Origin of the sequence: Halopseudomonas sp. SMJS2, assembly GCF_029866945.1 — a bacterium.
GTDB classification, from domain to species: domain Bacteria; phylum Pseudomonadota; class Gammaproteobacteria; order Pseudomonadales; family Pseudomonadaceae; genus Halopseudomonas; species Halopseudomonas bauzanensis.
Genome location: NZ_CP123445.1, coordinates 3,488,387 through 3,546,057 on the forward strand (window position 1 = coordinate 3,488,387; position 57,671 = coordinate 3,546,057).

Consider the following 57,671-nt stretch of genomic DNA (forward strand, 5'->3'; position numbering starts at 1 on the left):
TACTTGAAATAACCCGTTATCTAAGCCATTTTAGACACATACCTGCCGCAGAGACTGACGCGCATAAGCAGGAGCTGCATCCATATTAGCCTTCGAGGATATATCATGAAGTTCTATCTGTTGCCCTTGGTCGCCGCAGCCGCCCTGACAGCTGCTCACTCAGCCTCTGCCGCTGAAGAATTGTTCCAGAGTAAGGTATGTGTCGCCTGCCACACCGTTGATACCAAGCTCGTCGGTCCGGCTATGAAGGAAGTCGCCGCCAAATACGGCGAGCAGGCCGATGGCAAGGAACACATCATGGCCAGCATCCAGAATGGTTCCAGCGGTATCTGGGGCCCGATCCCCATGCCGCCGAACCAGGTAACCGAAGAAGAAGCCGGCAAGCTGGCCGACTGGATTCTCTCGCTGAACTAAGCGACATCCGCACAGCACGCCGACAAGGGGCTGAGTCTGATTGACTCGGCCCTTTTTGTTTGTGCGGGAACCGCAGCCGTCTCAGTCGGCAGCTACGCCCGACTGCCAATATGCACGGTACCGTCAGCCAGCAGCGTATTCGAACCGGCCGGGCAGCCGCAGGCGACGTAGTCGCCGGCCCGCGCCGCCGGTCCCGCTGGCAGAACTACTGTTCTGGGTCCGACAGCCACGATGGGGCCGATGCCTTTGCGGCAGGCGGGGCAGCTTGCCTGATGGCCGACCGAGCTGGCCATCAGGCCATCGAACATGATGCCGGGATTGCCTTCGATCACTGTGCCGCCGGTAGAGGTCTTGGAGCCTACGCCTATCTTGATCATCGCCGTCCCTGTTTTCCTGATAAATCCTGTGGATTGAGGCAGCGATGATCCTAGCGAAGCGCCGAGGCAGGTCAAGGCACTTGCTGTCTGGATGAGAGGTGCATCACAGCGTTGGCACATCCGCCATTATCCAGGGCGGCTGGTGCAGATTCGCAGCCAGCGGTAATACTGCCGAGATCAATCCTCGGCAGCATTATCCGTGGAGACACTGCCCTCCACCTGTTCGGCCATCCGCTTGAGGCCGACGTGCCGTACGTTGGTGCCTTCGACCATGTGGATCACGTGTTCGGCGACGTTACGGGCGTGATCACCGACACGCTCCAGCGAACGCAGTACCCAGAGGATATTCAATACGCGGCTTATCGAGCGCGGATCTTCCATCATGTAGGTGACCATTTCGCGCATGGCGGTCTTGTATTCCCGGTCGACGACCTTGTCTTCGCGCGCCACTTCCAGCGCCTGCTGGCTGTCGTAGCGGGCGAAGGAGTCCAGCGACTGCTGCACCATCTTGTGTACGTGATAGCCGATGTGACGGCATTCCACGTACCCACGCGGTGCCTGACCTTCTTCAATCAGTTGCAGCGCCCGACGGGCGATTTTCGAGGCTTCATCACCAATGCGTTCCAGATCGACAATGATCTTGCTGATATTCACTACCAGACGCAGGTCGCTGGCGGCAGGCTGCCGACGGGCCAGAATGCGCATGCAATCTTCGTCGATCATACGCTCCATGTCATTGATGACCCGGTCGTTTACACGCACGTGCTCGGCGAGCTTGCCATCCGCTTCGATCAGCGCGGTCAGGGCGTCGTGTACCTGCTTCTCCACCAGCCCACCCATTTCCAACAGCCGGGTGCGGAGCGACTCCAGCTCTTCGTTGAATTGCTGGGAAATGTGCTGGGTGAAGCTATCTATATCTTTATTCATGGCGACTCTCCTCACGGACTAGCCGTAGCGGCCGGTGATGTAATCTTCGGTCTGTTTCTTCGAAGGATTGGTGAACAGAGTGTTGGTATCGCCGTACTCCACCATCTCACCCATATACATGAACGCGGTGTAATCGGAAACGCGCGCCGCCTGTTGCATGTTGTGGGTAACGATGACGATGGTGTACTTGTCCTTCAGCTCGTGGATCAGTTCCTCGATCTTCAGTGTCGAAATCGGGTCCAGCGCCGATGCCGGCTCGTCCAGCAGCAGGATTTCCGGCTGGATGGCAATGGCGCGAGCAATCACCAGACGCTGCTGCTGACCGCCAGACATGCCAAAGGCATTGCTGTGCAGCCGGTCCTTGACCTCGTCCCACAGAGCAGCAGCACGCAGCGATTGTTCCACCACCTCATCCAGCGTCCGCTTGGAGCGCACGCCCTGCAGATGCAGACCATAGGCGACGTTCTCGTAGATGGTCTTGGGAAAGGGGTTCGGTTTCTGGAACACCATCCCGACATTACGGCGCAATTCGGCTACATCCACATCCCGATCATAGATATTCTTGCCACCGATAATGATTTCACCGGTGATCTGGCAGATATCCACAAGATCGTTCATACGGTTGAAACAGCGCAACAATGTGGACTTGCCACACCCCGACGGACCAATGAACGCCGTCACCTTGCGCTCGGGGATCACCATGTCAATACCCTTGAGCGCCTGAGCTTCGCCGTAGAACAGCTTCAGATCATTAACCTGAATCTTGGTTGTTTCATTTTCCATCAACAGCCTCTCTCTATTCTCCGGCAGTGCCTGAGTAGTAGTAACTGTCATCTTATCCGTTCGTGGTGGTATTGCCTGCGTATTCATTGTCGATTCAACATTCATTGGGTGTACCCCATATCGGTTAACCAATACCGAACAGCCGCCAAGCCGTCCGAAAAGTAATCAGGAGGTTGCCTTGTATTTTTTCTGCAGCTTGTTGCGCAGCAGAATAGCGATCAGGTTGAGACACACCACAATCATCAACAGCAGCAGGGCAGTACCATACTGCAGGTGACGGGTCTGCTCGATATTGGTCCCTGCGGTCGCCAGCACATAGATGTGGTAAGGCATGGCCATGACTTCGTCGAAGATCGACGTCGGCAGCTTGGCCGTTGAAAACACAGCCGCGGTGAACATGATGGGTGCAGTCTCACCGGCTGCGCGGCTGATGCCCAGGATCAGGCCGGTCAGCATGCTCGGCAATGCCGGTGGCAGCACCACACGATAAATGGTCTGCCAGCGAGTAGCACCCAGCGCCAGCGAGGCCAGACGCATGTTCTTCGGTACCGCCCGCAGCGCCTCTTCGGCGGAGCCGATCACCAGTGGCAAAATGAATGCCGCCAGCGTCAGGGCACCTGCGAGAATACTCACACCCATCTTCATGATGATGACGAAGAAGGCCAGACCGAACAGGCCATAGACTACCGATGGCACACCCGCCAGGTTGACTACGCCCTGACGGATCATGCGGACCCAGAAACCGTCCTTGGCGAACTCGTTCAGATAAATGGCAGTACCGACTCCGATCGGAAATGCGACCAGAATAGCGCCCAGACTCAGATACACGGTACCCAGAATGGTCGGCAGGATGCCACCTTCGGTCATGGCGTTACGCGGCATCTCGGTCAGGAACGACACGGTGATGGCTGACACGCCCTGCACGGCGATGAACAGCAGAAAGCCGACCAGCACCAGCAGGTTGAGAGCAGCGGTGGCTCCCAGAATGCTGAAGGCTATTTTCTGGATGTTTCTTCTGCGGCGATTACGACTATTTGTGCCTATCATCAGATGGCCTCCCCTACGCGGCGATACTTGTTGGCAAGGTAGGACGCCAGCAGGTTGAACAGGAAGGTGATCACGAACAACACCAGACCGATGGCGAAGAGCGCATGATAATGATCACTGCGGAATGCCGCGTTGCCCATCTCTGCAGCAATGTTGGCCGGCATCGGACGCACCGGATCAAATATCGACCCGGGAATCATCGCCGCACCACCGGCAACCATCAGCACCACCATGGTCTCGCCAATGACCCGTGCAATACCCAGCACCACGGCTGTAGCAATACCGGTGATGGAGGCAGGGAACACTACGCCGCATATGGTTTCCCAATGCGTGGCGCCAAGCGCCAGAGCGCCATCCTTCATTGATTTGGGTACGCTGTAGATAGCGTCCTCGGCAATACTGGCGATGGTCGGTACCGCCATCAGTGCTAACAGGATAGAGGCGTTGAAAATGTTAAGTCCGGTATCGAGATTCAGCGTGTTCTGCAACCAGGGTGCAATCACCACCATGCCGAAAAAACCGATCACGACGGTCGGCAGGCCTTCGATCAGCTCGATCACTGGCTTGAGCACACCGCGCACGGCGGGCGAAGCGATCTCGGCCAGATAAAAGGCGGTCCCGACACCCAGGGGCACGGCAATCAATGTAGACAACACGACCACGCTGGCACTGCCGGCAATCATTGGCAAAATGCCGTAGTCCGCCGGATCGTAAGTGGGATACCAGGCTGAACCAAACAGGAAGTCGCTGACCGAGATTTTATCGAAGATCGGCAACCCTTCCATGACCAGAAACACAAGGATCAGGCCGAGAATGATCACGCCGGTGGCACTGACCAACAGAAAGAACAGATGAACCAGCAGATCCATGGCGCGGCTGCTGATCAATGGCTTTCTCTGGGCCTTGAATGTAGATAGTGACGATGCTGTTGACATGTTTTCTCTCTGCTTGCCGGCCGACCTATTGCGGCCTCAGCCAAGGCAGAAAGCCAGGCTTGAGCCTGGCGTTCTGTATTTCCGTAAAACGAATGGACCCTTGAGTCCTATCCCTTAGTACAGCGGCACGTAGCCGGTGGACTCAACTGCTTTCTGACCCTGCTCCGGGTGCAATACATAGTTGATGAACTTCAGGGTGTCGCCCTGCGGCCAGTTGTTGGTGAACACCCACAGGGTGCGGGCAACAGGCCAGCTACCATCGCGCACAGTGTCGTGACTCGGTACCACACCGTCCAGTGTCACCGGCTTCAGCTTGTCGTTCAGGTAACCGATACCAACATAACCGATCGCATTGCGGTTGGTAGTCACAGCCTGCGAGATGGCACCGTTGGATGGCAGCAGCTGAGTGGCAGGGCTTACACGGTCACCTTTCAATACCACGTCAACCCAGACACCGTAAGTGCCGGAAGAGGAATCGCGGGAGATGGATACGATACGACTGTCTTCACCGCCCACTTCGCTCCAGTTGGTGATCGAACCGTTATAGATGCCGCGCAGTTGCTCAGAGGTCAGTTCCTTGACCGGGTTTTCCGGGTGCACAACTGGAACGATACCGTCGGCCGCAACAGCGAAAGGTACGACGTAAACACCGTTTTCATGGGCTTGCTGGACTTCACTGTCCTTGATCCAGCGCGAGGACATGCCGATGTTGGTCATGCCATCGATTACCGCACGGATACCGTTACCGGAACCGGTACCAGCAACCGAGAAAGTGGTGTCCGGGTTGGCTTTGGTGTACGCCTCAGTGGTGGCCTGCATGATCGGCAGAACGGTGGTGGATCCATTGATGCTGAGCTGCTCAGCAAACACCGGGCTCGCCAACAAGGCGCATCCGGAAACGGCAACTGCTGCAAATTTCATCAAACGTTTCATTCCAGTCTCCTCAGACATAGCGTGAACTACTTTGGTCAGCAGCACTTTCCGACTTTCCCTTGGATCCGCCAGAAGCCCGCTTTTACAACTCCTTTCCAGGACAGGGGCCATTATGTCGACGCTTTATTTCAGGAATGTTTCAGTTTAGGAAAACCCGTTACTATTCTTGACAGCTCCATCAGCCCACGCCTTGCGGGCATTCCCGGATCACCGTAGTATCCCACCCTGCGATAATGGACCGCCCGCCTCCTCGGGCACGGCGGCACAATAACGACAACATCTCCCAGAGTAGTTCATGCAAGAACTCGATCAGAACCCAGTGCCCAGGGGTGAACTGGCACTTAAAATCACCGCATTGCCCCGCGACTGCAACAGCTTCGGCGACATCTATGGTGGATGGCTCGTCGGTCAGATGGATATGGCCGGTACCAGCAGCGCCTCACGTATCGCCCGCGGCCGGGTAGCCACCGTTGCCATCGACCGCATGGGCTTCATGGTGCCGGTACCGGTAGGCGCGCAACTCGCGTTTCACTGCCAGGTGCAGGATATCGGCCGCAGCTCGATCACCGTGCTGGTGGAGGTGTGGAGTGATGACCACACTCACGAAGAGAGCCGCAAGGTGACCGAGGCCACCTTCGTGTTCGTGGCCATCGATGACCGGGGACGAACTCGGGTTATTCCTTCCTGAGCAGAGCATTCACAGGATGCCGGCGCCCCGTCAGGTAACGGGTGCCGGATCCTGAAGCACTACTGCGGCCTCAAGCCTGGGGATAATCCGCGTAGGAATGCTTGAGCGTGGCGTGGTTGAGCAGCATCTCTGCCTTCAGCTGGCTGCCGTCGGCAGAATAGATGCGTGAGCGCACCCAGTACGACTCAGTACGCTTGCTTTCCGACAGCGCCACTACTTCCCGGCGGATCAGATAGTCCTCGCCCACCAACAGCGGCCCGTCGATCATGCGGATTTCCTGGTCGGCGAACAGGCCGATCACCGGCTGGCGCACCGGGAAAGCCGCCTGCTTGCTGCTGTATTCCGCCAGCACACTGACCATCTCCAACGGAATGATCGGCCGGCCCCAGGGGGACACGTCGGCCTGTGAATACCAGGGCGAATTTTCGGTAATACGCTCCAGCTTCTGGTTCAGCGAAAAGGGATACAGCTCACCCATGTGCTGATCGGCGTCCATGCGTACCCGCTCTTCCTCTGCTCCGGTCATACCCACCTGCAGATCGGCCAGAATCACCAGCCGCTCCGGCGGGCGCAGCCTGGCCATACGCTCATCCAGCAGGCTCGGGCCCGCATCACCAATACTCGCACTGGCTTCCAGCACCGGCGTACCATCGGCCTTCTCAGCCCAGCAACGTACGCGGGTCGCGCCCGGCGCCGGACGCTCGACAAAGGCGCGTACTTGCTCGCCCTCCACCACCATGTTCTGGAAGTGCGCCGAAAAACAGCCGCGCTCGAACCAGTCCTGCCCCCAGATCTCCACCAGCAGCGGTGTGAACTGACTGAAATGGGTTGGCCCTTCGATAGGGCCAGCGCGGAAGCCGAGCTTTTCGGCCATATCGTCATCATGGATAGAGGTATGGCCACTGTATTGCTGATCAGCCAGCATCTGTTTTGGCTCGCGCAGCGGGCCGCACAGGTAAAGCGGGGTATCGAAACTCATGTGTCGTCTCCTCAACCGTTGAGCATGGCGCTGAGGCGCTCACGAATAATGCCTTCGGCCTCGGCCATGATGCGGTCGACCAGTTGCTGCACCGTCGGCACATCGCGGATCAGCCCCGCCACCATGCCGCAAGACCAGGCGCCCGCATCCATTTCGCCGGTCTTCATGATGCGCGGATAGACGCCGGCCACTTCCTCGACAATATCCTCGAACTTGATCGAGGTGCCCAGGCGCTGTTCTTTCTCAAGCAGGCGCTCGACCGCAGCGTTGTTCATCACCCGCTCGGTATTGCGCAGCGGGCGCATGACCAGCCGGGTATCCAGCTCGCTGGCTGCCACAATGGCCTGCTTCACGTTCTCGTGTACCGGTGCTTCCTGGGTGGCGATAAAGCGCGTACCCATGTTCATGCCGTCGGCACCCAGCGCCAGCGCAGCGGCCAGCGAACGACCATCGGCCATACCGCCGGAAGCAACAAAGGGGATTTTCAATTCTTCGGCAGCACGCGGCAGCAGGATGAAGTTGGGGATATCATCCTCACCCGGATGCCCGCCGCATTCAAAACCATCCACACTCACCGCATCGCAGCCAATGGCCTCGGCCTTCAGCGCATGGCGCACCGCGGTGCACTTGTGGATAACCTTGATGCCGTTTTCCTTGAGGATCGGCAGCCACTTCTGTGGATTGTTACCGGCGGTTTCCACCACCTTGACGCCACCTTCGATGATGGCCTTGATGTAACCAGGATAATCCGGCTGATTCACCGATGGCAAAAAGGTCAGGTTGACGCCGAATGCCTTGTCGGTCATCTCACGGCAGCGGCGAATCTCCGCGGCCAGCGCTTCGGGGTTCGGCTGAGTCAGCGCAGTGATCATGCCCAGCCCGCCGGCATTGGCTACCGCCGCTGCAAGTTCGGCATAACCGACGTGGTGCATGCCGCCCTGGATGATGGGATGCTCGATACCGAAGAGTTCTGTGATTCTGGTTTTCATGGCTACCTACCGAGTCGAGTTGGCAGCACGCCACGGGCGTGCCTCTGACAATAACGACTGAGTTTAGGCGGGCCGACGTAGCTCGGGCAAACACGAGATTGAAGGGGTATTCAGGAGGTTTATGGATGACTCAGTACCGGCCACCCAAACGAGTGGCCTGGTGTTTTGGTGTTACCTGTCCGAGGCAGAATCTTCCAATGCCTCGCCGCCTCTCTGGATATCCCTGCCTGCGCCTTCCATGGTGTTACAGCCGGCCATGAACAGAACCATCATTCCGAGCAATACTGATTTCAGTGTCAGACTCATAATTTGACTCCAGCATTATTATTGAGCACCAGTCACGCGCCGGGGGCAGCGTGGGTCAGGCTGAATGGAGCGCAGCCACAATTATGGACAGCGAAGGGGCGAAGCTGGTTCATATAGGGTTTGCTGGGGCTTGTCTCAATCGGCCACCATAGCGGAAAGCTGGTACCCTGAGCCGCTGCGAAGCGTCAGACAATAAGAGAACACCATGTCCCAGAATGCCGATCGCCCTAACATGATCCTGACCGTGCTGTGCGGCACCCTCACCTCCCTCGTGGTGATCGGGTTCGCCCGCCTGGCCTACGGCATCATCCTGCCGGCGATGCGCGCGGACCTTGGCCTGTCCTACCAGCAGGCCGGGATTCTCAGCACGGTTACCGCCCTGTGCTACGTCTGCTTTGTCCTGGCCGGCGGCCTGGCTGCGGCCCGCTGGGGAGCGAAGGCCTCCGTCATGTTCGGCATGCTCACGGTCACGGTAGGGTTCCTGGGCCTGGCTATCGCCACCCACTTCTGGCTGGTGATGTTTCTTATGGGGTTACTGGGGTTTGGTACCGCCTTTGCGTTCGCGCCAATGGTGGCGCTGCTGGCGACCTGGTTTCCCGAGCAGCGCGGGTTGGTCATCGGCTACATGTCCAGTGGTGTCGGCATCAGTGTCCTGCTGACCGGTGTCCTCGTGCCCATTCTGTTCGACGTGTTTGGCGAACAGGGCTGGCGGGTCAGCTGGGGCATGTTTGCCGCCTCCGCCCTGTTTGTCACCGTCATGATCGGTCTGTTTGTACGCAATCCACCCAAGGCCACAACCAGCGCTGCCGGCCAGTTGCCGTCGGAAGTGAAGTGGCGGATCTACCGCAACCCCCGGGTACTGATCGTGGCCACCACCTACGGCATCATCGGCCTGGGTTATATCGTCCAGACGGTGTTCATGGTCAGCTTCATGGTCGAAAGCGGCCACACTGAAGCCATTGCAGGACGGTTTATGGCGATGATGGGCCTGCTGTCCATCGCCGGCGGACCCTTGTGGGGATGGCTGTCTGACCGCTGGGGCCGGGGTAACGCACTGGCCATGTGCATGTTCCTGGTGCTCATAGCCGTGGCGCTACCCATTACCGGGCAGACCCTGCCCCACTTCTTCTTGCACTTCCTGGTGATGGGCGCCTCGGTCAACGGCTTGTTCGCGATGATCCAGACCAGCGCGACAGACCAGGTGGCCCCCCGCTACATCCCTATCGCATTCAGTTTTGCGACCGTGTTCTTCGCATTCGGCCAATTCCTCGGGCCGGCCGTCGGCGGTTGGCTGATCGAAAATACCGGCGGCTTCACCGCGGCTTTCAGTTTTACCTTCCTGGTGCTGTCGGTCGGGTTTGGTCTGACATTATTAATCCGCCGCTTCCCCAATGAATGGGCGGTCGGGGAGCCGAAGGCGGTGCCGATCCAACTTTCTGAAGGCCGGGGAGCAGCGAAATGACCAACGGAGTCCCGGCGTCCACCGGCGGCGTTAGTTAGGAAGTACATTATGTCCGGCTCACTACCTCGCTTGTACTCCTTCCGCCGCTGCCCTTACGCAATGCGCGCCCGACTCGGCCTCCTGTTTGCCGAGCTGAAAGTAGAATTGCGGGAAGTAGTACTGAAAAACAAGCCGGCGCAGATGCTGGCTATCAGCCCCAAAGGCACTGTTCCTGTTCTGGAACTTGCGGAGGATGACAGCTCTGAGAGACTCGTTATCGAGGAAAGCAGGCAAATAGTGGAATGGGCACTGCGACAGAACGATCCAAAAGGTCTATTGAACATCGATTTAGTAAGCGCTAATACCCTGATCGACCAGAACGATAACGAATTCAAACATTGGTTGGATCGCTACAAATACGTCGATCGCCATCCAGAGTTAACCCAGTCAGAGTATCGGCAGCAGGGCGAGGTGTTCTTGCAGGTGTTAGAACAGTTGCTCGCTAAAAACAAGTATCTGCTGGGAAGCAATATCAGCATCGCTGATATCGGCATCATGCCTTTTGTACGCCAGTTCGCCCATGTAGATCAGGAGGTGTTTTACAGCCTGCCCTATCCGAATCTACAGCAATGGCTGAGGGATTGGCTGGAACACCCAGTCTTTCAGCACGTCATGATCAAGTTCCAACCCTGGCAGGAAGGCCATGAAATAGTGGTGTTTCCATAGGGCGGCAAGCAAACTCGAGCCCAGCGTTTCAGGGTCTGATCCAAGGCCCTGGCAGTATCTGTTCCGTTCGGCACCTTTTCCCACTGGGCCAACATCCATTTATGCAGTGCATCAGCAACGGGCCTGGCATGTTTATTCCTCATGATTCAGCGCTGCTCTGACGTGAGCTCGCTGGCTTCCAGCTCGACCTGGTACAACAACTTGATGTACTCCAGTACCTACTCGGCCAGCACGCTCTGATTGACCGCGTGCAGATCGGCCTCTTACGAGGGGGCGCCTTTGGCCGGCAGCAGTAGGTCACGAACGGCCGAAACCGGCCAAGAGCAGCCGTTGGCAGAGATCTGCTCTCGGTCAGTGAGAGCTATGGAAAAATGCAATCGGCGATAGCTCCGGTACATTCCTGGCACTGCTGACCGCCGAGTTATGGGAACTGGGCAAATGTATTTACGGTATGAATACCCGCTTATCTAATGCAGGTTATGGCGTTCGTTCAATACTGCGGTGTGTCCCAAGTTTCGAATGGCAGACATTAGCCATCTTTCCCCACTTCCCCATAGCGGGCTCCTCTCATCCTGAATAAATTCAGGCGCTTCGATGCTTTGGTTCTTCCGCGCGTGTTCCCAACGACCGGTCAATACCCCATAGGCTAAACGTGACCTATGAGTCGCAGTCGCGCTTTATCTGCATTTACCGTTTCGTCACGCACTCGTTCAACGACCCCTTCTGCCTCTTGCCCGGCGCTGGCGCTGGTTGCGAGCCCGCCTATGATCTTTTAGTTAGGCATACAAGTACGAGTCCGGCTTACAACAACAACTGAGGGTGTCGTATGGCTACGCAAGACCAGCGGTATCGAAAATCAAGTTCATCTCTTTCCTTCATAACGTTTGGGGCTTTGGCAGTAATTAGTCTGAGCGGCTGCTTCGGCGGAGGCAGCAGTAGCGACGATGACGTTGCTGAAGATCATGCCCCCAGTCCGGTCCTGGTCGGGGTGTTCACCGACAGCCCGGTGGAAGGCCTGGCCTACCGAACGGAAACTCAGCAAGGTACGACCGACCAGGACGGATCATTCAGCTACCGGAGTGGAGAAACCATCAGCTTCCATCTGGGCGATCTGCAGCTCGGAAGCGCCCGCGCTGAGGAGCGGATGAGCCCACTGAGTTTGGCCGATGGGTCCGACATCAGCTCCGATCTCGTGACGAATATGCTCGTCCTGCTCCAGAGTCTTGATCAAGACCGCAAACTCAACAACGGTATTCAGATTTCGCCTGCGATAGCTGATGCAGTGTCGGTCTGGGCCGACTCCATTGTGCTCGATCAGGACCCGGCGAGCTTCGCCAGTAGCGCGCCAGTGCAATCTCTGCTCGCCGAGCTGAACGCGGCACAGCCGGCCGTATTTACCGAAAGTGATCCCCGCCCAAGAAAGCTGCGCAGCGCTGCGGATTCTCGCGCGCATCTGGAGCGCTCATTAAGCGAACGGCGGACGGTGGCCACCAGGCATGGCGAGGTCGCGGGATTCTCTGTCGATGAGCAGGCATGGGCTTGGTACGGCATTCCGTATGCAGAGCCGCCGGTAGGTGATCTGCGCTGGAAACCTCCCGTCACCCTGAGCGGCTGGGACGGCGTACGGGAGGCTACAGACTGGGCCGATCAATGCGCTCAGCCTTCCTATCTTGAGGTTTACGGCAAAGGCAGCATGAGCGAAGACTGCCTTTACCTGAACGTGGTGGTGCCCAAAGGGTTCGAAGGGGAAAAGCTACCTGTCATGGTTTGGCTACACGGAGGCGGCTACGCGATTTTGACCGCCAACAGTCTGTCCTATAACCATAGTGCGTTGCCCAGTGAAGGGGTGATCGTCGTCACGGTGAACCATCGCCTGGGTGCCTTCGGCTACATGGCACACCCCGAGCTCACTGCGGAATCGGAGCGTCAGTCGTCTGGTAACTATTCCCAGATTGATCAGATCGCGGCGTTGCAATGGGTGCGCGACAATATCGGTCAATTCGGTGGAGACCCCGGCAATGTAACGGTCTTCGGGCAGTCCGGCGGCGGCTTGAAGACCATTTCGCTGCTTAACTCACCGTTGGCTGAAGGGCTCTTTCACAAAGCGATCATCATGAGCGCCGCTCCTGCGCCGGAAGATAAGATTCGCCCCATTTACGCCTCACTTGCCGATGAAGAGGCTGGCGGCATCGCGCTATCAGAGAAGCTCGGTCTGCAGAATGAGGAAAACGTGATCGCTGCCATGCGGGGAGTGCCATGGATGGATCTGGCCAGCGTGGCCAACACGTTCGGCGTCGACTATTTCAAGCCGAACGTTGATAACTGGTACGTGACATCTGACATACGCGACAACGGCTTTCACAATGATGTCCCGATCATGCTCGGGATGACCCAGGACGACTCGACGTTCGTGGCGCCCGGGATGAGATGGTATCTGCCCTTTCTGAAGAGCTCTCAGGATTCCGATGTTTATGCCTATGTTTATGATCATGTCCCGGAAAACTGGGCCAACCGTGGAGTCGGCGCTTACCACGGCATTGATTTGGCCTCGGTATTCGGATATCCAGACACCTATTACAGCCACTATGTACTGGGACTCACTGGTCTTCCCAACGCTACTCCGGATAACTATGCCGACAATCAGCCAGGTTGGGGCCCAGTGGACCAATCGGTTGCCAATGACAGCATGGCGTTGTGGGCACAGTTCGCCAAGACAGGCAGCCCCGCGACAACGGATATAGCTTGGCCGGTATACACCAATGAAGGCGAAGAGTTTTTGTTGATGGATTACGACATGAACTGGCGCCAGGGGTTACTCGGCTATTTGCCGTGATCAAGCAGGGGGGCAGATGCGGGCACCCCTCCCAGGCAGCCTCTACCGCCTGGGAAAAGACCGAATCGACGAAAAGGTCGCGTTTCAGGCTAAGGACCACGAACAGGTGATCGCCGGCCTGAAGCGCGCATATGCGGGACTCCGTTTCGTTATCGCCTGGAAAGCGATGCAGACATCATTGTGAGAGGTACGGCGTAATGTGCTGCAGTGCGTTGGTAACGTAGGCTTCTTTCTCGCCGACAGGTGCAACGTAGTGAAGTGCCGAGGCAGCGGCTTCAACCCCTTCGGTACGGGCAATGATCCAAGCTGCCAGATAGGACGAGGCGAGACAGCCGCCTGCCGTCGCCAGGTTGCCACGGGCATAGAAAGGCTGATTCAGAACGTCCACCCCAGCCTCCTGCACCCATGGTTTGCTGATCAGGTCGGTGCAAGCTGGCACGTTACCAAGCAGGCCTAGTTTGGCCAGGATCAAGGTGCCGGAACATTGGGCAGCAATCAGTTGGCGATTTGGGTCGAGTGTCAGACGGCTCATCAGCTCAGGACTATCGACGATCTCGCGTGTCAGCATACCGCTGCCGACAATCACGGCGTCGGCCAAGCGAGCGTCTTCAAGTGAGGACTGGGCTCGAACCGTGACGCCATTCATGGACGTGACCTCTGGCTCAGGGCAGCACAGGCTGACACGCCAATCGGGCTGCTTGATTCGGTTAAGGACGCCCAATGCAATCAAGGAGTCGAGTTCGTTGAAGCCCTGAAAGGTCAGAATCGCGATGTGCATGTGGGTTCTCCTTGTGCAAAGCCGATTGCGAGGGGGAAATCCTATGGCTGATAATCAGTACAATCAAATTATTGTCATGGATACATTTCCATATGCCCCGCGCCCGCTACAAACACCTGGTGGATGCTTTCGCTGCCGATATCCGTTCAGGCGCCTTGTCACCCGGCACGCGTTTGCCTACCCATCGACAGCTTGCGGCCAGGGAAGGGGTTGCCCTGGTCACGGCTTCGCGGGTCTATGCCGAGTTGGAGGCGATGGGCTTGGTCAGCGGGGAAACCGGCCGTGGTACCTTCGTCAGAGAAACAGCGCTGCCCCCCGGTCTAGGTATTGACCAGCCGGTGACGGCTGCGGGCATGGCTGATCTCAACTTCAATCACCCTTCGCTCCCTGGTCATGCAGAGTTACTGCGAGGGGCTCTGCGCCAACTGGCATCTGCGGGCGATCTGGAGGCACTGCTGCGTTACCAGCCCCATGCAGGTCGCCAGCATGAACGAGCCATTGTGGCGCGCCACCTGGCATGCCGTGGTCTGTCGGTTGAAGCCAGTGAAGTGTTGATCGTGAGTGGGGCACAGCATGGTCTGGCCGCTACGGTCATGGCATTGCTGCAGCCGGGTGATGTGGTCGCGGTGGATACGCTGACCTATCCCGGGTTCAAGGTCCTCGCTGAGGCGCATCGATTGGAGCTGGCCCCCATTCCCGCGTCAGACCAGGGGCCTGATCTGGACGCACTGGAGCGCCTGTGCCGGAGCAGACGTGTGCGCGCCGTGTACGCTATGCCAACGCTGCACAATCCGCTGGGTTGGGTGATGAGCCTGCAACAGCGAGAGCAATTGGTCTCGATTGCCCGCAAGCACGGGCTGCTGATTATCGAGGATGCAGCCTATGCGTTCCTTGCTGAAGACCCGCCTGCTCCGCTGGCATTCCTTGCGCCAGAGATAACGGTATACGTCTCAGGGCTTTCCAAGAGCATGGCGACCGGGCTTCGTGTCGGATTTGTCACCGCGCCTACGCACTGGGTACCCATGATCGAGCGCGCCATCAGGGCTACCACCTGGAACACGCCGGGCGTCATGACAGCCATTGCCTGTGGATGGATCGAAGATGGGACCGTTGCGCGCCTGGAAACGGAGAAGCGCCGCGACGCAATGAGCCGGCAAGCGCTGGCCCGAAAGGTGCTCAGCGGCCTTCAGTATCTCGGCCATCCGGCGTCCTATTTCCTCTGGCTGCCCATGCCGGAAGAGGTACGAGCCGATCAGGTAGCCATGGCGCTGTTGCGCTCCAATATCTCCGTATCCACGGCTGAGCCGTTCGCCGTGTCCGAGCATGTACCCCATGCGATACGCTTGGCGCTCGGCTCAGTCGGGCTGGATGTGCTTCAGGTGGCGCTCAAGGAAGTACAGCGGGTAATAGCCGATCTTTCATATTGAATCCACGCACAATTTTGAACGATCTGCGCGCCTGGGGCTGCGGCCCCCTTCAAGATGACCGCAGCCAGAAGCTGATCAGCCTTCGCCCAACTCACGCATGACGGCATACAAGGCGGACTTGGCTTCGAAGCCGACGCCGGGGATATCAGGTAAGCCGACATAGCTGTTCTCTACACGGATGCCGTCAGCGAAGCCGCCGAAGGGCTGGAATACATCCGGGTACGACTCGTTACCCCCCAGGTGCAGACCTGCTGCGATGTTCAGGGACATCTGGTGACCGCCGTGGGGGACTACGCGACGGGACGACCAACCCATCTCTTCCATCACCTTCAAGGTGCGCATGTACTCCACGAGGCCGTAGGACAAGGCACAGTCGAACTGTAGGTAGTCGCGATCGGGGCGCATACCGCCGTGGCGCAGCAAGTTGCGAGCATCCTGGTGGGAGAACAGGTTCTCGCCGGTAGCCATCGGCAGTTCATAGTGATTCGCCAGTTCGGCCTGCAGTGCGTAGTCCAATGGGTCGCCAACCTCTTCGTACCAGAACAGGTTGTACTTTTTGATGGCCTCAGCGTAGGCAATGCCTGTCTGCAGGTCGAAACGGCCATTGGCATCGACGGCGAGGCGACGACCGTCACCAACCACTTCAAGTACCGCTTCGATGCGACGGATATCTTCATCCAGGGGCACCGCACCAATTTTCATTTTGACGACGTCGTAACCACGATCCAGATAGCTCTGCATTTCCGCCTTGAGTTTGGATTGGTCTTTGCCTGGGTAGTAGTAGCCGCCCGCTGCGTAGACCCAGACCTTGTCATCGGCCACGCCATTACGGTAACGGTCAGCCAACAGACGATACAGGGGCTTGCCTGCAATTTTGGCCACGGCATCCCATACAGCCATGTCGATGGTGCCCACTGCGACAGAGCGCTCGCCATGTCCACCTGGCTTTTCGTTGGTCATCAGGGTTTTCCAGATGGCGAACGGGTCCAGGTTGTTGTTCTCATGATCGATGAGCGTTTCTGGATCAGCTTCCGCGATACGCGCCAGGAAACGGTCGCGCATGAGGGCGCCTTGCCCATAGCGGCCATTGGAGTTGAAACCGTAACCAATGACAGGCTTGCCATCGCGGATCACATCGGTGACAACAGCGACAACCGAACAGGTCATCTTGGAGAAGTCGATGTAGGCGTTGGCAATGGGCGAGGCAATGGAAACTGTTTTTTCACGGATGTCGACGATGCGCATGCTGGGCTCCTCTGTTGTAGATGGCCCAACAGTATTCTTTGCGATGAAGCCTGCCCAATGCTATTAATGCTTCACCCTATGCACAGGAGGCATGGCCAGTGGAACTCGTATGGCTAGAAGACTTATCCGCCCTTGCGGAGTACGGCAGTTTTGTTCGCGCCGCTGAAGCACGGCACGTAACTCAGCCTGCATTTAGCCGTAGAGTGCGCTCCCTGGAGAATTGGATGGGGGTACAACTGTTCATCCGGACTCATCAAGGTGCGACGCTGACCGAAGCGGGAAGACAGATTCTGCCAAGCGCTCAGGAGGCTGCGAGACGCCTGTATCGGATGCGTACTGAAGCTCAGGAAGTAGCGGGTATGACCGCTAGAACACTGAACTTTGCAGCGACACACTCCCTGTCGTTTACATTTTTCCCGAGCTGGCTCAGGAACACCGAAAACGGGGCGCCAATCGAGGCGGTACAACTGCATTCAGACAGCATGGCTGTTTGTGAGCAGATGCTGATACACGGCCAGATTCAGTTCATGCTCTCCCACCGCCACCCCGATGTTCCGCCATTACTGGCACCTGATCAGTTCACCAGCAAGAAGGTGGGTGAAGATGTGCTTGTTCCGCTGGCGTGCGTTTCGGCCAACTTCGGCACATCACCAGCGGCCTTGCCTTACCTTGCTTACACCCATGAGTCGGGACTAGGCCGCATCGTTGCTCACCGGCTCCATGGCAAAGCGGATTACCTTCACCTGAAACCACGGTTCAGTAGCCATTTGGCAGCGGTGTTAATGTCCATGGCTTTGGAGGGCAAGGGGGTTGCGTGGTTACCTGCGAGCCTCACCGAACAGGAAGTGGCAGATGGACGACTGGTCAGGGCGCTCGACGATAGCTGGGATATCCCGCTGGAGATTCATCTCACTCGGCCGACTGCGCCGATTAGTCCGTCTGCCGAGGCGTTTTGGTTCAGGTTGGGAGGTTGTTGAGTGTTATTAGCGCAAGTGGGGTCTGAGTCGCCCCAATCACTCAAGGTGCGTTACAAGGAAACCAGATGACTATACAGCAGGCAATAACACGTTCCCGAGTCCAGCGGGGCGTCGGCGGGATACTCCTATTTGGCGGTGCACTCTTCTACTTTGTCATAAATGTACCTGCCCCCTTTTCTGTACGGTGATGGTAAACGATCAATTGAAGGATCGAACTGATTTGTTTGCTCGATCAACGCTGGTGGGGATTGAGGGGAGCGAGATTGTGTTGCCTGAGCGATTTATACCTGATGGTGGGTTGTTTAGGTGGCATCGGGAGAATGTGTTTCTTGGATAAACGGTGGGGCCGGTATCGACCGGAAGTGGCCTGTCCCGACAGTCCGGTTGGGGATAAAGAAGAGTCGTCTGGTCAATGCTCGATGCATACCTCGTGGGAAGAGGACCCGGCGGTGACTCGGTGCTGCTCACGCCACAACGAGGGTGCCACGCCGTGGTGGTTTTTGAACGCACGGGAGAAGGCCGCCAGGTCGTTGTAGCACAGGGCATCCGCCAAGCGTGTGAGGTCCATGGCAGAGGCATGGAGGTGCCACCTGGCGAGCTGCATTTTCACTTCCAGTACCAACGGCTTGAAACTCAGGCCCTCGGCCAACAGGCGACGCTGCAACGTGCGCGGATGCATGCCGAGCAACTGGGCGATTGACTACATTTATGCCTCTACATTCAATGCTGGTAGGCCTGAACCGACACTTATCAAAAATGCACCGAGTTAGCTCTCGCAACATAATAGTTGAAGCGGCAGCACCTAGGTCGAGCGATGATTGTCTACTTGTGCCTACTGCCCCGGTATGGCAAAACGGAGGATCGGCGCCTTGGATCAAACCTGATCCAGATGCGTACCGCGCTCCGATTCAAGGAAGGGTTTGAATGTCCGACAGCATGCTCGTTCGCGCAAGTCGTGATGGTGATCAGTTTCATTATCTATGGGCGGCTCGGCGCTCGCTTAAACTGCTAACGCCGCATCATGGGCTGGTGGCAATCACCATCGAAGGAGCGTCGACCGATGAGCTCCAAGATGCCGGCCCTGTTGAGGCTGGTGAAGAGATAATTGATATAGCGGAGTACTTTGGTAGCGCAACCATCGAGCAGGCAACACTTGTTCGATACATGCAGCTGAAACATTCGACGCTGCACGAGCATGAGGCATGGTCTCCGAGCGGATTAGAGAAAACGATAAAAGGGTTTGCCAAGCGCTATGTAAACCTTTGCCAGGAGCTCCCTAATGAACCGCTCCCACAAAAGCTGGAGTTTTGGTTTGTAACCAATCGTCCGATCAGCAAGGATTTTACCGAGGCGATTGAGGATGCGGCGGCGCAACGGGAGCCTCGTCATCCGGGTAACCTCACTAAGCTAGAGAAATTCACTTCTCTTGACGGTCTTGAGCTAGCGACTTTTTGTTCAATGCTCAAGCTTGAAGGGCGTGAAGACAATTACTGGCACCAGCGAAACATCCTCTCTCAAGAAGTCTCCGGATACCTGCCGGGTCTCGACGTTGATGCGCCGATGCGCCTCAAAGAGCTTGTCTCACGCAAAGCGCTTTCTGAAAATGCGGACAATCCGAAAATAAGCAAAATCGACGTGCTTCGCGCCTTACAGACAAGCGAAAACGACCTATTCCCGGCACCGTGTTTAATTCAGCAGATCAGCGACGCTCTTCCTCGTGCGCAAGAATCGGAACTCATTAGCTCGATTCTTGGCGCGGCCGGGAGACCAGTGATCATTCATGCCGACGCTGGCGTTGGGAAGTCGATTTTCTCTACACGTATAGGTCTCTGCTTACCTTCTGATTCAGTGAGCATCCTTTATGACTGCTTCGGAAACGGCCAATACAGAAGTGCGACGGGATATCGCCACCGCCACCGTACGGCTTTGGTTCAGATCGTAAACGAACTCTCAAACCTTGCACTCTGTCACCCGCTCATTCCTAGTCAAAACGCCGACGCATCAGCTTACATGCGCGCGTTCATTCATCGCCTTTCACAAGCCATCGCTGTGTTGCGTGCGCGAAATTCCAGCGCGGTACTTTGTATCGTGGTGGATGCTGCGGACAATGCGCAGATGGCAGCGGAGGAAATAGGTGAGGCTCGTTCCTTCGTACGTGATCTTTTGCGCGAAAAATTGCCCGAAGGAGCAAATGTCGTCGCGCTTTGTCGTCCTTATCGACAGTCGCTGCTTGATCCTCCCCCAGGCTCGTTGTCGCTTGAGTTGAGTCCGTTCACTCGGGCCGAGACGGAGGATCATTTGCGCCGACATTTTCCGAATGCTAGCGAGCGCGATGTTGATGAGTTTCATCGGCTCAGTTCGCACAATCCCCGCGTCCAAGCGTTGGCGCTATCTAGTGAGGCTTCTCTTCCTGAAACTCTTCGCATTCTTGGGCCGAACCCAACAACTGTGGAGGGCACGATCCACGATATGTTGGAAAGGTCTATCGCCGTACTGCGAGATGCAGCTGGACCATTGGCACACACACAAATTGATTTGATTTGTGCGGGACTCGCTGCACTTCGTCCTTTGATACCGATTTCCGTATTGGCATCAATGTCCAACGTGAGTCCAGCAGCGATTACGAGTTTCGCGCTGGATCTTGGACGTCCTCTCCTCGTCAATGGGGATACGATCCAATTTTACGATGAGCCCGCAGAGTCTTGGTTTCGGAAGAGATTTCGGCCGGATGCCGATAACATTGGGGGATTCATAACGCGCTTAAAAGCGCTGAGCTCCGGCAACGTGTATGTGGCATCTGCGTTGCCTCAATTGATGCTAGAAGCCGGCCATTTTTCTGAGCTGGTTGAACTTGCGCTTACTTCCGAAGGGCTCCCCGATACTAATCCGGTAGAGCGGCGAGATGTCGAACTTCAACGCCTTCAGTTTGCATTTAAAGCTAGCTTGCGGCTCAAGCGCTACTCAGATGCTGCCAAGCTTGCGCTCAAGGCTGGCGGCGAAAGTGCTGGGAATGATCGACAGCGCAGGCTTTTGCAGGATAACGCCGACCTAGCATCGGCATTCATGGATAAAAATGGTGTTCAAGAGCTCGTCTCGCGCCGAACATTTGGTTCCGGTTGGGTTGGCTCTCATCACGTCTATGAGTCCGCAGTTCTTTCAGGGCATCCAGAGCTAATTGGCGAAGCTCGCAGTCGGCTTCGTATGGCAGAAGAGTGGCTTCAGAACTGGAACAAGTTGGCGCCAGAGGAGCGAGCTCGAGAGGACGTATCTCACGAAGATCGTGCTGTGACGGCTATGGCTACACTCAATATCCAAGGCGCTAAAGAAGCTGCGCGCAGCCTTAGGAGATGGAGGCCTCGTGACCTTTCCTACAGCGCCGGACTCATCTTGGCCCGACGTTTTTTGGAGCACGGGCGATATCCCGAGCTGGCGCAATTAGTAATCGCCGCTGGTAATGATCTGGGGCTCGTTCTTGCCATCGTGGAAGAGGCGCGAAATATCCATCACCTCCTTCCAAAGGAAGCGGTGATGCGAGGATTCAAGCTTCTATCCTCTACGCGGATCAAAGTGAAGGGTTCGAACCCCGGATCCAAACCGGCCCTCGGCGCTGTCATGGCAATGGTTGAGACTGCCTACCTCCATGGTCTTTGCGACCATCAAGTAGGTCTAGCGATTCTCCAGCACTATCTCCCACAGACGCCTCCACATGGGGTTTCTTCCCGTTACATGAGGGAGCGTCCGATCTACATTCGCGCATACGTGTTACGTGCAGCTCTGTCTGGGAAAACCTTAGAGCTCGTGGATGTTGCCACCCCAGAGCTGCAGAAGGAGCTGTTGGCGACCAAACAGCACTCTGAGTCGCAGGAACTCAGAGAGTTTCGTGAGGACATGGGAGCTTTGCTCCCATGGTTCAATTTGTGGGCGCGGGTGTTTCTCGGCCAAGTGCCGGTCGCGCAGCTGCCCCAATTAATTGGGGCATCCAGAAGCGCTTCTGAAAAGGCGGAGGGCTTCAGGTACCGCGAAGAGTCCTATACGGCAAACGAGATTGCTGCCATTTGGATCGATACACTTCTAGATGCTGGTGGGGCTGACAAACAGGCAATACAGGAAATCCTGAATTGGTCAAAGTCGCTGAAGCGCCAGCTCTATACCCCGACACTGAACCGGCTAAGTCAACTTTGCTCACGCGTAAATGGTGCAGAGGACTTGGCGTTTGAGATGGCTGAGATCTCGTTTACGCTGCTCAGTGACGAGCGATCCGATGCCCAGAGCAAGGCCGAGGGTTACGTCGAGATAGCAAGATCCATTCTTGCTATCAGCCCGTCTGAAGCGGAGGCCTACTTTGAGAAGGCTGTCGAGGTCGCAAGCAAGATAGGCGATGAGAACCTGGCTCGCTGGGATGCGCTTATTGATTTGGCGAATCGCGCAGCAAGTCCTCGAAGGTCTTCGCCCGAAGTTGCTTATAAATTTTCGCGCTGTGCAGAAGTCACTTGGGACTATGTAGCGCGCGATAAACACTTTGCATGGCGAGCGACTGTCAATGCTCTTGTTGGGCTCTGTCCCTCCTCCTCGCTGGCGATTATGAGCAGGTGGCGTGATCGGCGTTTCGGGGACGACGGTAGGGTGTTAACCCTGATAATGGCGGCGCTCCAGGAGCGAGAAGAAATACTTCCGCCGGATGTCCTGCCTTTGCTCTGCTTCGACGCAGACTGGGATGAAGACAACCTTATCGAGACTGCGCTTTCATCTTTCGGCGACACAATCTACAAAGCTAAGGCGTTTCAATTTATCTACCGCTCCATGGCGCTCAGAACACAGAGCGCAGCGAAGTGGTGGCGACTGAAGTCGCTTGCTACGTCCGCTGGTGTGAATTTGCCGGGGTTAGAATCACGTATAAGCACGAGTAACGCCAAGGAATTATTGGAAAAGAAAACCTCTATTTCGAGTTGGGACACCGATGCTGTAGACCCACACAATTGGGACTCAGTGTTTGCTGGATGTGATCTATCAACATCGGAAGGCATCCACACCGCTCATCAGCGCTTCAGAGCCGGTGACTCTCCTTTTTACTCAAACGTGTTTTTTAGCAAAGCGATTGAGCGAGTTCAGGTGGGGAGAGAAGTCGAGTTTTTTAGTGCGTTCGAGGGCGTCAGTGAGTTTGATCTGCACCACCTTCGAAGTTTTCTCGAAGCTTTTCCGCCTAGATGGAGGTCTAGGCTTGGTATCCGCAGATCTCTCGGTGTGCTGCTGAAGAGCTTCTGTCGCCGATTTTGTATGGAGATCAAGCGGAACCGATACTTTGAGGTATTGCCGTTCCAGATAGCGAGTGACCTTGCCGGCATTTGCGAAGAGGAATTGCTCGACGAGGTTCTTGTTGGAGTCAGCGAGTCTACTGAGCTTGCTGGGCCAGACAGGCTTTTTAGTCTAGCTGGAATGATGTCAACCAAATTGACTGAAGATGAGGCGCTCGATGTTCTCTCGTATGGTTTGGATTTATTTAACATGTTCCTGGAGGACAAGGATGGAGACGGCCAGTGGACGCTTGGGCTTGCTCCGCCATCTGCGGTGGAAGACGCTCTAGCTGGATACATTTGGGCAGGGCTGGCCTCGCCGGTAGTGGCCATACGGTGGGATGCAGCGCATGTTGTAGTTGCGCTTTGCGCGCTGGATCGTACACGCCTCATTGAGGGGCTGATAAACCATGCGCTGGTAAATACAACGGTCCCATTCGGTGATGGCCGGTTTGTTTTCTATAATTTGCATGCCCAACAATGGCTGTTGATTGCCTTAGCCCGCGCATCGCTCGATCATGGTGCAGCACTCGTTCCGCACTTGGATTATTTGCTGAAGAATGCAAGCGTTGAGCAGCCTCATGTGCTTATTCGCTTGTTCGCAGCGAGAGCCATATTAGCACTCAGTGGGCAGGGACTTATCGATGTTCCACCTGAGACACTACGGGTACTAAACGCTATCAATGTTTCACCGTTTGAAGCGATTGAGAGTGATTTTCCAAGCAGGCGAGCTTCCCGAAAAGCAGTTGAATCTCACACAGACAAGCTGGCGGAGAACGACAGGTACTTTTTCGGAATTGATTTTGGTCCGCATTGGTTAGCATCGCTCGGACAAACCTTTGGCATGTCACAAGCCGAGGTGGAACTTGAAACAATTAAGGTGATTCGCGTTGATCTAGGCAGCACGGGATCGAATCGTTGGGATGAAGACGAAAGGAGCAAGCTACGTCTGTATCAATATGAAGATACGCACCATAGCCATGGATCTTATCCGCGGGTAGATGACTACGAGTTCTATCTTTCCTACCATGCAATGATGATCACGGCAGGGCGGCTTCTCGCAGAAAAACCTATGATCAAGAGCTCGAACGAATGGGAAGAGGATCAGTTCTCTGACTGGATTAGACGTCACGACATTTCACGTTCAGATGGTAGGTGGTTGGCAGATCGACGCGATCCCCAGCCATTGGACCGCTCAACCAGACTATCTGATGAGAACAATGCGGAATGGCTAGGATCCATTTCGAGCGAAGACTTTGAACGAGCGCTTCATCCCACAGCAGGTTTTGTGGCTGTTTGGGGGCACTGGTCCAACTTGGACGCAGGTAGGGACGAATCCATTTCAATTCATACTGCCTTAGTATCTCGCAGCACTTCCCTGTCACTTCTTCGTGCGCTACAGACTACGACAGACTCGCATGACTACCGAATTCCTCCTGCAGGTGATGACCTACAAATTGACTCGGGTTACTTTCAATTAAAAGGTTGGGTTGTCGACAGTCCTGAAGATTACGGTATAGACGCGAGTGACCGTTGGGCTGGTGGTATAGGATTCCCTGCGCCGGAGCCCGCTCCTTTCATCGTAGATTTAATGGGATTGTCCACAGATGTGGACCGCCGAACCTGGGTGGGTTCCCTTAATCTGGAAACCATACTGCGGTCGGAGGCATGGGGGCACTACGCGGAAAGAAATAGCTCGGAACAGCCGAATGGGCGAAGGCTTGAGGCGTCCAGTTCATTTGTTACTGAGCTGCTAAGTGCAACAGAAATGGATTTAATAGTTGAGGTTGAGATTAGGCGGCGATCCCTTCATATAAAATACGGAAATAGAGGTGAGGATGAACTCCAAGACGTTCCCCAAAGCACCAGAATCTTTGTTGTCACATGTGACGGAAAAATCCGAGGGCTATAACGCGATCCTCGCTATTGGCAAAAAACTGGTTGCCGAACTCGACCTCGACAATTCCGTAGATACACTTGCTCGCTGGATGGCGCATCATGTCGCCGAGCTCATGCACGCGGCGTATGACGCTGTAGGTGATGACCGTATTGAAAAGCAGGTGCGTGTACGCGATGCTATTTTGGCAATCTGGGCGCATCGTTCCGATCTGCCGATAAACGGGCGACCATTGGACGGTTTCGAGCCGATTTTGAGAACTCTTACTAGTCTTGACCCAGAAAATCAGTTCGCTCGATATAGTTCGCTAACGCGTATGCCACATGACAAAAGCGATGAGTCCGAAGAAACTCGACAATGGCTTCTTTTAGCTAACAGTCTAGATCAAGCTTCGAAGGTTCTAATCGATTTTTGCTTGAGTGCTGCTGCAGAGACGGCGATAGATCAATCGAGAGAGTGGGTCGAGATCGCAAAGGAAGCAGATCTCGATGATAGCGTCGATTTTATTCTGATAAAGCTGCTTGAGGAACGGAGCGACTTGATGAAAGGGGCTGAACCTAATGCTAAGCAGCGGCGTGCTCTTTTGGACCGAAAAAATAAGCTTGAAATAATCATTTCAAGCGCTGTGATGCTAAGGGGCCAGTTAGATGCCCGTCTAGATAGTCTGCCTCCCATAGAAGATGAGGCAGAGGAGTAGCGTGCAGCTTAAAGGTAATACTTAGCACTTGGCTAGGTAAAAAACAGCCATTAAATGATCCGAATGCGACTGCCAGGCTGTAACAGGTCCACTTCAGACTAAAACATGTCGGTTGTGACGGAGCGCTATTGGTCGAAACCTGACGGTTGCGACCGTCGGCTGACGGCCAGAAGCAGCCCCTCAGGACCACCTGTCCGCTTAGCAAAAGCGGCTTCGCCGAAGCTGGCCAGTGGTTTATGAGTGTCTAGAATACTCGGGACGATTCAAACCATGTGATCCGCAAGGCTTGACTGGCTACGGCGAAAATTGCAGGGTGATTTCGCTCATTGTGACATTTTTCCCAAAAAACCGGTTTTGCCTGCTTGGAAGGCCCGATTTTCCTGTGTCGTATAACGGGCGCCAATAAGGTATCGGACCTTGTTTACAAGGAGTATAAATAGCGCTGTGTGACACAAGGCGAAAACGACTATGACCAACACTGCTCTTACCGACCTCCTGAAGCAAAATGGCCCCATGCTTAGCAGCGATTTATCCAAGTTGCTTGAGACAAAGTATGGATTGAATGCTGAGGCAGCCCGGAAACGGGTCGAGCGGGGCAGCCTTGGCGTGAACCGGCTCAACCACATCATCTTCCCGCATCGGGCACGCTTCATTTATCTTCAGGGAGATTATGGATCTCCATATTTCTTCGACAAGCTGATGGCAGCTTTAAAGAAGACAAGGAGCACATACTTTGCGGCGTTAAAGGCTTTGGAGCTTCGGGGCAACATGATGCCTCGAGCACATTTTCTGATCGCCTGCGGCGCGCCCGTTGCTCAGAAAAAGCACATTTCCGCAGAAAGTTTGCTGGAGAGACTGATAAAAGCGACCCTCGTGAAGGAGGTGTTAGTACCAGGTGGGGAACTGTGCGTGGTGAGATGCGATCAGCAACAAATGTTAGATGTGCCATCTGTTTGGGCGAAGATGAAAGGTCGTCTCATCGCTGAAAAGGTGGCACTGCTGGCGGTCAGGGACTGGTCTCGAAATTTGGGGATGGTCAGCTACGACACCGTGGAAACGCGAGAAGATGAGGGCCTGGAAGCATTACCTAAGGTCGGAACGTTCAATTGGGACTTAGCCGGTCCTTCCTATCTGTTTCCGATGCGAGAGTATATTGAGGGCACTTTGAAACCAGGCTTCTTTGTCTGCGATCTCGCGCTCAATGGCATCGTTGGCGTTGATCAACTGGCAGGCTTCGTAAACAAATGCGTCACGTTGCGTAGCCTCAAGAAGGTGGGTAAATGCCTTCAGGTATTCGTCGCTGAAAGGTACTCCGATGAGGCATTCGACCTCCTCAGGGAGAAAGGCATCATACCGGCGACTACCGAAAGTCTTTTTGGTCGCGATGTGGCGCAGGCGCTGAAAAGTCTCTGTACGGTGCTAACCGACACAGCGAAGCTCACCCAGAATTCGGATGCCCTGGACAAGATCTTTAACGACCTCTCTCGGATTGACGGCGCCGCATCAACGTTGCGTGGCAGCTTATTCGAGTTCGCAGTCGCCCAAATCGCAAGGTCCACATTCCTAGGGTATTCCCAAGAGATGAACCGGATCGTCAAAGACAGCATCGGAGCGGAGGCCGAGATCGACGTTTTGGCGCAACGGTCTAATCACGAAGTCGTTTTTATCGAATGCAAAGGCATACACCCGATTAGCACGTTGGGGGATGACGAAGTAGAGAAATGGCTAAGCAGGCGCATTCCAGTAATCAGGGGATTCGTAAAAACACATACGGAATGGGCGAGCACCGCTCACCGATTCGAGCTATGGACCAGCGGCAAGCTCTCTGAAGCTACCCTCGCACTGGTCAATGTCGCGCAGGCGAAGAACCCGAAACTCGATATCCAGATACGTGACGCCGACTACGTGCTTGCTCAAGCCGTGGCCAGTAAAGACGTAGGCTTATTGAAGACCTACAAGCAGCATTTCGTAACGCACCCTATGCGAGAGTTTGAGGAAGCTCAGAAGCGCGAGCAGCGCAAGGCGGAGAAGGCAAGGGCCAGGTTAAATAGACCATCAGTAAAGGCTCCGCCACCTCCGCCTTTAACTCCCCACGCATCGGGTGCATACCAAGAATTCATTAATCCCTAGTCACCGAAGCGGCGAGCGACTCCGTCTACTCTTTCAGCGAGGTGTAGAAATGTCCAAACCCCAGGTTCGCATACAGATGTGGAAGCCATACAGGGAGTTTCTGATCCAGCAGCACCGTTTCTACGTAAACGAAGCCAACACCCGACCTAATGAGCCAGTTCGACAACATCAATGCAGATGCCGATAAGGCAGCAGAGGCATGGCTTGAGCGTCGGAGCGAGCTTTTTGACCCTGATCGGGATGATGAAGGCGCAATCTATGAGGAAGCCGAAGGCGTTGCCATCGAGTTCTATCGACAATTGGATGAAATGCGGGAGCAAACCAGCCTCAGCGTCGTGGCCGGGATGTTCCATGCCTGGGAAAAGAATCTCAAAAAATGGATAACAGATGAACTGCGTCGGTGGGGGCTCGGTTCCCGTGCAGTTGAGGCGGTGTGGGCGGCAGACTTTCCGAAGATAATGGAACTACTAGTGAGTCTAGGCTGGCCGATACAGGGCCAAAGCTACTTGGCAGTCCTGAATCAATGCCGCTGTGTCGTCAACGTCTTCAAGCATGGGGATGGAAAATCCCTTGCTGAGTTAAAGCGTGATTTCCCGAAATACCTGATTGCCCCCATCAATCCGAAGTTCAACCTGCCAGCTACGGAGATCGAATGGCTGAACCACAGCCATTTGCAGGTGACAGAGGCTCAGGTCCAAGAATTCTCCGAGGCTACTATTGAATTCTGGAAGGATGTTCCTGAAAACCTTTACGAACAGGAGGTGGGCGAACTGCCGTCTTGGCTCATGAAAGCTGTTGATCAGGACCGTAAAGCCAGAAACGGTTAAACGATGCGGATTACGCTCGATGCCTGCTCGTAACCCGCTGGTGCACGTGCAGGTCGAAGCGGCTTCGCTGAAGCAGGCCAGGTGGAATTAGGCGTGCTTACCGCCGTCTTTGTCCAACGCCCGGGTCGAAAGCAGCCAGTAGTGAATGACTGCTTTTGGCCGATTCTGTTGAAAAAGTCGGTTTTTCCAGGTCGCCCGCATACTGCCCGTTAAAAACCCCTTTTTTGCGCGTAGCTATGCGAAATCTGAGCCCGAAATCTTCTGTTCAAAGCAAAGATTTCAAACTTAAGCGCGTACTTTTTTGCCGTAGAAACCATGGCCGACTTTTTCAACAGAATCGGCCGATAGCAGCCCCCCAACGCTCACCCAAGAAACACATTCTCCCGATGCCACCTAACCAACCCACCCGGCACAAACCGCTCAGGTAGCGCAATCTCACTTCCCTCAATCCCCACTAGCGCCGACCCAGCAAATGAGTCTGCATGAATCTTCAGTTGATCGCTCACTATCACCGTAAACTCATCCGATAACGCAATAAGCCCTTAGCCGCGGCAGATGCAGATTCCGGCGGTGTTCGTCCGGTCGTTGGTTCAAAAGTCCGGTGCAGGTCATTAATTACCGTCATCGAACCGCCAGAGGTACCTCCGCTTCTGAAAACGAGTTTACGTATGCCTTCAAGCATCGGGGGACTCGGCAGCCGCCTGCTCCGCCGCTTCGCTATCTTCAATCGCCATTACCTCAACGGGATCACGCCTCTGCAATTTCGGCGGTGGCGCCACCCAGGCTCTGAGCTTCTGTCCAACTTCCTGATAAAAATGCGGTACAGCCTTTTCGAGTTCCTCGATGAATACCTTTGCACCGGAGAAGCGCGAGCCTAAATCAGCCATATAAAATACTTCGAAGACGCTCGGCACCACATTGGTCGAAAGCGTTTCAAGTGCGTTCCCATCCGCAAGTAGTTTCCCCAGTGGTGCTTGCGTTTCTTCAGCACGGCCTGGGCGGATGGCTTTGACGTAAAAACCCTCTGCATTAGCCTTGTTGACTTGCTTTATCAGCCAGTTAATCCGAGCCGAACTACGTACCTTGTCTTGCGGTGCGACTAGACGCATAGAGCAGGTTATAGTGCGCTTAATTAAATCTGCAGTTATGTCGAGATCAGCCGCAGCATCAGGTATAGCCAGACAGCAGGTTAGCTTGTGTTCCTTGGCTAAAAGCTCACAGTCGCCCTTGAGCCGAAGAACGGGGTCATTACGGTGGGCTTTGCTGATCTTTTGCTTTACCTGTCTACCAAGCTGGCGACTCATGACAAGGCATAGATCACGTTGCTCCTGGTGCCAACTTGAAACGGTGTTCTCTACCCCCCCTGTGGTCTTGCCCAGCACTGCTCCGCTTTTGACCTTGGCAACGACTTCCTTCCATTCACAGTTCATGCTGCCAAACCGCGTTGCACCGCTGGAGTCATGGCTGAAATAGCGCAGCACTTCTTCGAGGATAAATCGTTGATCTGGTGATGTGATGTCACCCGAATCCAGTAGCAATGTTGCCTGCGTCACAGCGTACATCCAAGACCAATGATAGAGCTCTACGCCTTTCAATAGCGTTTTAGGGAGCTTTACGGGGTGATGATTGGGCAGAGCAACGAACTGGTTGGTGATGGTGATGACCGCATCGATCTTATTTTTCTTGGCTTGCAGCAGATAACGCTTCAACTGCTCCTCACCCACTTCATTGTTACCGACTTTTGCTACGATCAATGCGGACCATTGTTTGCTGCCGGTTACCAACTGCACCAGGCCGTCTGGGCGGTCTTTCTTTGGTATGTCTAGATTGCATTCCAATGCGACTTCAGTCCAGGCTCCCATTCGAGCCCGAGCGCTGACTCGATGCCCCTATGAAGCAAACATTACCTGCCGAAACTCATACACCCCACGCAACGCGGCAAGCAGAATCGAGGCCGCCCCTTTGCTCGCGGTTGGTATCTGCTGCCACCGGTATTAAGCGAGCTACATCTCCATGAATTACGTAATCTGGCCGTTCCATATGCGTTTATCCTTTTTGGTTCTCAATCAAACATTCACGACCCCACGGCACCCTGGATACTTAGAGCACCCCCAAAAAGCGTTCCCTGCATTGGCACCGCGCTTGGCCAGTCGTTTGATCATCGTGCTGCTGCATACCGGGCACGTTGGGTTCTCAGGTATCGGTTGATGGGCTGGTTGGTCAGACTCCGCAGGCTTGGACTCTGGGGGCGTGGCACGATGCTGGGCAAGCCATTGTTTGAGCCGAATTCCATCGATCAGTTGAATGTTGCGGCCGGCAGCAAAGGTTTTTGCGGCGTCGGTGAACTGGCCGGAAGTGACGACGAATCCCCCTGCAGCCCCTTCTGCCGCCATCGCGCCGAAGAACTCACGCACCACCGGCACACCAACCTTCAGTGAGCGCCAGTGTTTGCACTGCACCAAAGACTTTTCTCCACCCTTGCGCAGGATCAGGTCTACGCCACCGTCTGGGCCGCTGCCGCCGGTTTCGGTGACGCTGTAACCCTGACCTCGAAACCCTTCACCGATCAGTTGTTCGAATTGCTGCCAACTGAGGCCATCTATAGTTTTGCCGGGTTGGGTGGCAGCTTTGACGTCTTTAAGCAGTGTTTTACGACGCTGACGCCCGGCAATAGAACCAATCACGCCGAACAGACATACAAGCGGAATGAGGTATCGCCCAATCATGGCGGAGGTGCGCCACAGCTGGCTGAGCATCACGCTCGACATGTCTCCGGGCTTGACGTCAGCGGGAACAACTACAGGACTGTTGGCTATGGGGTTCAGAATCAGCCAGGCGAAAAAACCGATCCCCAGACTGACCCACCAAGGCAAGCGGGAAAGATTATTACCAGATCATCGAAAGTTGAAGTACGTCTACGCGCCATCCATGAGCTCCTGAGAGTGGCCTACTGCCTGTATTTAAAGTAGACCTTCCTTACAATAAAGACCACCGCTGCGTCCCGCAGTCCGAGTCTTGGACACACCCGACACGCTGCTTTATGCTTCGTGCCATCAGGGATGGCGTCATACCGCCACAGCTCAGTTCATCGCTCAGGCGACTCGTACAGCGTTTAGCGCAGTTATTTTTTGTGGGAAAGTGACACCATGAGTGTGACTATGTCCTCCAAAATAAACTGGCTCTGAGCGCAGCAGCGCTGTGCAGACCAACCGCGTGTTTCTGTTCCTGAACCATCAATGCGGGCATCAATGGACCAAACGCCTTGATGAGCCCCGGATGATGATGGGTTCTGGCAAGCGCCAGGTAACCCTGCTGCTCAGAATGCTACCTATAGTTGTTGCCGAGCAGATGATCCATCTTGGTGTTAGCACTAACCTCGTTTATCGTGTCGAACTATTAGATCGTTAAGCATTTCGGTACCGAATTCCAAGGAGACAAGCATGACCACCGCATCAACCCGGGCCGCCGATATTCGCAGTGCGTTGCAGGTCAATCCGAACCTCAAGGGAGCCGCTGAACTCAAGCAGGAGATCGAGCGGCGTATCGGTTTCATCAAGAATACGGTTCGTAGCTCCGGTACGCGGGCGCTGGTGTTGGGGATCAGTGGTGGCGTGGATTCAACCACGGCGGGCAGATTGTGCCAGTTGGCTGTCGAATCTCTGCGGCAGGAAGGCTATGAAGCGACCTTCTATGCCATGCGCCTGCCCTATGGTGTGCAGTTTGATGAACATGATGCACAGGCGGCGCTGGATTTCATCAAGCCGGACCAGGTTCGCACGGTGGATATCAAGGGTTCGGTGGATGCGATGATGACCGACTTTGCCGACGAGCCCGCGGAAGCGGCCAAGCGCGATTTCGCCAAGGGCAACGTCAAGGCCCGTACCCGCATGGTCGCGCAATATACCCTGGCCAATTTCGTTAACGGTCTGGTGGTCGGTACCGATCATGCAGCCGAAGCGGTGATGGGCTTTTTCACCAAGTTTGGCGACGGGGCCTGTGATCTGGCTCCGCTAACGGGACTGGTCAAGAGCCAGGTACGACGTATTGCTGCGGATCTGGGTGCGCCGGCCGGGTTGGTCGGCAAGATACCCACTGCTGATCTCGAAGAGCTGCAGCCCGGCAAGCCGGATGAGGATGCCTACGGGCTGAGCTATGAGCAGATCGATGCCTTCCTGTTGGGAGGCACCGTTGATGATGCGGTCGCCAGCAAGATCATCGAGCGGTATGACATGACAGAGCACAAGCGCCAGCTGCCCCTGGCACCCTGATCATTGCTGCGGCTCGCCGCCCTTAGCCAGATACGGTTCGCATCACCGACAAGGGCATCTGCCGCGCCTCGCGCTGCGGCAGGTGCTGTCACCACTTGGTTTAAAGAGTTATCTGGGCGCCCAGCAGTTTGACGAAGGCGGCTAGCCAAGCGGGATGCGCTGGCCAGGCAGGGGCGGTGACCAGATTGCCCTGAACGTGTGCCTGATCCACCGGAATATCCATATAGGTGCCGCCGGCCAGTTTCACGTCTGGGCCGCAGGCTGGATAAGCACTGCATTCCCGGCCCTGCAGCACGCCTGCCGCTGCGAGCAGCTGCGCGCCATGGCATACCGCGGCGATGGGCTTCTGGGCCTTGTCGAACTGCTGCACAATGTCGATTACACGCTGGTTCAGTCGCAGATACTCTGGCGCCCTGCCGCCGGGTATCACCAGGCCGACATAGTCCTCGACTTTTACCTTGTCGAAATCATAGGTCAACGCGAAGTTATGCCCAGGCTTTTCCGTATAGGTCTGGTCACCTTCAAAGTCATGAATGGCGGTACGCACAGTGTCACCCGCTTTCTTATCGGGGCATACCGCGTCCACCTGATAACCCAGCATGGTCAGTGCCTGGAACGGCACCATGGTTTCATAATCCTCGGTGAAGTCACCGGCCAGCAGCAGTAGTTTCTTGGCGCTCATCTTACGGCCCTCCAGATAGTGAAAAGACCAGCATGCACGGGTTTGCCGACATACGGGTTACAGGCAGCGACTACAATGGGCGCAGCTAGCGCCCCTTCAACGAACCCAATAGCCCGCGCATGATCTGCCTGCCCAGTTGCGTGCCGAAGGCGCGCATGGCGCTGCGCCCGGCTTGCGTGATGAGATCACCCATAACGGATTTCTCTGCGGCCGGGCGCCGGGTTTGCTTGGCTTCGGACTGGCGACGGGTAACCACGGTTTCTTCCGACAGTGCCCGTTCAGCGTTCTGTTGCAGGATCTCATAAGCCGATTCGCGGTCCAGCATCTGGTCAAACACACCCGCCAGCACCGAGCGTTGCACTAGGGTGCTGCGCTCCGGGTCGCTGATGGGCCCCATCTGGCTTGCGGGCGGACGAATCAGCACGCGCTGGACTGGCGTTGGCACGCCCTTGGCATCGAGCACCGACACCAGCGCTTCGCCCACACCCAGTTCGGTAATGACGACCTCGGTATCCAGCCCTGGATTGCTGCGAAAGGTCTGGGCGGCGGTGCGCACCGCTTTTTGATCCTTGGGGGTGAAGGCGCGCAGGGCATGCTGCACCCGGTTGCCCAACTGCCCGAGAATGGATTCAGGCACATCCAGCGGGCTCTGGGTAATGAAATACACCCCGACGCCCTTGGAGCGGATCAGCCGCACGACCTGCTCGATGCGATCAACCAGGCTTTTGGGCGTGTCCTTGAACAGCAGGTGCGCCTCATCGAAGAACAGCACAAAGCGGGGCTTGTCGGCGTCGCCGACTTCCGGCAATTGTTCGAAGAGTTCGGATAACAGCCAGAGCAGAATGCTGGAATAGGCCAGCGGGCTGTCGCGGTACAGGCGCGCCGCATGCAGAATATTGACGACGCCCTGCCCTTGCTGGTTGGTCTGCATGAAGTCATCGAGGGTGACCGCCGGCTCGCCGAACAGTTGATCGCCGCCCAGGCTGTCCAGATTCAGCAGCGCCCGTTGAATGGCGCCGATACTAGCGGGTGAAACATTGCCGTATTTGGGCCCGATCTCGCTCCGATTGTCATTGACGTGACCCAACATGGCGCGCAGGTCCTTGAGATCGAGCAGCAACCAGCCGTTGTCGTCCGCGACCTTGAACACGATCTGCAAGACGCCGGTCTGGGTCTCGTTCAGGTTCAGCAGGCGCGACAGCATGATCGGGCCGAAGTCGGTCATGGTCAGGCGCAGGGGGTGGCCATGTTCGCCGTAGACATCCCAGAATACCGTTGGCGCACCGCTCGGTTGCAGATCATCCAGGCCAACCAGTGCCGCCCGCTGTTGCAGACGCTCGTTCATGACGCCAGGCTTGGCAATTCCGGAAAAATCGCCCTTGATGTCGGGCACCAGCACCGGCACCCCCATCTCCGAAAACGCCTGGGCCATCACCTGCAGGGTAATGGTCTTGCCGGTGCCGGTGGCCCCGGCAATCAGGCCGTGACGATTGGCCATGCGCGGCTCGATGGCAACGCGCTGTTCGCTGTTGGCGCCCAGCAACAGGGGCGGCAGAGTGGTATCGGTCACGGGCATGCTCCAGAGGAAGGATTACCCGAGTGTAAACGGCTTGTCGCGTACAGGTGAAGCCGGAAGTTACTGCCCGGCCAGTCCCGCCGCCCGGCCCCGCGCCGCATGCAGCTTCTTGAAGCTGTCGATCAGCCGTTGATGCCGGTCCAGCCCTTCCAGTTGCATGTTCGTCGGCGTCAGACCATGGAAGCGCACGCTGCCCTCCATCGAGCCGATCACCGCGTCCATGCGTTCGTCACCGAACATCCGGCGGAAGTTGGTTTCGTAGTCGTCCAGCTCCAGCTCGTCGTCCAGTTCGACTTCCAGCACCACGTTCAGCGCCTGGTAGAACAGGCCGCGCTCGACGGTGTTGTCGTTGTACTGCAGGAAGGTTTCGGTCAGTTCCTTGGCTTCTTCGAACTGCTGCAGGGCGAGATGAATGAGGAGTTTCAGCTCCAGAATGGTCAGTTGGCCCCAGACCGTGTTGTCGTCAAACTCGATGCCGATCAGCGTGGTGATGTCGGTATAGTCGTCCAGCTCGCTCTCTTCCAGGCGCTCGACCAGCGCCTGCAGGCTGTCGTCGTCCAGGCGGTGCAGGTTGAGGATATCCTCGCGGAACAGCAGCGCCTTGTTGGTGTTATCCCAGATCAGGTCATCGACCGGATACACCTCCGAATAACCCGGCACCAGGATGCGGCAAGCGGTGGCGCCCAGGTCGTCGAAGACGGCCATGTACACTTCCTTGCCCATGTCTTCGAGGATGCCGAACAGGGTGGCGGCTTCCTCGGCGTTGGCGTTGTCGCCCTGGCTGGAAAAATCCCATTCGACGAAGTCGTAATCCGCCTTGGCGCTGAAGAAGCGCCACGAGACCACGCCGCTGGAGTCGATGAAGTGTTCGACGTAGTTGTTCGGCTCAGTGACCGCCTGGCTTTCGAAGGTCGGCTGGGGCAGGTCATTCAGGCCTTCAAAGCTGCGGCCCTGCAATAGTTCGGTCAGGCTGCGCTCCAACGCGACTTCAAGGCACGGATGGGCGCCGAAGGAGGCGAAGACGCCGCCAGTGCGCGGGTTCATCAGGGTCACACACATCACCGGGAACTGGCCGCCCAGCGAGGCGTCCTTCACCAGCACCGGGAAGCCCTGCTCTTCCAGCCCCTGGATGCCGGCCAGGATCGCGGGGTACTTGGCCAGCACCGCCTGCGGCACGTCCGGCAGGGCCAGTTCACCTTCCAGAATCTCGCGTTTCACCGCCCGTTCGAAGATTTCCGACAGGCACTGCACCTGCGCTTCGGCCAGGGTGTTGCCGGCGCTCATGCCGTTGCTGAGGAACAGGTTCTCGATCAGGTTGGAGGGGAAGTACACCACCTCGCCGTCGGACTGGCGCACATAGGGAATGGAGCAGATGCCGCGCTCGGTATTGCCGGAGTTGGTGTCGTACAGGTGCGAGCCGCGCAACTCGCCCTCGGGGTTGTAGATCGCCAGGCAGTATTCGTCGAGGATCTCCGCCGGCAGCGCATCCTTGCGGCCGGGCTTGAACCAGCGTTCGTTGGGGTAATGCACGAAGGCCGCATTGGCGATGTCCTCGCCCCAGAACTGGTCGTTGTAGAAGAAGTTGCAGTTCAGCCGCTCGATGAATTCGCCCAGGGACGAAGCCAGCGCCGCTTCCTTGGTCGCGCCCTTGCCGTTGGTGAAGCACATCGGCGACTGCGCATCGCGCACGTGCAGCGACCAGACATTGGGCACGATATTGCGCCAGGAGGCGATCTCGATCTTCATGCCCAGCCCGGCCAGGATGCCCGACATGTTGGCGATGGTCTGCTCCAGCGGCAGATCCTTGCCCAGGATGCAGGTGCCCTCGTCCGTTGCAGTGGCCGGCAGCAACAACGCCTGGGCGTCGGCATCCAAGTTATCCACTTCTTCAATCACGAACTCCGGCCCGGTCTGCACCACTTTCTTCACCGTGCACCGCTCGATGGAGCGCAGGATACCCTGGCGGTCCTTGGCGGAAATGTCGGCGGGCAACTCGACCTGGATCTTGAAGATCTGCTTGTAGCGGTTCTCCGGGTCGACGATGTTGTTCTGCGACAGGCGGATATTGTCGGTGGGAATATTGCGGGTGTTGCAGTACAGCTTCACAAAATATGCCGCGCACAGCGCCGATGAAGCCAGGAAGTAATCAAAGGGCCCCGGTGCCGAACCATCACCCTTGTAGCGGATGGGTTGATCGGCCACCACGGTGAAGTCATCGAACTTCGCTTCGAGGCGAAGGTTGTCGAGAAAGTTGACCTTGATTTCCATGGGGGCGATTACCGGGTTGTGGGCGGGGCGAAGAGGCCGCCATTATCCGGGTTTTGCGCGGGAAGTCATGTGCTGAGCGCCCGGATAGGGCACCGTTTATCGAGGAGAGCGCCTGCAGCAGCCGTCCCTGGCCGCTCGCGCAAAGATACTGATTACATGCGCTGATTCAGCCCCATGTCCCAGAAATCGATTTCAAGGCGAGTGGCGGCGCTGAAGATGCGCACCAGTTGTTCGAAACGACGCGGCGAGACGTCGGCCAGCTCGCGGTTCAGCCAGTCGATTTCCGCTGCGGTGGCGCTCTGGAATTCGTCGCTTTCGTACATGGCGATCCAGGCGTCGTAGGGGTTCTGCTCGCCGCGCAGGGTTTCGCTGCGGCTGTTCAGCCACTGGGCGATCTGACCGTAGCCCACCAGACAGGGGGCCAGCGCCACGTGCAGGTCGAGCAAGTCACCGCGGTTACCGGTGTCCAGCACGTAGCGGGTGTAGGCCATGGTGGCGCGGGCTTCGGGCAGTGCCTGCAGTTCCTGTTCCGAGATGCCCCATTCGCGGCAGTACTGGATGTGCAGACCCAGTTCCAGATCCACAATCGCTTCCAGCCCGGCCTTGGCCTGGCGCAGATCCTCCAGCGTCGGGCTCTTGTAGGCGGCCAGCGCGAAGGCGCGGGCGAACTGGATAAGGAACAGATAATCCTGTTTCAGGTAATGACGAAACGCATCCGCCGCCAGCGTGCCGTCACCCAATTGCCGCACGAAGTCATGCTGGATGTAGGCATCCCACTCGCTCTGGCAGGCTTGCTGCAGCTGCGTGAAATTGAAAGCCATGGTGTTATCTCACTGATTTAGAAGAGTTTATTGGTGGCAAATCCCTAGAAATACCTGACCAACGCCGCTGCCACTATGCCAGCAGCGATGGCTGGCAAGGGTTTCCGGAACAACAGCATCAGGGTTGCGGTGGTCAGCAACGCCAGCCGGGCACCATTGTCCCCACTGACCGCCATGGGCGCGAGCAGTGCCACCAGTACCGATCCAGACATGGCCTCAATGAACCGCGTCACCCGGTCACTGATGGGCACGAAGGACATGACATACACCCCACCCCAGCGGGTTGCCAGTGTCACCACGGCCATGACCACAACGATGACCATTGCCCCGCTGCCTGTCGTGCTGACGGTCAGCATTTCCCGCCCCCACGGATCATTCCTGCCAAGCCTCCCGCCAGCGCGCCCACCACAACATGGCTGTTTTCCGGCAGATACCAATACGCCAACAGTGAAGCGATGGCAGCGATGCTCCAGATGACCAGCATCCGCAGGTTCCTTTCGCCGCCCACCACCATTGCCAACAGGAAGCAGCCCATGACCATATCCAGCCCCAGGCTCGCCGGATCACTGATCGCGTTGCCGAAATGAATGCCAAGCCAGGTGCCGACTATCCAGAACGACCAAAGCGCCAGGCCACCACCCAACAACACTCCCAACCCCGGCTGGCCGCGATTGAACGCCTGCATGGACATGGCCCAGTTGGCATCGGATGCAGTCAACATCACGCCATAGCGCTGCGGCACTGGCAGTTGGCGCAACCAGGGATATAAGGTGGCTCCCATCAGCAGGTGCCGGGCGTTGATAGCGAACACCGTGAGCATCATGGTGAACAGCGGCATCTCCGCGCCCCACAGATCCAGCACCGCAAACTGCGAGGCGCCGGCAAACACCAGCGTGCTCATGCCCATGATGGTCGACTCACTCAACCCGACCTGCGCCGCAGCCAGACCGAAAGCAGCGCCGAAGACAATAACGAACAGGGAAATCGGCGCCAGTTGCTTGAAGCCCGACCAGACCAATGACCTATCGAGTTGATGGAGTTCAGTACTCGCCTTTACCAATTCATAGCCCTCGAGCCGGCTTAACGGAACACTAGAGTGTACCAGCCATTCGATAGGCAAATAGTAGAGTACCGCGGATGACTCGCCGGTTCAGGAATCATAGGGCGTCATGATCGCCCTCATGTACTTTCCACCGCCACCTCAGGCTCCTCGGGGCGACGCGCATACCGCTCGGCCAGCACCGCGCAGACCATCAGCTGGATCTGGTGAAAGATCATCAGCGGCAGGATCATCGCGCCCATACTCCCGCCGGCGAACAAGACCTGGGCCATGGGCACGCCAGTGGCCAGGCTCTTTTTCGAGCCGGCGAACAGGATGGTAATGCGATCCTCGGTATTGAAGCCCATGCGCCGGGCCAGCTGCTCAACCAGTACCAGAACCAGAGCCAGCAAGATGCAGCAGGCCAGCACCAGCCCGCCCAGTTGCAACAGCGGGATACTGTGCCACAAGCCCTCCACTACTGCTGCGCTGAATGCGCCATAAACCACCAGCAGGATGGAGCCCTGGTCCACGTTCTTCAGCCAGATCTTGTTCTGTTCAATCCACTGACCGATCCAGCGGCGGGCAATCTGGCCAGCGATGAAGGGTAGCAGCAACTGCACGGTAATCTGGCCGATTGCTCCCAGCGTATCGCCACTGCCAGCCTCAGCCCCCATCAGCAGCATGACCAGCAGCGGCGTGACGAAGATGCCCAGCAGGCTGGACGTCGCAGCGCTGCACACTGCCGCCGCGACGTTGCCCCGCGCCAGCGAGGTGAAGGCGATGGCGGACTGCACGGTCGCCGGCAGCGCGCAGAGAAACAGCATGCCGAGATACAGCTCATGGCCCATCATTGGCGCCAGCACCGGCTTGAGCGCCAGGCCAAGCAGCGGGAACAGCACAAAGGTGCAGCCAAATACCACCAGATGCAGGCGCCAATGGGTGGCACCGGCCCAGATGGCCTCACGCGACAACTTGGCGCCATGCATGAAGAACAGCAGGGCAATGGCCAGGTTGGTCACCCAGCCAAATACGACGGCCACGTGATCACGTACCGGCAGCAGACTGGCTGCCGCCATTACGGCGATCAGGCAGAGGGTGAAGTTGTCGGGCATGAAACGAGGACGGGCCATGGCGTCGATCTCCTGGGCAACGGAACGGCTTGCACTGATGAACGCATGAGTCTACTGTCGGGCAGACTTTCTGACTAACGCAATCAGGGCCATCAATGTCGAGAAACGGACAAAGCAGTCCCGTACATCGTCCGGTACCAAAGCTCCCCCACCTGCCCCGGCCGTTGTATGCACGGGTCGAATCACTGGCGCGGCCGGCTGCCACGGACTGGCACAGCCACCCCTGGGCGCAATTGTCCTATGCCACCCAAGGCGTGCTCTCGGTGCACACCCAGACCGGGCGCTTTCTCGCGCCGCCGCAGCGGGCGATCCTGGTGCCGCCGGATATGCCACATGCGGTGCTCAGTTCGCCGCGCACCGAAATGCGCAGCCTGTATCTGGAGCCCCAGGTAGTCGGTTGGGCTGAAGAACACTGCCTGGTATTGGAGATCACTCCGCTGCTGCGTGAGCTGATCAGCGCCTTCGGCCAGGTGCCTGCCGAGTATGCGCTCGATGGGGCGGACGCTCGCTTAGTGGATGTCTTGCTCGATCAGCTGCGAGTGGCCCCGCGCACCGGCCTGTTCCTGCCTTGGCCTGGCGATCCCCGGCTGCAGGCGCCCTGCGAGCAGCTCTATCAAAGCCCCGAGCATAGCGTCAGCTTGCAGCAGTGGAGCCGGGAGTTGGGTATATCGGAAAAGACCCTGTCGCGGATATTCCTGCGCGAGACCGGCATCGGCTTTCGCGCCTGGTATCAGCGCCTGCGTCTGTTGCACGCCCTGCCGCTGCTGGATCAGGGCCAGAGCGTGACCGACGTGGCGCTCGCCTGCGGCTACGATTCCACCTCGGCCTTCATTGCGGCGTTCCGCCAGCAGTTGGGAATTACTCCCGGTGCGCTGGCGGGCAGGGTCGGCCAGATCGCTGAATTGGCGCCAGCTGACTAAGAGCGAGTCAGCCGGGGTCGAGACTACAACGGGCCATCAGGCGGACCAGCGTCCGTTCAAATCGCCTCCAGCTTGGCATAGGCCACCATCAGCCATTTGCTGCCTTCATCGTCGAAATTCACCTGAATGCGCGCTTGGGCGCCATGTCCTTCGTAGTTGAGGACCACGCCTTCGCCGAATAGCGAGTGCATGACCCGCTGGCCCAGGGCGAAGCCGGTGCTCTCGGAGGCTTCCTGGGTGAACATGCTGCCCTTGCCCTTGCCGGGGCCGAAAGGTCGGCTGACCGTATTGCCCAAGCGTACTTCACGGATCAGCTCGGCGGGGACTTCACGGACGAAGCGCGAGACCTTGTTGAAGGTTTCGCTGCCGTACAGCCGGCGGGTTTCTGCCCAGGTGATGATCAGTTGCTGCATCGCCCGGGTGATGCCCACATAGGCCAGGCGGCGTTCCTCTTCCAGCCGGCCCGGCTCTTCCAGGCTCATCTTGTGCGGAAACAACCCCTCCTCCACACCAGCGAGGAACACCAGCGGGAACTCGAGGCCCTTGGCGCTGTGCAGGGTCATCAGCTGGACGCTGTCCTCGAAACGATCGGCCTGGGTTTCGCCGGCTTCCAGCGAGGCATGGGCGAGGAAGGCCAGCAGCGTGTCGCCCTCTTCTTCCTCGTCGGCCATGTCGTTCTCGAAGGCGCGGGCGGCGGAGACCAGTTCTTCCAGGTTTTCCACCCGAGCCTGGGCCTTTTCGCCCTTTTCCTTTTCGTGGAAGGCCAGCAGGCCGCTGTGTTCTATGACCTGCTGGGCCATGCTGTACAGCGGCACGCCTTCGACACGTTCGGCCAGTTGTTCGATCAGCTGCATGAAGGTCTGCACCGCGTTGGCGGCACGCCCCGGCAGGCCCTTGTTGTCGAGCAGGTCACAGCCGGCCTGCCATAGCGATACATCCTGCTGGCGGGCGTGCTGGCGCAGGGTTTCCAGGGTCTTGTCGCCGATGCCGCGGGTGGGAACATTGATGATGCGCTCCAGCGCACCGTCATCCCCGCGGTTGGCAATCAGACGCATGTAGGCCATGGCGTTCTTGATCTCGGCGCGCTCGAAGAAGCGCTGGCCGCCATAGATGCGATAGGGGATCGCAGCGCGCAGCAGGGCCTCTTCCAATACCCGGGACTGGGCGTTGGAGCGGTACAGGATGGCGATCTCGCTGCGCGCCATGCCTTCGCTGACGGCCTCGCTGATGCGGTCGACGATGAACCGCGCTTCGTCCTGTTCGTTGAAACCGGCATACAGGGAAATCGGCTCGCCGTCGTTGCCGTCGGTCCACAACTCCTTGCCCATGCGGCCGGCGTTGTTGGTGATCAGCGCGTTGGCGGCCTTGAGGATGGTGGCGGTGGAGCGGTAGTTCTGCTCCAGGCGGATCAGCTCGGCGGTCGGGTAATCCTGCTGGAACTGCTGGATGTTCTCGATCCGCGCGCCACGCCAGCCATAGATCGACTGGTCGTCGTCACCCACCACCATCAGGCTCGGATTGTTGCCGGCGATCAGCCGCAGCCAGGCATATTGCACGGCGTTGGTGTCCTGGAATTCATCCACCAGCATGTGTCGGAAGCGCGCCTGGTACTGTTCGCGCAGCGCCTGATTGTCGCGCCACAGCTCCAGTGAGCGCAGCAGCAATTCGGCAAAATCCACCACGCCGGCGCGGGCGCAGGCCTGTTCATAGGCGGTATAGATGCGCAGCATGGTGGTCAGAAACAGGTCGCCAGCAGCCTGGATATGCTGCGGACGCAGGCCTTCGTCCTTCTGCCCGTTGATCCACCATTGCGCCTGGCGTGGCGCCCACTGGTTCTCATCCAGCCCCAGCTCGCGGACCACCCGCTTGACCACCCGCAGCTGGTCATCGCTGTCGAGAATCTGGAACTGCTCGGCCAACCCCGCCTCGCGCCAGTGGGCGCGCAGCAGGCGGTGCGCCAGCCCGTGGAAGGTGCCGACCCACATGCCCTGGGGCGATATGCCGAGCAGCTGCTCGATACGCTGGCGCATCTCGGCCGCGGCTTTGTTGGTGAAGGTGACCGACAGAATGCTCCAGGGCGAGGCCTTTTCGACCTCCACCAGCCAGGCGATACGGTGTACCAGCACACGGGTCTTGCCGGAACCGGCGCCCGCCAGCACCAGTTGTTGACCAGTGGCGGCGGTAACGGCCTGGCGCTGGGCGTCGTTGAGAGAATTGAGCAAATGAGAGATATCCATCGCAGCATTCTACCGTGCCGGCGCCGGGGTCGGAAGGAAGACTGCCGGAGCCATTTGGGTAATCGTCCGAATTGTCTCAAAGGGGTCTGTGCCGAATGGGATACGCTGGTGTATGGTTTGCCAAATGGATTGCAGTCACATGGAAGCGTCATGACAGTAGACCCGACCCGGCGCCGTGGATGCGCCCCAGCATGACCGGTAGTGAAAAGGACCTCAGTACGGCGGCTGTTCGCCAACAGTTGCGCCAGCTTGATCTTTTGTTCGAATGCGCCCGGCTGCCGCAATGGCTGGTCATGCTGGCCGCCTGCGCTGTCAGCCTATTGATCTGGCAGGATGGATCGCAGCCGCTGGTGCTCGGCTGGCTGATGGTGATCTGCATGCTGACGCTGCTGCGAATTCGCGTGGCGCGCTGTTACCGGCACAGCTCGCCAGAGCAACGTCTGCGGCCGCGGTGGTCCGCGTTGTTCTATCTCGGCAATGCCTTCTCCGGGCTGGCCATGGGCCTGGTGCATATCTTGCTGGTGCCGGTTGATACCTTCGCCGTGCAATCAGCAGCCTACGCCGTGACCACCGGCGTGATCCTCTGCGTCAGCATCATCTACGCGCACCGCTTCAGTGCTTTTTTCAGCTTCGCCCTGCCCAGTTGGTTGCCGCCGACCCTGTTCCTTCTGCTGCAGGACGACCCCACCAGTCCGTATTGGGGTCTGATGGGAACCACGCTGTTTTGTTGCATGTTGCTGGCAGCGGCGTTCATCAACCGCTCGGCCAGGCGTTCCCTGCAAAGCGACATCCATAACGAGGCGCTGCTGCACCGACTGAATGAGGCCCACCAACAAGCCGAAGCGCTGAACATCCAGCTGACCGGTGAAATCCAGCATCGCCGCCAGGCCGAACAGCAATTGCGGAACAGCCATGACGCACTGGAGCATCGCGTCGCCCAACGCACCACTGAGCTGCAGCAGACCCAGGCGCGACTGAGCATGGCACTGGAGGCCAGCGCCCTGGGATTATGGGACTGGGATCTGCGCACCGATGAGGTTCACCACTCCCACCTGCAGGAAATTTTTGGCCTGCCGGATACCCGCCTCACCATGCAGGGCGGGCTCAAGCCGCGGGTACATCCAGAGGATGTGGAGCGCGTACGCGCTGCGTTGATTGCCCATTTCAAGCACGCCACACCCTATTGCGTGGAATACCGGGTGAAACACCAGGCTGGCCATTGGGTCTGGGTCGAGGATAACGGCCGCGCCGTCGAGCGCGACAGTGCCCGGCGCGCATTGCGCATGATCGGCACCCGCCGCGACATCACCTCGCGCCGGCAGCACCATGAGCAGGAGCGCTTGGCCGCCACTGTGTTCGAGGCCACGTCGGATGGGATTTTCGTACTTGACCCACAGCGCCGCATCCTGGCGGTGAATCAGGCCTTCAGTGTAATCACCGGTTACGCCGCGAATGACGTGGTCGGCAAGGCTCTCACCTCCGCCAGCACCAATCCTGACACGCTGGCCACCTATGCGCGCATGCGCACAACCTTGCTCAGCCATGATCGTTGGGAAGGCGAGGTGCAAGAACAGCGACGCAGCGGTGAACGCTATCTGCAGTGGTTACAACTGACCGTGGTACGCAACGGCGCTGGCGATATCACCCACTATGTCGGCTTCTTCGCCGACCGCACCATTAACCGCCAGACCGAGGAACAACTGCGCTATCTGGCCAACCATGATTCATTGACCCAACTGGCCAATCGCGGCCTATTCACCCGGACCCTGGCAGAGGCCACGGGTCAGGCCCGTACTCAAGGCACAGGCCTGGCGCTGCTGCATATCGACCTGGATCGTTTCAAGAACATCAATGAGACCCTGGGCCATGCGCAGGCCGACGCCCTGTTGCGGCAGGTGGCCGACCGGCTGAGCGCGACCCTGTCCGATGCCCTCGTTCTGGCGCGATTTTCAGCCGATGAGTTCGTCGTTGTGCAGCAAGATATGACTGACAATGCCCTGGAGCAGCTGGCGAGCCGGTTGCTGCAGATACTCGGCGAGCCGATCCGGCTCGGTGACAACGACCTGATCATTTCCGCTTCCATTGGCATCAGCCTGTTCCCTGGCGAGGCGCGCAACAGCCTGCAGCTGATCAACCAGGCCAATCAGGCGATGCAGCATGCCAAGCATCTTGGCGGCAATGGTTTCCAGTTCTATTCAGCACAGTTACCAACGCGCAGCACCGACCGTCTTCATCTGGAAAGCGACCTGCGCAAGGCGCTGACCGATGATCAGCTGCAGGTGCACTACCAGCCCAAGCTGCATCTGGCTTCCAACAGTATCAACAGTGCCGAAGCGCTGGTGCGCTGGCAGCACCCCACTCGCGGCATGCTGCTGCCCGGCGAGTTCATCGCCATCGCCGAAGAAACCGGATTGATCTTGCCACTAGGCGAAAAGGTACTGCGCCGGGCCTGTATCCAGGCCAGCCAGTGGCTGCATACAGGCCCCCTGGCCGTGCGGGTGGCGGTGAATCTATCGGTGCAGCAACTACGCCAGCCGCACTTCGCCGCCCTGGTTGCGGACATCCTGACGGACACCGGTTTGCCCAGCCACCTGCTGGAACTCGAATTGACCGAAAGCATGTTGCTGGAACACAGCGATAGCGTGGCAGACAACCTGGCGGCCCTGCGCCAGCTGGGGGTGGAATTGGCGGTGGATGACTTCGGCACCGGCTATTCCTCGCTGGCCTACCTCAAGCGCTTCCCGATCCGCTGCTTGAAAATTGATCGGGCCTTTATCTGCGAACTGGACGAGCAGCCCGGCGATACGGCCATTGTCCGGGCTATTATCGCCATGGCCCACAGTATGCATATGAGCGTGGTGGCCGAAGGTGTGGAGCAGGAGAGCCAGTTGGCCTTCCTACGCAGCCAGGGCTGTGATGAGGTGCAGGGTTACCTGATCAGCAAACCGCTGCCCACCGATGCCTTCACTCGGCTGCTGCAACAGCAGCAGTCTCAGGCGGACACCCCGAGCCAGCCCAGCGAAACGCTTTCCTAGCGCTCATCAGACCAGACATGCCCGGTGCGCTCCAGCAGGCTGTCCGCGGCTTCCGGGCCCCAGCTGCCGGCGGCGTAGCGCTTGGGCGAACGGTAGACTTCGCGCCAGCCGCGAATGATCGGGTCGACCCAGCGCCATGCCGCCTCGATCTCGTCACGGCGCATGAACAGGGTGGCGTCGCCCTGGATCACGTCCAGCAGCAGTCGCTCGTAGGCATCCCAGCGACGACGTTGGAAGGCTTCGTCGAAATGCAGGTCAAGATCCACTTCCTGCAACGCCATGCCCCGCCCCGGTGACTTGGCCATCAGCGACAGGCTGATGCTTTCATCGGGCTGCAGACGAATCACCAGGCGGTTGCCCACCGGGGTGTCGTTGCCGGGAAACAGTCGGTGCGGGACCGATTTGAACTGGATGACAATTTCCGATTTGCGCTGCGCCAGGGATTTGCCGGTGCGCAGATAGAAAGGCACGCCGGCCCAGCGCCAGTTATCAATTTCGGCCTTGAGCGCCACATAGGTTTCGGTATTGCTGTCGTGGTCGACGCTTTTCTCGAAGTAGTAGGCCGGCAGCTGTTCGCCGGCACGCTTGCCCTTGGAGTATTGACCGCGCACGGTCTGATCCTGCACATCCATACCGGTGATCGGCCGCAGGGCTTCGAGGATCTTGAGCTTTTCGTTCCGCACCGCTTCGGGTTCGAAGTGCACCGGCGCTTCCATAGCCACCAGGCACAACAGCTGCAGCAGATGGTTTTGCACCATGTCGCGCATGGCGCCGGCATGATCGTAGTAGGCGCCGCGGTTTTCCACTCCGACGGTTTCCAGCACGCTGATCTGCACGTGGTCGATATGGCCATTGCGCCACAGCGGCTCGAACAGCGCATTGCCGAAGCGCAGCGCCAGCAGGTTCTGCACTGCTTCCTTGCCAAGAAAGTGATCGATGCGAAAGACCCGTGACTCGTCGAACACGCTGCCGATCCGGTCGTTGATCTGGTTGGCGGTCTTGAGGCTGTCGCCCAGGGGCTTTTCCAGCACGATGCGGGCTTCGGCATTCACCAGCCCGGCCGATTCCAGGTGCAGGGCCGTGGGTGCGAACAGGTCGGGCAGTGTGGCCAGGTAGAACACCCGCACCCGGCCCGGCTGCTCGCCCAGATGCCGGGCCAGCCGGGCGAATTCAACCCGCTGGCTGACGTCCAGGGTCAGGTAGTCGAGACGCTCGGCAAACCCATCCCAGGTGGCCTCATCGAAGTCGGCCTTGGCCACGTGCTGGCTGACATGCCGGCGCACCAGTTTCCGGTAACTGTCCCCTTCATGCCGGGCGCGGGCCAGCGACAGGATGCGGGTATCGGGATGCAGATGACGATCACGATGCAGGTAGAACAGGGCCGGCAGCAGCTTGCGCATGGCCAGATCCCCGGTGCCGCCGAATACCACGATGTCGCAGGCTTTGCCATATCGCGCTGACACTATTGTTCTCCTCGGAAAAGCGGCCGGAGGGTTTTTGTAGTATAACTACACGACACTACGACTCCCGTACCGCAGACTATCATGAAGCTCACGTGAACTTGCTCCAACACATTGCCGGTAACCGCCAGATTCTCCGAAAATCGGAGCTGAAGGTCGCCGACCACGTCCTCACCAACGCCGCCCAGGTGATGCATTCGTCCATGGCCGACCTGGCCCGCGAAGTAGGCGTCAGCGAGCCCACCATAGTGCGCTTCTGCCGGGCCATCGGTTGCACCGGTTTCCAGGACCTGAAACTCAAGCTGGCGCAGAGCCTCGCGGCGGGCGCCAGCTTCGGGCAGTTCTCGATCAATGAGGACGACAGCGTCGATGAGCTGTCGCACAAGATCTTCGATACCACCCTGGCAACCTTGATGGATGTGCGCGAACGTCTGGATGCCGATGCCATGGAACAGGCCATTCTGGCCATGGCCGACGCCCGCCGCGTGGAGTTCTACGGCTTCGGCGCCTCCGGTGCGGTGGCCAGTGATGCCCAGCACAAGTTCTTCCGTCTGCAGGTGTCCACCGCAGCCTATTCCGACCCGCACATGCAGGCCATGTCCGCCGTGACGCTGGGCCCCTATGATGTCGCCGTGGCCATCTCCCAGACCGGGCGCACCAAGGATTTACTGCACTCGGCCACCTTGGTAGTGGAGGCCGGTGCCACCTTGATCAGTCTATGCCCCAGCCACACGCCGCTGGCCGAGCTGGCACGCATTCACATCCCCATCGATGTCATTGAAGATACCGATATCTACACCCCACTGTCATCCCGTATCGCCCATCTGGTGGTGATCGATGTACTGGCCATGGGTATGGCCATGCGCCGCGGACCAGAGCTGGTCAATCACCTCAAAAGCGTGAAGCGGAGCTTGCGCGGGTTGCGGCTGTCCAACAAGGGCAGCCAACGGAATACCGATACGCAGGAGTGAGCCGATGCGCAAAGTCTCTCGTGGCCCGAACCCCACCGAGCATGACGCCTCGCCCGTTCATTCCCGACCCTGGCAGCGGCTGCGCTTCGCTGATCATCTGGTGCCTCGCCCGCCAGTGTCAGGTATCAATGTCCGCTGCCGCCTGCAGCATTTCGCCATTGTGACTTACGCTGTTGCGGCGGACCGTTTGCGCCAGCTGATACCGCCCCGCTTCATGCTCGATAGCGTAATAATCGACGGCAAGGAACGCGGGCTGGTCTCTGCAGTACCCTTCGTCAATGTCGATTTCACCCTGGCGGCTTATCCTTTCCCACGCCTGCGCATGGGCCAGACCGACTATCGCACCTATATCATCGACCGCCTGACCGGGGAGCGTGCCGTCTGGTTCTTCGGTACCACCCTGGATTCCTGGACGCTGCCCCTACCCCGGCACGTCTGGCAACAGCCCTGGCATCACGGCTCCCTACGTTTCGATTGCGCGCTCGATGCCAGCGGCAGTCGTTACCAGCGTTATCGCCTGCATACCGCATCGGCCGGAGCCAGCGTCGAACTCAGCCTGACCCAGCAGGAAGTGCCGGAAGCCGACTACCCCGGCTTCGCCGATGCGGAGACCGCACTGGTCTACCTGACCCACCCGCTGGTGGGTTTCTTCCATCGCCGGCGGGACGGCCATATCGGCGCCTATCGCGTGTGGCACGATCAGTTGCAAGTGCAGCCCGGGCGCCTGGTGAATGCGCGCTTTGAACTCTTTACCCGGATGGGGCTGCTTTCGGTCGCCGAGCAGCAGTACCCGCACAGCGTGCTGATGCAACCGATCAATGATTTTATCGTATACCTGCCGCCAACCCGTCTTGAGCCCGAGTGAGGCATAATGGCCCGCCTTGCCTATTCATCAGGAGCCGCACATGCCCGTCGCCATGGCCCGCCATATTCTGGTCAAGACCGAAGCCGAAGCTGCACAACTGAAACAGCGTATCGCTGCCGGCGAGGCATTCGATGTGCTGGCGAAAAAACACTCTACCTGCCCCTCGAAGAAACGCGGCGGCGACCTTGGCGAAGTGCGCCCCGGCCAGATGGTGCGGGCTGTCGATCAGATCATCTTCAAAAAGCCGCTGAAAGTCGTGCATGGCCCGGTGAAGACGCAGTTCGGCTGGCATCTGGTGCAGGTTTTCTACCGCGACTGAATACCGCACCCCGCCGCGCTGCAAACCCCGGAATACCGTCTATGCTTGTAGGGACATTTTTCAATAATGACCCAACAAGGCAACGTACCCGGGGGCAGCATGCAACTGAAGAATCTCTACAAACCCGTGCGCATCGCGAGTTTCGTGGTCCTCGCGCTGATGGTGGTTTCCGCTCTGTATGCCTTCACCATGACCGTCCTGCACTGGACGGGTATCAACGTCTGACGAGGCGCGATCATGAACAACAGGCAAGCCAGGATCTTTGCATGGGGCTCGACCATCGCCGCCGCGGTGCTGTTCCTCGGGCTGACACTCGACAGTCATCGCCAGTTTCCCGAACTCACCAATGCCGACACCATTACCCCGCAGGTGACCCACGGCAAGGATGTGTGGCACAAGTACAACTGCATCAACTGCCACACCCTGTTCGGTGAAGGTGCCTATTACGCACCGGATCTGACCAAGATCACCCAGCACCGCGGCGAGGCCTATCTGCAGGCCTACATGCGCGATCCCAGCGCGTTCTACGATGAACAGACCCACCGGCGGCTGATGCCGCAGCAGAACCTGAGCGAAGAAGAAATCACCGACCTGATCCAGTTCCTCGACTGGGTCGCCAACGTCGACAACCAGGACTGGCCGCCACGGCCGATTCTGGTCACCGGCGGCTTCACCGCGGTGGCGGGCTCCGGGGGCGCCGGGCAGGCGGCTGAGGTGCAGAGCGGCTCGACCTCGGTGGGAGTGCGTCCGGTGGATGCCGATGATGACATCCGCGCGCTGGGTGAGAACGTGTTCCGCACCGCCGTACCCGGCTGCGTGGCGTGCCACTCGCTGACGCCCGGTGCCGATGGTGCCGGCCCCAGCCTGGCGGGTGTGGCCACCCGCGCCGAGTTGCTGGTGGGCGAAGCCGACTACAGCGGCCAGGCCAGCGATATCGAGGGTTATCTGCGCGAATCCATCCTCGAGCCCAGCGCACATCTGAGCACCGGCGGCATGTACTCGGCCAACGGCGTGTCATTCATGCCCGATACCTATGGCAACAGCCTGAGCGAAGAACAGATAGAGCAGCTGGTTGCCTTCCTTGCCACGCTCAAATGACCCCTGCGGACGGAGAACAACAATGCGCTACAAGTCACAGTCAGTCGCCTATTGGTACTTCGCAGTGGCCATGGTGCTGTTCGGCCTGCAACTGGTGTTCGGTCTGCTGTCGGCCACCAAGTACCTGGGACCCGACCCGCTGCTGTACATCCTGCCCTTTGACGTTACCAAGGTCATTCACACCAACCTGCTGATCGTCTGGGTACTGACCGGATTCATGGGGGCGACCTACTGGTTGATCCCCGATGAATCGCGCACCGAGTTGCACAGCGTCAAGCTGGCTTATATCCAATTGATCCTGTGGACGCTGATGGGCGTGACCGCGATCATCGGCTACCTGTTTCGCTACGGCACCGGCAACAAGCTGCTGGAACAGCCGCTGCCGCACAAGCTGGTCATCGTGGTGTGCATGCTGATCTTCATCTACAACATCGGCATGACGATCAGGAAATCCGGGCGTTTCACCACCACCGAGGGGGTGCTGCTGCTCGGCATCGTCAGCTCCGCCGTGCTGTTCGTTCCGGCGCTGCTGCACTACGAGAACTACACGGTGTCGATCTTCTACCGCTGGTGGACCATCCACCTGTGGGTAGAGGGTGTATGGATGATGATCATGGGCGCGTTCCTCGCCTACCTGCTGATCCGCCTGTCCGGTGCCGACCGCGAGGTCATGGAGAAGTGGTTGTATGTGATCGTCGGGCTGGTCTTCCTGGCCGGGATCCTGGGTACCGCGCACCACTATTACTGGGTGGGCGTGCCCTATTACTGGCTGCCGATCGGCGGTTTCTTCAGCGCGCTGGAGCCGCTGGCGATCGTCGGCATGGCGATGTATGCCTATGGCGCCATGCGCCGTGCGGGGCTATCGCACCCCAACGTACTGGCGCTGCACTGGACCTTGGGCAGCACCATCTTCACCCTGTTCGGCGCGGGCCTGCTGGGGCTGGCCCATACCTGGCCGAGCATCAACAAGTGGACCCACGGCACCCTGATCACCGCCATGCATGGCCATGCCGCCTTCTACGGCGCCTACGCGATGATCACCCTGGCGATGATCAGTTATGCCCTGCCATCGCTGACCCACGGCCGCCCGGAAAAGGGCAGCAGCATCGGCTACTGGTCCTTCTGGTTGCAGCTGGGCGGCATGTTCGGCATGACCATCTCCTTTGCCACCGCCGGCATCGGCCAGGTGTACCTGGAGCGGATCATGGGCATGGGTTATCTGGATGCGCAGCTGAAGATCCAGATCCACTTCGTCATGCTGATCATCTGCGGAAGCATCTTCGCCACCGGGGTCGGGTTGTTCATCTTCGACTTCTTCCGCTACCGACCGCGCTTCGAGGTTACCGAGCCGGAGGTGAGGGATAACGAGGTTGCCGTTGGGCGCGTGGTCTGATGAACGCAGGAGTGGGCGATTCCATAGTGCCGTGCAATGTTAATGTGGGAGAGGATGTTTGATGGCAGTTGATGAAGCCGTACGCGGCCAGGTCAATGTCCGCGAGGCGCCCTGGTATCACCCGACCGGCAACGAGGTGGCGCTGTTCGAACAATGCCATGCCCGGGGGCTGGCGGTGATGCTCAAAGGGCCGACCGGTTGCGGCAAGACCCGCTTTATCGAGCACATGGCCTGGAAACTGGGCCGGCCACTGATCACCATTCCCTGCCACGACGACCTGGCGGCCAGCGATCTGATCGGCCGCTTCCTGATCCAGCACAACGGTACCGTCTGGCAGGATGGACCGCTGACGCGGGCGGTGCGCGAAGGTGCCATCTGCTATCTGGATGAGGTCGTGGAAGCCCGGCAGGACACCGTGGTGGTGCTGCACGCCCTGACCGACCACCGGCGCATCCTGCCGATCGACAAGACCGGCGAAACCCTGCAGGCAGCGCCCGGCTTCCAGCTGGTGGTGTCCTATAACCCCGGCTACCAGCGCATGCTCAAGGATCTGAAACCCAGCACTCGCCAGCGTTTCGTCGCCATGGACCTGGATTTTCCGCCGCCCGAGCAGGAAGCGCGTATCGTCCAGCATGAAAGCGGCGTCGACCCGGCCACCGCCAAGGGGCTGGTGGCCCTGGCCGAGCGCATCCGCCAGTTGCGCGACCGCGGCCTGGCCGAGGTGCCCAGCACCCGGTTGCTGATCGCCGCGGGGGTGTTGATCGTGTCCGGCATCGATGTGCGCGAGGCCTGTCAGGCCGCTATCGTCTCCCCCCTGTCGGACGAAGCATCGATGGTCGGCGCACTTCGCGATCTGGTTGATGCCACCTTTGTCTAACCCGCGAGCGAACTGTCGTGGCTGAAGCAGAAGAGCTGGTCAGCGACGCGGCACGCCACGCGACCATCTATGCGCGCAGATTGTGGCTGCGTTATCGCCCGCCACCCGAAGCTCCACCCACCGCACTGTTGGTTGATATTGCGCCGCGCCTCGACCTGCTGATCACCGCCTTGACCGGGCGTAGCCACCCGATCCGTATCGCCCAGTTGCCGGCACGACCCACTCTGTTATCGCGCATCTATCGCCGCAATCAGGCTCCCTGGCTGCAGCAACCGATACCCGCCACTGACGGCCAACGGTTATGGCTACCCGCCGATTCCGGTATCGAGAATATCGCTCAGGGCAACGAACTCTATCGGGTCATGGCCTTGCAGCAGGCCGCACGTATCCAACGTAGGAGTGCCGAGCTGCTGGACCCGGCGTGGCCGGCGTTGCTGGCCGATGCTTACCTGCTACTGGAAGCCTGGGCCGCCGATGCCGAGCTGATTGCGCACCTGCCCGGCATGATCGCCGCGGTCACCCGGTTGCGCCAGTACGCTCTGCAAGCGCGACCACCACTGAGTACCTTCTCGCGCCCGCGCCAGCCACTGGAAGCACTGCTGCGCCAACTGCTGGAGACGCCCTGCGGCCAGCCCTGCGCAGCCATCCCTCTCAGCCCGTCGCCGACGGCGTCGGTACGCCTGGCGCCCGAGCTGCTGGCAAGCATCGGCCTGTCACCGGCAGATCGAGCCGGAGGCAACGCGCCGCTGCTCAAAAACTGGTGGACCGGTGAGTTGCGCCAGCCCGCATCCAGCGCGCGCAACGAGCTAGCCCCTGGCGACGCGCCAACCGAGCCGCAGCCCACCGCGGCGCCGACCCGCAGTTCACACCTGCTGCGCCGGCCCGACGTACGCGAAGCGAAGGAAGATGAGGATGACGACAGCGATGCGGGGGTCTTCATGGTGCAAGCCGACGAGCCCCATCAGCACGCCGAAGACCCGTTCGGGCTCAACCGACCGGTGGACAAGGATGAGGACATCAGCGCCGATGACTACGGCGACATGCTCTCCGAGCTGTCCGAAGCGCGACTGGTATCCACACCGGGCCGGTCGAAGGAAGTCTTGATCTCCGATGATCCGCCGGACACCAATACCGCCATGCAGCTGAAGACCGCCATCCGCGAGCAACAAGGTCTGCGTTACCCCGAATGGGACTACCGCATCCAGGCCTACCGCCAGCCCGGCGCGACCCTGCATGTGCTGCCCAACCTGCCCGGCTCCCAGCAATGGGTGGATGACACCCTGGACGCCCACCGCAGCCTGCTCAATCATATTCGCCGCCGTTTCGAGATGCTCAGCGCCCAGCGTGTCACCCGGCGCAAACAGCTGGATGGCGACGACATCGATCTGCAGGCCTATATCGACAGCTACGCCGACTTCCGCGCCGGCGGCAGCCTCTCCGATGCCCTGTACCAGACTCGCCGCACCGCCGAACGCAACCTGGCCATCACCTTGTTGATCGATATCAGCGGCTCGACCGACAGCTGGGTCTCAACCAATCGGCGCATTATCGACGTGGAGCGCGAAGCCCTGCTATTGGTCAGCGTGGCGCTGGACGGCATGGGCGAGCCCTGGTCGATCCAGGCGTTTTCCGGGGAGGGGCCCGATGCGGTCATCGTCCGGCAAATCAAAGGCTTTGATGAGAATTTCAGCAACGAGGTCGCACTGCGCATCAGCTCACTGGAGCCGGAACACTACACCCGCGCCGGCACCGCCATCCGTCACGCCAGCCGTGATCTGTTGCAGCAGCCGGCCAGCCACCGGCTGCTGCTGGTGCTGTCCGACGGCAAGCCCAACGACAAGGATATCTATGAAGGCCAATATGGCGTGGAGGACATGCGCCAGGCCGTCACCGAAGCCACATTGCAGGGTATCTCGGCGTTCTGCCTGACCATCGATCGCCAGGCCCCGGCCTATCTGCCGCGCATTTTCGGCGCGCAGCATTATGCGCTGCTGCCACGCCCGGAGCTGTTGCCGACGGTATTGCTGGATTGGATGAAGCGGCTGGTGGTGCACTGAGCCGGGAGCAGACTTTTGTGGGAGCGCCTGGAATATCCACATCGAGCTGCGCTCGGTGCTCCCAAAAGGCCGCGGTTTATGAGTTGTCCAAGCGGTGCGCAGCGGGTTGCCTGTGGAGAAAGCTACTTCTTATCCCCAGCCAATCCCAGCCGCCCATGCCACTCCGCCAGCGACTCCTGTGGATAACCATCGAACTGCTGATCCGCCGGCGCCAGCTGCACTTCCACCCAACCGGCCTTGGAGCCGAGCATCAGGTGGGTATGTTCCGGCGGCACCGGCAGGTCGGTATCGATAGCGGAGGCGAAGGGGTGAATCAGCTCCGGCCACTGCGGGTCGTACAACCAGAGCCCGCTGCCGCATCCACGGCAGAAGTGCCGCTCGCCGCTGCTGGTCTGGATACTGCCGTCGGGCTGTTCGATCCGCGCGTGGTACACCGAAATCGATTCGCGCCCGCTGACCTGCAGACTACGGGCGTCGCCGCCCAGATTGATGGCGTAGCCGCCACCGCCCTGGGTCTTGCGACAGATCGAGCAATAACAGCGCTGATAAGGATAAGGCTGGGCGCTGTCCAGACTGAAGCGTACCGCGCCACAATGGCAGGAACCTTCAAGCTGCATGGCGATTTCTCCCCTCGTTCATACCCCTATCAGATCACCCCGCAGGCAGAGCGCGCTCCGCCGCCACCCAGCGGCTCGGGGGTATCTGCATGGTTGTCGCCACCTGCGTGGATCATCAGCGCGCGGCCCTCGATTTCCTCGAGCTTCTTGATGCGCGGCGCCAGCACCGGATAGTCCGCCGTACCGTCGCTGTTCACATAGAGCGCCGGCAGGTCGCCCAGATGACCGTCGGCATAGGGGCCAAGGTGTTTGCCGGTATCCTGCGGATCGTAATGACCGCCCGCCGCCTGCGCTGCGGTCGGCTGGCCGTCCTTCTCCGCCGCTTCGCAGCTGCCGTTCTCATGCACATGGAAACCGTGCACACCGGGTTCAAGGGATGTCAGCTTGGGAGTAAATAGCAGACCGTGATCCGTCTCGCTGATCTCGATGGTGCCGATGGATTCCTGCTTGCCGTCGGCGCTGACCTTGTTGATGGTCACTTCCTGCGACGCCGCGTGAGCGGTACCAATGGTCAATGCGGCGGCGATTATCAGCCATTTCTGCGATTTCATGCTCGTCTCCTTGGGATGATTCTATGCATGGGACAAAGCCGCCGGGCGGTCGTTCAGGGTTTTGCGTCCTGAGAGATGGCATCGCCGCTCAGTGCGCCTCTCGTCGATCGAATAGCTTGCCGCCCAGCATGATCACACCAAAAATCACCGCCCCGGCCAGAATGCCTACCCCCGCCGACATCAGCGTCGGCAACACTCCGCCGAGCACCGAGCCGATCCAGGGCAAATCCACCGTATGCTCGGCGGTATTTTCGATCCAGTGACCCAGGGCGTGAAAGCCGTGGGTGAGAATGCCGCCGCCGACCATGAACATCGCCGCGGTCCCCACAACCGACAGGGTTTTCATTAGCCAGGGCGCCAGCCACAACAGACCGTGGCCGACTTTCTGCAATGTCGTGCTACCGCGCTCGGTCAGCGCCAGCCCCACGTCATCCAGTTTGACGATGCCGGCCACCAGGCCGTAGACGCCCACGGTGACCGCCAGTGCAATGGTACTGAGTACCAGCACCTGGGTGAGGAACGTCGCTGTCGCGACCGTACCCAGGGTGATGGCGATGATCTCGGCGGAGAGGATGAAGTCGGTGCGCACGGCGCCCCTGATCTTGGTCTTCTCAAAGGCGACCATATCCCGGTTGGGGTCAGCCAATGCTTCGAGCTTCTGGGCGCGCCGTTCAGTGTCGTCATGGAAGAACCGGTGCGCCAGCTTCTCAAACCCCTCATAACAGAGGAAAGCACCGCCCAACATCAGCAAGGGCGTGATCAGCCAGGGAATGAAGGCGCTGATCAACAACGCACCCGGTACCAGGATGAATTTATTGCGAAAAGAGCCTCGCATCA

Annotated in this window: 48 protein-coding genes and 1 pseudogene (1 of these 49 cut by a window edge); 23 read left to right on the forward strand and 26 right to left on the reverse strand. The window is 58.3% G+C overall.

Annotated elements, in window-relative coordinates; genetic code table 11:
• Window positions 1-105: 105 nt before the first annotated feature.
• Window positions 106-414 (forward strand): c-type cytochrome, encoded by a 309-nt coding sequence (locus QAO71_RS16325; RefSeq protein WP_036991770.1) that lies wholly within the window; start codon window positions 106-108, stop codon window positions 412-414.
• Between the two features lie 92 nt (window positions 415-506).
• On the opposite strand, the gene QAO71_RS16330 is transcribed toward QAO71_RS16325, so the two are convergent.
• From QAO71_RS16330 to QAO71_RS16355, 6 genes are all read right to left on the reverse strand, one after another.
• On the reverse strand, window positions 507-791 hold the full coding sequence (locus QAO71_RS16330; RefSeq protein WP_280164909.1) for a PAAR domain-containing protein: 285 nt from the start codon (window positions 789-791) through the stop codon (window positions 507-509).
• Window positions 792-968: 177 nt separating this feature from the next.
• Complete coding sequence (phoU, locus tag QAO71_RS16335) at window positions 969-1,718, reverse strand: phosphate signaling complex protein PhoU (RefSeq protein ID WP_036991767.1); 750 nt, start codon at window positions 1,716-1,718, stop codon at window positions 969-971.
• Between the two features lie 18 nt (window positions 1,719-1,736).
• The gene (gene pstB / locus QAO71_RS16340; protein ID WP_280164910.1) at window positions 1,737-2,552 is read right to left on the reverse strand and encodes a phosphate ABC transporter ATP-binding protein PstB; all 816 of its coding nucleotides are present in this window, start codon (window positions 2,550-2,552) and stop codon (window positions 1,737-1,739) included.
• Window positions 2,553-2,666: 114 nt separating this feature from the next.
• On the reverse strand, window positions 2,667-3,548 hold the full coding sequence (gene pstA, locus QAO71_RS16345) for a phosphate ABC transporter permease PstA (RefSeq protein WP_280164911.1): 882 nt from the start codon (window positions 3,546-3,548) through the stop codon (window positions 2,667-2,669).
• A complete protein-coding gene (pstC, locus tag QAO71_RS16350; protein ID WP_280164912.1) occupies window positions 3,548-4,417 on the reverse strand; it encodes a phosphate ABC transporter permease subunit PstC in 870 nt (289 codons plus the stop codon). Before pstC ends, pstA begins: the two co-directional genes overlap by 1 nt.
• Before the next feature lie 180 nt (window positions 4,418-4,597).
• Entirely contained in the window at window positions 4,598-5,416 is an 819-nt protein-coding gene (locus tag QAO71_RS16355; RefSeq protein WP_280164913.1) for a phosphate ABC transporter substrate-binding protein, read from the reverse strand.
• Window positions 5,417-5,711: 295 nt separating this feature from the next.
• Here QAO71_RS16355 and QAO71_RS16360 point away from each other — a divergent pair, with 295 nt between their 5' ends.
• Window positions 5,712-6,104 carry an acyl-CoA thioesterase gene (locus tag QAO71_RS16360; protein ID WP_280164914.1) on the forward strand — a complete coding sequence of 131 codons (393 nt, stop codon included), beginning with the start codon at window positions 5,712-5,714 and terminating at the stop codon, window positions 6,102-6,104.
• 70 nt (window positions 6,105-6,174) lie between these two features.
• Here QAO71_RS16360 and QAO71_RS16365 read toward each other — a convergent pair whose 3' ends face one another.
• From QAO71_RS16365 to QAO71_RS16375, 3 genes are all read right to left on the reverse strand, one after another.
• Window positions 6,175-7,083 (reverse strand): hypothetical protein, encoded by a 909-nt coding sequence (locus QAO71_RS16365; protein ID WP_036991760.1) that lies wholly within the window; start codon window positions 7,081-7,083, stop codon window positions 6,175-6,177.
• A gap of 11 nt (window positions 7,084-7,094) precedes the next feature.
• Window positions 7,095-8,072 (reverse strand): nitronate monooxygenase family protein, encoded by a 978-nt coding sequence (locus QAO71_RS16370; protein ID WP_074778890.1) that lies wholly within the window; start codon window positions 8,070-8,072, stop codon window positions 7,095-7,097.
• 171 nt (window positions 8,073-8,243) lie between these two features.
• The gene (locus tag QAO71_RS16375; protein ID WP_051611213.1) at window positions 8,244-8,378 is read right to left on the reverse strand and encodes an entericidin A/B family lipoprotein; all 135 of its coding nucleotides are present in this window, start codon (window positions 8,376-8,378) and stop codon (window positions 8,244-8,246) included.
• Window positions 8,379-8,610: 232 nt separating this feature from the next.
• On the opposite strand from QAO71_RS16375, the gene QAO71_RS16380 reads away from it, so the two are divergent.
• The 3 genes from QAO71_RS16380 to QAO71_RS16390 all read left to right on the forward strand — a co-directional run bounded on the left by QAO71_RS16380 (window position 8,611) and on the right by QAO71_RS16390 (window position 13,378).
• Window positions 8,611-9,840 carry an MFS transporter gene (locus tag QAO71_RS16380; RefSeq protein ID WP_280164915.1) on the forward strand — a complete coding sequence of 410 codons (1,230 nt, stop codon included), beginning with the start codon at window positions 8,611-8,613 and terminating at the stop codon, window positions 9,838-9,840.
• Between the two features lie 48 nt (window positions 9,841-9,888).
• Window positions 9,889-10,545 (forward strand): glutathione S-transferase, encoded by a 657-nt coding sequence (locus QAO71_RS16385; RefSeq protein ID WP_280164916.1) that lies wholly within the window; start codon window positions 9,889-9,891, stop codon window positions 10,543-10,545.
• A gap of 826 nt (window positions 10,546-11,371) precedes the next feature.
• Window positions 11,372-13,378: a carboxylesterase family protein gene (locus QAO71_RS16390; RefSeq protein ID WP_280164917.1), complete on the forward strand. Its 2,007-nt coding sequence runs from the start codon at window positions 11,372-11,374 to the stop codon at window positions 13,376-13,378.
• Between the two features lie 175 nt (window positions 13,379-13,553).
• Here the strand turns inward: QAO71_RS16390 and QAO71_RS16395 are convergent, their stop codons facing one another.
• Window positions 13,554-14,156, reverse strand: a complete 603-nt coding sequence (locus QAO71_RS16395) for a DJ-1/PfpI family protein (RefSeq protein ID WP_280164918.1) — start codon at window positions 14,154-14,156, stop codon at window positions 13,554-13,556.
• A 92-nt stretch (window positions 14,157-14,248) separates the two neighbouring features.
• On the opposite strand from QAO71_RS16395, the gene QAO71_RS16400 reads away from it, so the two are divergent.
• Window positions 14,249-15,583: a PLP-dependent aminotransferase family protein gene (locus QAO71_RS16400; protein ID WP_280164919.1), complete on the forward strand. Its 1,335-nt coding sequence runs from the start codon at window positions 14,249-14,251 to the stop codon at window positions 15,581-15,583.
• Between the two features lie 75 nt (window positions 15,584-15,658).
• On the opposite strand, the gene QAO71_RS16405 is transcribed toward QAO71_RS16400, so the two are convergent.
• Window positions 15,659-16,828 carry a mandelate racemase/muconate lactonizing enzyme family protein gene (locus QAO71_RS16405; RefSeq protein ID WP_280164920.1) on the reverse strand — a complete coding sequence of 390 codons (1,170 nt, stop codon included), beginning with the start codon at window positions 16,826-16,828 and terminating at the stop codon, window positions 15,659-15,661.
• A gap of 98 nt (window positions 16,829-16,926) precedes the next feature.
• On the opposite strand from QAO71_RS16405, the gene QAO71_RS16410 reads away from it, so the two are divergent.
• Window positions 16,927-17,805 carry a LysR substrate-binding domain-containing protein gene (locus QAO71_RS16410; RefSeq protein ID WP_280164921.1) on the forward strand — a complete coding sequence of 293 codons (879 nt, stop codon included), beginning with the start codon at window positions 16,927-16,929 and terminating at the stop codon, window positions 17,803-17,805.
• Between the two features lie 409 nt (window positions 17,806-18,214).
• On the opposite strand, the gene QAO71_RS16415 is transcribed toward QAO71_RS16410, so the two are convergent.
• On the reverse strand, window positions 18,215-18,493 hold the full coding sequence (locus QAO71_RS16415; RefSeq protein ID WP_280164922.1) for a helix-turn-helix domain-containing protein: 279 nt from the start codon (window positions 18,491-18,493) through the stop codon (window positions 18,215-18,217).
• Between the two features lie 236 nt (window positions 18,494-18,729).
• Here QAO71_RS16415 and avs3a point away from each other — a divergent pair, with 236 nt between their 5' ends.
• The 4 genes from avs3a to QAO71_RS16435 all read left to right on the forward strand — a co-directional run bounded on the left by avs3a (window position 18,730) and on the right by QAO71_RS16435 (window position 28,647).
• The gene (gene avs3a, locus QAO71_RS16420) at window positions 18,730-25,008 is read left to right on the forward strand and encodes an AVAST type 3 anti-phage nuclease/ATPase Avs3a (protein WP_280164923.1); all 6,279 of its coding nucleotides are present in this window, start codon (window positions 18,730-18,732) and stop codon (window positions 25,006-25,008) included.
• The gene (avs3b, locus tag QAO71_RS16425) at window positions 24,935-25,690 is read left to right on the forward strand and encodes an AVAST type 3 anti-phage proein Avs3b (RefSeq protein ID WP_280164924.1); all 756 of its coding nucleotides are present in this window, start codon (window positions 24,935-24,937) and stop codon (window positions 25,688-25,690) included. The genes avs3a and avs3b overlap by 74 nt, the downstream gene beginning before the upstream one ends.
• A gap of 468 nt (window positions 25,691-26,158) precedes the next feature.
• Window positions 26,159-27,820 carry a hypothetical protein gene (locus QAO71_RS16430; RefSeq protein WP_280164925.1) on the forward strand — a complete coding sequence of 554 codons (1,662 nt, stop codon included), beginning with the start codon at window positions 26,159-26,161 and terminating at the stop codon, window positions 27,818-27,820.
• 149 nt (window positions 27,821-27,969) lie between these two features.
• Window positions 27,970-28,647 (forward strand): hypothetical protein, encoded by a 678-nt coding sequence (locus QAO71_RS16435; RefSeq protein WP_280164926.1) that lies wholly within the window; start codon window positions 27,970-27,972, stop codon window positions 28,645-28,647.
• A 674-nt stretch (window positions 28,648-29,321) separates the two neighbouring features.
• On the opposite strand, the gene QAO71_RS16440 is transcribed toward QAO71_RS16435, so the two are convergent.
• Together QAO71_RS16440 and QAO71_RS16445 are read right to left on the reverse strand one after the other, a co-directional pair.
• Window positions 29,322-30,485 carry a hypothetical protein gene (locus tag QAO71_RS16440; protein ID WP_280164927.1) on the reverse strand — a complete coding sequence of 388 codons (1,164 nt, stop codon included), beginning with the start codon at window positions 30,483-30,485 and terminating at the stop codon, window positions 29,322-29,324.
• A gap of 228 nt (window positions 30,486-30,713) precedes the next feature.
• A complete protein-coding gene (locus tag QAO71_RS16445; RefSeq protein ID WP_280165700.1) occupies window positions 30,714-31,403 on the reverse strand; it encodes a restriction endonuclease in 690 nt (229 codons plus the stop codon).
• A gap of 427 nt (window positions 31,404-31,830) precedes the next feature.
• Between QAO71_RS16445 and QAO71_RS16450 the strand changes: the two are divergent.
• Window positions 31,831-31,953, forward strand: a pseudogene (locus tag QAO71_RS16450) (type IV toxin-antitoxin system AbiEi family antitoxin domain-containing protein); the annotation flags it as partial.
• 134 nt (window positions 31,954-32,087) lie between these two features.
• Window positions 32,088-32,915 (forward strand): ammonia-dependent NAD(+) synthetase, encoded by an 828-nt coding sequence (gene nadE, locus QAO71_RS16455; RefSeq protein WP_280164928.1) that lies wholly within the window; start codon window positions 32,088-32,090, stop codon window positions 32,913-32,915.
• Between the two features lie 100 nt (window positions 32,916-33,015).
• Here the strand turns inward: nadE and QAO71_RS16460 are convergent, their stop codons facing one another.
• The 7 genes from QAO71_RS16460 to QAO71_RS16490 all read right to left on the reverse strand — a co-directional run bounded on the left by QAO71_RS16460 (window position 33,016) and on the right by QAO71_RS16490 (window position 40,434).
• Window positions 33,016-33,597, reverse strand: coding sequence for a DJ-1/PfpI family protein (locus QAO71_RS16460; protein ID WP_280164929.1), 582 nt, complete (start codon window positions 33,595-33,597; stop codon window positions 33,016-33,018).
• Window positions 33,598-33,682: 85 nt separating this feature from the next.
• A complete protein-coding gene (locus QAO71_RS16465; protein WP_280164930.1) occupies window positions 33,683-35,173 on the reverse strand; it encodes a helicase HerA-like domain-containing protein in 1,491 nt (496 codons plus the stop codon).
• 60 nt (window positions 35,174-35,233) lie between these two features.
• Entirely contained in the window at window positions 35,234-37,441 is a 2,208-nt protein-coding gene (locus tag QAO71_RS16470; RefSeq protein ID WP_280164931.1) for an OsmC domain/YcaO domain-containing protein, read from the reverse strand.
• 152 nt (window positions 37,442-37,593) lie between these two features.
• Window positions 37,594-38,262: a thiaminase II gene (gene tenA, locus QAO71_RS16475; protein WP_280164932.1), complete on the reverse strand. Its 669-nt coding sequence runs from the start codon at window positions 38,260-38,262 to the stop codon at window positions 37,594-37,596.
• A 44-nt stretch (window positions 38,263-38,306) separates the two neighbouring features.
• Window positions 38,307-38,615, reverse strand: coding sequence for an AzlD domain-containing protein (locus QAO71_RS16480; protein WP_280165701.1), 309 nt, complete (start codon window positions 38,613-38,615; stop codon window positions 38,307-38,309).
• Window positions 38,612-39,322, reverse strand: coding sequence for an AzlC family ABC transporter permease (locus tag QAO71_RS16485; protein WP_280165702.1), 711 nt, complete (start codon window positions 39,320-39,322; stop codon window positions 38,612-38,614). The genes QAO71_RS16480 and QAO71_RS16485 overlap by 4 nt, the downstream gene beginning before the upstream one ends.
• 119 nt (window positions 39,323-39,441) lie before the next feature.
• Entirely contained in the window at window positions 39,442-40,434 is a 993-nt protein-coding gene (locus QAO71_RS16490) for a bile acid:sodium symporter family protein (RefSeq protein ID WP_036991705.1), read from the reverse strand.
• Between the two features lie 95 nt (window positions 40,435-40,529).
• Between QAO71_RS16490 and QAO71_RS16495 the strand changes: the two genes are divergently transcribed.
• Window positions 40,530-41,354, forward strand: a complete 825-nt coding sequence (locus QAO71_RS16495) for a helix-turn-helix transcriptional regulator (protein ID WP_074778950.1) — start codon at window positions 40,530-40,532, stop codon at window positions 41,352-41,354.
• Between the two features lie 56 nt (window positions 41,355-41,410).
• On the opposite strand, the gene uvrD is transcribed toward QAO71_RS16495, so the two are convergent.
• Entirely contained in the window at window positions 41,411-43,591 is a 2,181-nt protein-coding gene (gene uvrD / locus QAO71_RS16500) for a DNA helicase II (RefSeq protein WP_036991702.1), read from the reverse strand.
• A gap of 191 nt (window positions 43,592-43,782) precedes the next feature.
• On the opposite strand from uvrD, the gene QAO71_RS16505 reads away from it, so the two are divergent.
• The gene (locus tag QAO71_RS16505; RefSeq protein ID WP_280164933.1) at window positions 43,783-46,626 is read left to right on the forward strand and encodes a GGDEF domain-containing phosphodiesterase; all 2,844 of its coding nucleotides are present in this window, start codon (window positions 43,783-43,785) and stop codon (window positions 46,624-46,626) included.
• Here the strand turns inward: QAO71_RS16505 and zwf are convergent.
• Complete coding sequence (gene zwf / locus QAO71_RS16510) at window positions 46,623-48,089, reverse strand: glucose-6-phosphate dehydrogenase (RefSeq protein ID WP_136868595.1); 1,467 nt, start codon at window positions 48,087-48,089, stop codon at window positions 46,623-46,625. The two genes, QAO71_RS16505 and zwf, sit on opposite strands and share 4 nt — an antisense overlap.
• Before the next feature lie 92 nt (window positions 48,090-48,181).
• Between zwf and hexR the strand changes: the two genes are divergently transcribed.
• From hexR to QAO71_RS16550, 8 genes are all read left to right on the forward strand, one after another.
• Window positions 48,182-49,057 (forward strand): transcriptional regulator HexR, encoded by an 876-nt coding sequence (hexR, locus tag QAO71_RS16515; RefSeq protein WP_036991696.1) that lies wholly within the window; start codon window positions 48,182-48,184, stop codon window positions 49,055-49,057.
• Between the two features lie 4 nt (window positions 49,058-49,061).
• Entirely contained in the window at window positions 49,062-49,922 is an 861-nt protein-coding gene (locus tag QAO71_RS16520; RefSeq protein ID WP_280164934.1) for a DUF2071 domain-containing protein, read from the forward strand.
• Between the two features lie 40 nt (window positions 49,923-49,962).
• Complete coding sequence (locus tag QAO71_RS16525) at window positions 49,963-50,241, forward strand: peptidylprolyl isomerase (protein ID WP_036991694.1); 279 nt, start codon at window positions 49,963-49,965, stop codon at window positions 50,239-50,241.
• A gap of 66 nt (window positions 50,242-50,307) precedes the next feature.
• Window positions 50,308-50,466: a hypothetical protein gene (locus QAO71_RS16530; protein ID WP_169304539.1), complete on the forward strand. Its 159-nt coding sequence runs from the start codon at window positions 50,308-50,310 to the stop codon at window positions 50,464-50,466.
• Between the two features lie 12 nt (window positions 50,467-50,478).
• On the forward strand, window positions 50,479-51,339 hold the full coding sequence (locus tag QAO71_RS16535; protein WP_036991693.1) for a c-type cytochrome: 861 nt from the start codon (window positions 50,479-50,481) through the stop codon (window positions 51,337-51,339).
• Between the two features lie 22 nt (window positions 51,340-51,361).
• Window positions 51,362-52,732 carry a cbb3-type cytochrome c oxidase subunit I gene (locus QAO71_RS16540; protein WP_074778960.1) on the forward strand — a complete coding sequence of 457 codons (1,371 nt, stop codon included), beginning with the start codon at window positions 51,362-51,364 and terminating at the stop codon, window positions 52,730-52,732.
• 61 nt (window positions 52,733-52,793) lie between these two features.
• A complete protein-coding gene (locus QAO71_RS16545; protein WP_280164935.1) occupies window positions 52,794-53,609 on the forward strand; it encodes a CbbQ/NirQ/NorQ/GpvN family protein in 816 nt (271 codons plus the stop codon).
• A gap of 17 nt (window positions 53,610-53,626) precedes the next feature.
• Complete coding sequence (locus QAO71_RS16550; RefSeq protein ID WP_280164936.1) at window positions 53,627-55,666, forward strand: VWA domain-containing protein; 2,040 nt, start codon at window positions 53,627-53,629, stop codon at window positions 55,664-55,666.
• A 122-nt stretch (window positions 55,667-55,788) separates the two neighbouring features.
• Here the strand turns inward: QAO71_RS16550 and QAO71_RS16555 are convergent, their stop codons facing one another.
• From QAO71_RS16555 to QAO71_RS16565, 3 genes are all read right to left on the reverse strand, one after another.
• Window positions 55,789-56,283, reverse strand: coding sequence for a GFA family protein (locus QAO71_RS16555; protein WP_280164937.1), 495 nt, complete (start codon window positions 56,281-56,283; stop codon window positions 55,789-55,791).
• 29 nt (window positions 56,284-56,312) lie between these two features.
• Window positions 56,313-56,834, reverse strand: a complete 522-nt coding sequence (gene sodC / locus QAO71_RS16560) for a superoxide dismutase family protein (RefSeq protein WP_074778968.1) — start codon at window positions 56,832-56,834, stop codon at window positions 56,313-56,315.
• A gap of 88 nt (window positions 56,835-56,922) precedes the next feature.
• Window positions 56,923-57,671, reverse strand: the 3' portion of a protein-coding gene (locus tag QAO71_RS16565) for a DUF808 domain-containing protein (protein ID WP_280164938.1). 178 nt of this gene lie beyond the right edge of the window; the window shows 749 of its 927 coding nt (coding positions 179-927); the start codon falls outside the window, past its right edge; it ends in the stop codon at window positions 56,923-56,925.

Excerpts from the sequence above, each read along its gene's own strand:
- QAO71_RS16325 (WP_036991770.1), top strand. The coding sequence starts at position 106 with ATGAAGTTCTATCTGTTGCCCTTGGTCGCCGCAGCCGCCCTGACAGCT.
- QAO71_RS16330 (WP_280164909.1), bottom strand. The coding sequence starts at position 791 with ATGATCAAGATAGGCGTAGGCTCCAAGACCTCTACCGGCGGCACAGTG.
- phoU (WP_036991767.1), bottom strand. The coding sequence starts at position 1,718 with ATGAATAAAGATATAGATAGCTTCACCCAGCACATTTCCCAGCAATTC.
- pstB (WP_280164910.1), bottom strand. The coding sequence starts at position 2,552 with ATGACAGTTACTACTACTCAGGCACTGCCGGAGAATAGAGAGAGGCTG.
- pstA (WP_280164911.1), bottom strand. The coding sequence starts at position 3,548 with ATGATAGGCACAAATAGTCGTAATCGCCGCAGAAGAAACATCCAGAAA.
- pstC (WP_280164912.1), bottom strand. The coding sequence starts at position 4,417 with ATGGATCTGCTGGTTCATCTGTTCTTTCTGTTGGTCAGTGCCACCGGC.
- QAO71_RS16355 (WP_280164913.1), bottom strand. The coding sequence starts at position 5,416 with ATGAAACGTTTGATGAAATTTGCAGCAGTTGCCGTTTCCGGATGCGCC.
- QAO71_RS16360 (WP_280164914.1), top strand. The coding sequence starts at position 5,712 with ATGCAAGAACTCGATCAGAACCCAGTGCCCAGGGGTGAACTGGCACTT.
- QAO71_RS16365 (WP_036991760.1), bottom strand. The coding sequence starts at position 7,083 with ATGAGTTTCGATACCCCGCTTTACCTGTGCGGCCCGCTGCGCGAGCCA.
- QAO71_RS16370 (WP_074778890.1), bottom strand. The coding sequence starts at position 8,072 with ATGAAAACCAGAATCACAGAACTCTTCGGTATCGAGCATCCCATCATC.
- QAO71_RS16375 (WP_051611213.1), bottom strand. The coding sequence starts at position 8,378 with ATGAGTCTGACACTGAAATCAGTATTGCTCGGAATGATGGTTCTGTTC.
- QAO71_RS16380 (WP_280164915.1), top strand. The coding sequence starts at position 8,611 with ATGATCCTGACCGTGCTGTGCGGCACCCTCACCTCCCTCGTGGTGATC.
- QAO71_RS16385 (WP_280164916.1), top strand. The coding sequence starts at position 9,889 with ATGTCCGGCTCACTACCTCGCTTGTACTCCTTCCGCCGCTGCCCTTAC.
- QAO71_RS16390 (WP_280164917.1), top strand. The coding sequence starts at position 11,372 with ATGGCTACGCAAGACCAGCGGTATCGAAAATCAAGTTCATCTCTTTCC.
- QAO71_RS16395 (WP_280164918.1), bottom strand. The coding sequence starts at position 14,156 with ATGCACATCGCGATTCTGACCTTTCAGGGCTTCAACGAACTCGACTCC.
- QAO71_RS16400 (WP_280164919.1), top strand. The coding sequence starts at position 14,249 with ATGCCCCGCGCCCGCTACAAACACCTGGTGGATGCTTTCGCTGCCGAT.
- QAO71_RS16405 (WP_280164920.1), bottom strand. The coding sequence starts at position 16,828 with ATGCGCATCGTCGACATCCGTGAAAAAACAGTTTCCATTGCCTCGCCC.
- avs3a (WP_280164923.1), top strand. The coding sequence starts at position 18,730 with ATGTCCGACAGCATGCTCGTTCGCGCAAGTCGTGATGGTGATCAGTTT.
- avs3b (WP_280164924.1), top strand. The coding sequence starts at position 24,935 with ATGAACTCCAAGACGTTCCCCAAAGCACCAGAATCTTTGTTGTCACAT.
- QAO71_RS16430 (WP_280164925.1), top strand. The coding sequence starts at position 26,159 with ATGACCAACACTGCTCTTACCGACCTCCTGAAGCAAAATGGCCCCATG.
- QAO71_RS16435 (WP_280164926.1), top strand. The coding sequence starts at position 27,970 with ATGAGCCAGTTCGACAACATCAATGCAGATGCCGATAAGGCAGCAGAG.
- QAO71_RS16445 (WP_280165700.1), bottom strand. The coding sequence starts at position 31,403 with ATGCTCAGCCAGCTGTGGCGCACCTCCGCCATGATTGGGCGATACCTC.
- nadE (WP_280164928.1), top strand. The coding sequence starts at position 32,088 with ATGACCACCGCATCAACCCGGGCCGCCGATATTCGCAGTGCGTTGCAG.
- QAO71_RS16460 (WP_280164929.1), bottom strand. The coding sequence starts at position 33,597 with ATGAGCGCCAAGAAACTACTGCTGCTGGCCGGTGACTTCACCGAGGAT.
- QAO71_RS16465 (WP_280164930.1), bottom strand. The coding sequence starts at position 35,173 with ATGCCCGTGACCGATACCACTCTGCCGCCCCTGTTGCTGGGCGCCAAC.
- QAO71_RS16470 (WP_280164931.1), bottom strand. The coding sequence starts at position 37,441 with ATGGAAATCAAGGTCAACTTTCTCGACAACCTTCGCCTCGAAGCGAAG.
- tenA (WP_280164932.1), bottom strand. The coding sequence starts at position 38,262 with ATGGCTTTCAATTTCACGCAGCTGCAGCAAGCCTGCCAGAGCGAGTGG.
- QAO71_RS16490 (WP_036991705.1), bottom strand. The coding sequence starts at position 40,434 with ATGGCCCGTCCTCGTTTCATGCCCGACAACTTCACCCTCTGCCTGATC.
- QAO71_RS16495 (WP_074778950.1), top strand. The coding sequence starts at position 40,530 with ATGTCGAGAAACGGACAAAGCAGTCCCGTACATCGTCCGGTACCAAAG.
- uvrD (WP_036991702.1), bottom strand. The coding sequence starts at position 43,591 with ATGGATATCTCTCATTTGCTCAATTCTCTCAACGACGCCCAGCGCCAG.
- QAO71_RS16505 (WP_280164933.1), top strand. The coding sequence starts at position 43,783 with ATGACCGGTAGTGAAAAGGACCTCAGTACGGCGGCTGTTCGCCAACAG.
- QAO71_RS16520 (WP_280164934.1), top strand. The coding sequence starts at position 49,062 with ATGCGCAAAGTCTCTCGTGGCCCGAACCCCACCGAGCATGACGCCTCG.
- QAO71_RS16525 (WP_036991694.1), top strand. The coding sequence starts at position 49,963 with ATGCCCGTCGCCATGGCCCGCCATATTCTGGTCAAGACCGAAGCCGAA.
- QAO71_RS16530 (WP_169304539.1), top strand. The coding sequence starts at position 50,308 with ATGACCCAACAAGGCAACGTACCCGGGGGCAGCATGCAACTGAAGAAT.
- QAO71_RS16535 (WP_036991693.1), top strand. The coding sequence starts at position 50,479 with ATGAACAACAGGCAAGCCAGGATCTTTGCATGGGGCTCGACCATCGCC.
- QAO71_RS16540 (WP_074778960.1), top strand. The coding sequence starts at position 51,362 with ATGCGCTACAAGTCACAGTCAGTCGCCTATTGGTACTTCGCAGTGGCC.
- QAO71_RS16545 (WP_280164935.1), top strand. The coding sequence starts at position 52,794 with ATGGCAGTTGATGAAGCCGTACGCGGCCAGGTCAATGTCCGCGAGGCG.
- QAO71_RS16555 (WP_280164937.1), bottom strand. The coding sequence starts at position 56,283 with ATGCAGCTTGAAGGTTCCTGCCATTGTGGCGCGGTACGCTTCAGTCTG.
- sodC (WP_074778968.1), bottom strand. The coding sequence starts at position 56,834 with ATGAAATCGCAGAAATGGCTGATAATCGCCGCCGCATTGACCATTGGT.